50 protein-coding genes and 1 pseudogene (2 of these 51 only partly in view) are annotated in these 56,556 nt (G+C 63.6%); 4 read left to right on the plus strand and 47 right to left on the minus strand.

Features of this window, described 5'->3' with window-relative positions:
* A protein-coding gene (gene uvrA, locus ACEN9P_RS08150; protein ID WP_495621653.1) for an excinuclease ABC subunit UvrA crosses the window boundary here: on the minus strand, positions 1-5,290 show its 5' portion. 584 nt of this gene lie to the left of the window's left edge; 5,290 of the gene's 5,874 nt are visible here — the first part of the coding sequence; its start codon is at positions 5,288-5,290; the stop codon falls past the left edge of the window.
* Positions 5,291-5,480: 190 nt separating this feature from the next.
* Here uvrA and ACEN9P_RS08155 point away from each other — a divergent pair, with 190 nt between their 5' ends.
* Complete coding sequence (locus ACEN9P_RS08155) at positions 5,481-6,593, plus strand: ABC transporter substrate-binding protein (protein WP_495621654.1); 1,113 nt, start codon at positions 5,481-5,483, stop codon at positions 6,591-6,593.
* A gap of 148 nt (positions 6,594-6,741) precedes the next feature.
* Here the strand turns inward: ACEN9P_RS08155 and ACEN9P_RS08160 are convergent, their stop codons facing one another.
* From ACEN9P_RS08160 to ACEN9P_RS08225, 14 genes and pseudogenes are all read right to left on the minus strand, one after another.
* Positions 6,742-7,215: a hypothetical protein gene (locus tag ACEN9P_RS08160; protein WP_074579792.1), complete on the minus strand. Its 474-nt coding sequence runs from the start codon at positions 7,213-7,215 to the stop codon at positions 6,742-6,744.
* A 180-nt stretch (positions 7,216-7,395) separates the two neighbouring features.
* Positions 7,396-7,548 carry a hypothetical protein gene (locus tag ACEN9P_RS08165; protein ID WP_477662428.1) on the minus strand — a complete coding sequence of 51 codons (153 nt, stop codon included), beginning with the start codon at positions 7,546-7,548 and terminating at the stop codon, positions 7,396-7,398.
* 145 nt (positions 7,549-7,693) lie between these two features.
* Entirely contained in the window at positions 7,694-9,352 is a 1,659-nt protein-coding gene (locus ACEN9P_RS08170) for an MFS transporter (protein WP_495621655.1), read from the minus strand.
* Positions 9,353-9,595: 243 nt separating this feature from the next.
* Positions 9,596-10,246 (minus strand): 2-hydroxychromene-2-carboxylate isomerase, encoded by a 651-nt coding sequence (locus ACEN9P_RS08175; RefSeq protein ID WP_495621656.1) that lies wholly within the window; start codon positions 10,244-10,246, stop codon positions 9,596-9,598.
* A gap of 21 nt (positions 10,247-10,267) precedes the next feature.
* Entirely contained in the window at positions 10,268-10,519 is a 252-nt protein-coding gene (locus ACEN9P_RS08180; RefSeq protein WP_495622151.1) for a DUF1289 domain-containing protein, read from the minus strand.
* 9 nt (positions 10,520-10,528) lie between these two features.
* Positions 10,529-11,023, minus strand: a pseudogene (locus ACEN9P_RS08185) (YbaK/EbsC family protein); the annotation flags it as partial.
* Position 11,024: 1 nt separating this feature from the next.
* A complete protein-coding gene (locus ACEN9P_RS08190) occupies positions 11,025-11,945 on the minus strand; it encodes a hydroxymethylglutaryl-CoA lyase (protein WP_495621657.1) in 921 nt (306 codons plus the stop codon).
* Positions 11,946-12,097: 152 nt separating this feature from the next.
* The gene (locus ACEN9P_RS08195) at positions 12,098-13,036 is read right to left on the minus strand and encodes a 2-hydroxyacid dehydrogenase (protein ID WP_495621658.1); all 939 of its coding nucleotides are present in this window, start codon (positions 13,034-13,036) and stop codon (positions 12,098-12,100) included.
* A 31-nt stretch (positions 13,037-13,067) separates the two neighbouring features.
* Positions 13,068-15,080, minus strand: a complete 2,013-nt coding sequence (locus tag ACEN9P_RS08200) for an acetyl/propionyl/methylcrotonyl-CoA carboxylase subunit alpha (RefSeq protein WP_495621659.1) — start codon at positions 15,078-15,080, stop codon at positions 13,068-13,070.
* On the minus strand, positions 15,073-15,741 hold the full coding sequence (locus ACEN9P_RS08205) for a DUF4126 domain-containing protein (RefSeq protein ID WP_495621660.1): 669 nt from the start codon (positions 15,739-15,741) through the stop codon (positions 15,073-15,075). The genes ACEN9P_RS08200 and ACEN9P_RS08205 overlap by 8 nt, the downstream gene beginning before the upstream one ends.
* On the minus strand, positions 15,738-16,529 hold the full coding sequence (locus tag ACEN9P_RS08210) for an enoyl-CoA hydratase/isomerase family protein (RefSeq protein ID WP_495621661.1): 792 nt from the start codon (positions 16,527-16,529) through the stop codon (positions 15,738-15,740). The genes ACEN9P_RS08205 and ACEN9P_RS08210 overlap by 4 nt, the downstream gene beginning before the upstream one ends.
* Complete coding sequence (locus ACEN9P_RS08215) at positions 16,526-17,683, minus strand: dienelactone hydrolase family protein (RefSeq protein WP_495621662.1); 1,158 nt, start codon at positions 17,681-17,683, stop codon at positions 16,526-16,528. The genes ACEN9P_RS08210 and ACEN9P_RS08215 overlap by 4 nt, the downstream gene beginning before the upstream one ends.
* The gene (locus tag ACEN9P_RS08220; protein WP_495621663.1) at positions 17,676-18,812 is read right to left on the minus strand and encodes an acyl-CoA dehydrogenase family protein; all 1,137 of its coding nucleotides are present in this window, start codon (positions 18,810-18,812) and stop codon (positions 17,676-17,678) included. The genes ACEN9P_RS08215 and ACEN9P_RS08220 overlap by 8 nt, the downstream gene beginning before the upstream one ends.
* 24 nt (positions 18,813-18,836) lie before the next feature.
* Positions 18,837-20,459 carry a carboxyl transferase domain-containing protein gene (locus ACEN9P_RS08225; RefSeq protein WP_495621664.1) on the minus strand — a complete coding sequence of 541 codons (1,623 nt, stop codon included), beginning with the start codon at positions 20,457-20,459 and terminating at the stop codon, positions 18,837-18,839.
* A 181-nt stretch (positions 20,460-20,640) separates the two neighbouring features.
* On the opposite strand from ACEN9P_RS08225, the gene ACEN9P_RS08230 reads away from it, so the two are divergent.
* Positions 20,641-21,678, plus strand: a complete 1,038-nt coding sequence (locus ACEN9P_RS08230; RefSeq protein ID WP_495621665.1) for an AraC family transcriptional regulator — start codon at positions 20,641-20,643, stop codon at positions 21,676-21,678.
* A 47-nt stretch (positions 21,679-21,725) separates the two neighbouring features.
* Here ACEN9P_RS08230 and ACEN9P_RS08235 read toward each other — a convergent pair whose 3' ends face one another.
* The 4 genes from ACEN9P_RS08235 to ACEN9P_RS08250 form a co-directional block, all read right to left on the minus strand.
* Positions 21,726-22,412 carry a HEPN domain-containing protein gene (locus ACEN9P_RS08235; protein WP_495621666.1) on the minus strand — a complete coding sequence of 229 codons (687 nt, stop codon included), beginning with the start codon at positions 22,410-22,412 and terminating at the stop codon, positions 21,726-21,728.
* 26 nt (positions 22,413-22,438) lie between these two features.
* Positions 22,439-23,548: a DUF262 domain-containing protein gene (locus ACEN9P_RS08240; RefSeq protein ID WP_495621667.1), complete on the minus strand. Its 1,110-nt coding sequence runs from the start codon at positions 23,546-23,548 to the stop codon at positions 22,439-22,441.
* A 170-nt stretch (positions 23,549-23,718) separates the two neighbouring features.
* Positions 23,719-26,061: a S1C family serine protease gene (locus ACEN9P_RS08245; protein WP_495621668.1), complete on the minus strand. Its 2,343-nt coding sequence runs from the start codon at positions 26,059-26,061 to the stop codon at positions 23,719-23,721.
* 240 nt (positions 26,062-26,301) lie between these two features.
* Positions 26,302-27,456 carry an aminotransferase class V-fold PLP-dependent enzyme gene (locus tag ACEN9P_RS08250; protein WP_495621669.1) on the minus strand — a complete coding sequence of 385 codons (1,155 nt, stop codon included), beginning with the start codon at positions 27,454-27,456 and terminating at the stop codon, positions 26,302-26,304.
* Between the two features lie 231 nt (positions 27,457-27,687).
* Here ACEN9P_RS08250 and ACEN9P_RS08255 point away from each other — a divergent pair, with 231 nt between their 5' ends.
* On the plus strand, positions 27,688-28,596 hold the full coding sequence (locus ACEN9P_RS08255) for a hypothetical protein (RefSeq protein ID WP_495621670.1): 909 nt from the start codon (positions 27,688-27,690) through the stop codon (positions 28,594-28,596).
* 32 nt (positions 28,597-28,628) lie between these two features.
* Here ACEN9P_RS08255 and hpaI read toward each other — a convergent pair whose 3' ends face one another.
* The 18 genes from hpaI to ACEN9P_RS08345 all read right to left on the minus strand — a co-directional run bounded on the left by hpaI (position 28,629) and on the right by ACEN9P_RS08345 (position 43,302).
* Positions 28,629-29,393 (minus strand): 4-hydroxy-2-oxoheptanedioate aldolase, encoded by a 765-nt coding sequence (gene hpaI, locus ACEN9P_RS08260; RefSeq protein ID WP_495621671.1) that lies wholly within the window; start codon positions 29,391-29,393, stop codon positions 28,629-28,631.
* Positions 29,394-29,480: 87 nt separating this feature from the next.
* A complete protein-coding gene (locus tag ACEN9P_RS08265; RefSeq protein ID WP_495621672.1) occupies positions 29,481-29,867 on the minus strand; it encodes a YciI family protein in 387 nt (128 codons plus the stop codon).
* A gap of 81 nt (positions 29,868-29,948) precedes the next feature.
* A complete protein-coding gene (locus ACEN9P_RS08270) occupies positions 29,949-30,611 on the minus strand; it encodes an HAD family hydrolase (protein ID WP_495621673.1) in 663 nt (220 codons plus the stop codon).
* Complete coding sequence (locus tag ACEN9P_RS08275) at positions 30,608-31,501, minus strand: metallophosphoesterase (protein ID WP_495621674.1); 894 nt, start codon at positions 31,499-31,501, stop codon at positions 30,608-30,610. Before ACEN9P_RS08275 ends, ACEN9P_RS08270 begins: the two co-directional genes overlap by 4 nt.
* Complete coding sequence (locus ACEN9P_RS08280; RefSeq protein WP_495621675.1) at positions 31,498-31,794, minus strand: hypothetical protein; 297 nt, start codon at positions 31,792-31,794, stop codon at positions 31,498-31,500. Before ACEN9P_RS08280 ends, ACEN9P_RS08275 begins: the two co-directional genes overlap by 4 nt.
* A gap of 23 nt (positions 31,795-31,817) precedes the next feature.
* On the minus strand, positions 31,818-32,231 hold the full coding sequence (locus ACEN9P_RS08285) for a YchJ family protein (protein WP_495621676.1): 414 nt from the start codon (positions 32,229-32,231) through the stop codon (positions 31,818-31,820).
* Positions 32,231-32,662, minus strand: a complete 432-nt coding sequence (locus ACEN9P_RS08290; RefSeq protein WP_495621677.1) for a rhodanese-like domain-containing protein — start codon at positions 32,660-32,662, stop codon at positions 32,231-32,233. Before ACEN9P_RS08290 ends, ACEN9P_RS08285 begins: the two co-directional genes overlap by 1 nt.
* Before the next feature lie 11 nt (positions 32,663-32,673).
* Positions 32,674-33,804 (minus strand): acyl-CoA dehydrogenase family protein, encoded by a 1,131-nt coding sequence (locus ACEN9P_RS08295; RefSeq protein ID WP_477662453.1) that lies wholly within the window; start codon positions 33,802-33,804, stop codon positions 32,674-32,676.
* A 47-nt stretch (positions 33,805-33,851) separates the two neighbouring features.
* Entirely contained in the window at positions 33,852-34,526 is a 675-nt protein-coding gene (locus ACEN9P_RS08300; protein ID WP_477662454.1) for an SDR family oxidoreductase, read from the minus strand.
* A gap of 6 nt (positions 34,527-34,532) precedes the next feature.
* Positions 34,533-35,726: an acetyl-CoA C-acyltransferase gene (locus ACEN9P_RS08305; RefSeq protein WP_495621678.1), complete on the minus strand. Its 1,194-nt coding sequence runs from the start codon at positions 35,724-35,726 to the stop codon at positions 34,533-34,535.
* Between the two features lie 28 nt (positions 35,727-35,754).
* A complete protein-coding gene (locus tag ACEN9P_RS08310) occupies positions 35,755-36,444 on the minus strand; it encodes a tetratricopeptide repeat protein (protein ID WP_477662456.1) in 690 nt (229 codons plus the stop codon).
* 44 nt (positions 36,445-36,488) lie between these two features.
* The gene (gene aceK, locus ACEN9P_RS08315) at positions 36,489-38,366 is read right to left on the minus strand and encodes a bifunctional isocitrate dehydrogenase kinase/phosphatase (protein WP_477662457.1); all 1,878 of its coding nucleotides are present in this window, start codon (positions 38,364-38,366) and stop codon (positions 36,489-36,491) included.
* 14 nt (positions 38,367-38,380) lie between these two features.
* On the minus strand, positions 38,381-39,073 hold the full coding sequence (can, locus tag ACEN9P_RS08320) for a carbonate dehydratase (protein WP_007867400.1): 693 nt from the start codon (positions 39,071-39,073) through the stop codon (positions 38,381-38,383).
* A 50-nt stretch (positions 39,074-39,123) separates the two neighbouring features.
* Entirely contained in the window at positions 39,124-39,918 is a 795-nt protein-coding gene (locus tag ACEN9P_RS08325; RefSeq protein WP_495621679.1) for a hypothetical protein, read from the minus strand.
* A gap of 32 nt (positions 39,919-39,950) precedes the next feature.
* Positions 39,951-41,132, minus strand: a complete 1,182-nt coding sequence (locus tag ACEN9P_RS08330; RefSeq protein ID WP_495621680.1) for an isovaleryl-CoA dehydrogenase — start codon at positions 41,130-41,132, stop codon at positions 39,951-39,953.
* A 42-nt stretch (positions 41,133-41,174) separates the two neighbouring features.
* Positions 41,175-41,618, minus strand: a complete 444-nt coding sequence (locus ACEN9P_RS08335) for a PaaI family thioesterase (RefSeq protein WP_495621681.1) — start codon at positions 41,616-41,618, stop codon at positions 41,175-41,177.
* A gap of 59 nt (positions 41,619-41,677) precedes the next feature.
* Positions 41,678-42,871: a serine hydrolase domain-containing protein gene (locus ACEN9P_RS08340; RefSeq protein WP_495621682.1), complete on the minus strand. Its 1,194-nt coding sequence runs from the start codon at positions 42,869-42,871 to the stop codon at positions 41,678-41,680.
* 26 nt (positions 42,872-42,897) lie between these two features.
* Positions 42,898-43,302 (minus strand): MerR family transcriptional regulator, encoded by a 405-nt coding sequence (locus ACEN9P_RS08345; RefSeq protein WP_477662463.1) that lies wholly within the window; start codon positions 43,300-43,302, stop codon positions 42,898-42,900.
* 112 nt (positions 43,303-43,414) lie between these two features.
* Between ACEN9P_RS08345 and ACEN9P_RS08350 the strand changes: the two genes are divergently transcribed.
* A complete protein-coding gene (locus tag ACEN9P_RS08350; protein ID WP_495621683.1) occupies positions 43,415-44,503 on the plus strand; it encodes an MBL fold metallo-hydrolase in 1,089 nt (362 codons plus the stop codon).
* A gap of 122 nt (positions 44,504-44,625) precedes the next feature.
* On the opposite strand, the gene ACEN9P_RS08355 is transcribed toward ACEN9P_RS08350, so the two are convergent.
* The 10 genes from ACEN9P_RS08355 to ACEN9P_RS08400 all read right to left on the minus strand — a co-directional run.
* Entirely contained in the window at positions 44,626-45,267 is a 642-nt protein-coding gene (locus ACEN9P_RS08355; protein ID WP_477662465.1) for a response regulator, read from the minus strand.
* A gap of 154 nt (positions 45,268-45,421) precedes the next feature.
* Entirely contained in the window at positions 45,422-49,726 is a 4,305-nt protein-coding gene (locus tag ACEN9P_RS08360) for a PAS domain S-box protein (RefSeq protein ID WP_495621684.1), read from the minus strand.
* Positions 49,727-49,784: 58 nt separating this feature from the next.
* Positions 49,785-50,225, minus strand: coding sequence for a response regulator (locus tag ACEN9P_RS08365; RefSeq protein WP_074579839.1), 441 nt, complete (start codon positions 50,223-50,225; stop codon positions 49,785-49,787).
* 158 nt (positions 50,226-50,383) lie between these two features.
* Complete coding sequence (locus ACEN9P_RS08370; RefSeq protein WP_495621685.1) at positions 50,384-51,403, minus strand: M48 family metallopeptidase; 1,020 nt, start codon at positions 51,401-51,403, stop codon at positions 50,384-50,386.
* Between the two features lie 39 nt (positions 51,404-51,442).
* Complete coding sequence (locus ACEN9P_RS08375; protein ID WP_495621686.1) at positions 51,443-52,189, minus strand: lysophospholipid acyltransferase family protein; 747 nt, start codon at positions 52,187-52,189, stop codon at positions 51,443-51,445.
* A gap of 63 nt (positions 52,190-52,252) precedes the next feature.
* Positions 52,253-52,825 (minus strand): D-glycero-beta-D-manno-heptose 1,7-bisphosphate 7-phosphatase, encoded by a 573-nt coding sequence (gene gmhB, locus ACEN9P_RS08380; protein WP_007874956.1) that lies wholly within the window; start codon positions 52,823-52,825, stop codon positions 52,253-52,255.
* A gap of 23 nt (positions 52,826-52,848) precedes the next feature.
* Positions 52,849-54,954 carry a glycine--tRNA ligase subunit beta gene (gene glyS, locus ACEN9P_RS08385; RefSeq protein WP_495621687.1) on the minus strand — a complete coding sequence of 702 codons (2,106 nt, stop codon included), beginning with the start codon at positions 54,952-54,954 and terminating at the stop codon, positions 52,849-52,851.
* On the minus strand, positions 54,951-55,484 hold the full coding sequence (locus tag ACEN9P_RS08390) for a metal-dependent hydrolase (protein WP_477662470.1): 534 nt from the start codon (positions 55,482-55,484) through the stop codon (positions 54,951-54,953). Before ACEN9P_RS08390 ends, glyS begins: the two co-directional genes overlap by 4 nt.
* Positions 55,485-55,513: 29 nt before the next feature.
* The gene (gene glyQ, locus ACEN9P_RS08395) at positions 55,514-56,434 is read right to left on the minus strand and encodes a glycine--tRNA ligase subunit alpha (protein ID WP_495621688.1); all 921 of its coding nucleotides are present in this window, start codon (positions 56,432-56,434) and stop codon (positions 55,514-55,516) included.
* An 81-nt stretch (positions 56,435-56,515) separates the two neighbouring features.
* Positions 56,516-56,556, minus strand: partial view of a LysR family transcriptional regulator gene (locus tag ACEN9P_RS08400; RefSeq protein ID WP_495621689.1) — the end only. It continues 904 nt past the right edge of the window; the window shows 41 of its 945 coding nt (coding positions 905-945); its start codon lies off the right edge, out of view; the stop codon is at positions 56,516-56,518.

The following is a 56,556-nucleotide window of genomic DNA, read 5'->3' on the forward strand; positions in this document are numbered from 1 at the left end:
CGGGCAGAAAGCTCATGCCTATGGTGCGCACGCCCGCGCCTTCGCAGGTCGGGCAGCGGCCTTCGCCGGTGTTGAAGGAAAAGCGCCCGGCGCCGTAACCGCGCGCGCGCGCTTCCAGCGTGTCGGCAAATAGCTTGCGAATCGTGTCCCAGAAGCCTATGTAGGTGGCCGGGCAGGAGCGCGGCGTCTTGCCGATAGGCGTCTGGTCGACTTCCAGCACGCGGTCCACCGCCGCATAACCTTCGATGCGCTCGCAGCCGGTCCAGTCCGGCGTCTTGCCCTTGTCGTCGGCGTCGCGGCCGGACTTGGTGGAACGCTGCGTCACGCCCGCATGCACATTGGTCAGCAGCACGTCGCGCGCCAGCGTCGACTTGCCGGAGCCCGACACGCCCGTCACCGCCACCAGGCGGTACAGCGGCACGGTGACCGACACGTCCTTGAGGTTGTGCAGGTCGGCATTGACCACCGTGAGCCAGGACGTGAAAGGCCCGGCGGCCACCGGCGCCGCGTTGTGCAGCGCACTGGCGCTGGCCGCGGCGGCTTTGAGCGCCGCGGCCTTGAGCAGGGCCGCCTTCTGTTTGCTCACGGGCTTGGCGTCGGCAACCACGGTGGTCTCCTTCACCGCGGCCGCCGGCGCCGCGCCCTTGCGCGTTTCGCGCCGCGCATGCAGCGGATGTATCAGCGGGTTGGCCAGGTAGCGGCCGGTCAGCGACTCGGGCACGGCCGACAGCTGCGCCGCCGTGCCCTGCGCCACCAGCGTGCCGCCGCGCTTGCCCGCGCCCGGGCCTATGTCGATGATGTTGTCGGCGCGGCGTATGGTGTCCTCGTCATGCTCGACCACCACCAGGGTATTGCCGCGGTCGCTGAGCTTGCCCAGGGCGCCCAGCAAAATCTGGTTGTCGCGCGGGTGCAGGCCAATCGTCGGTTCGTCCAGTACATAACAAACGCCCTGCAGGTTGGAGCCCAGCTGCGCCGCCAGGCGTATGCGCTGCGCCTCGCCGCCCGAGAGCGTGGGCGCGCCGCGGTCCAGCGTGAGGTAGCCCAGGCCCACATCCTCGAGAAATTCGAGCCGGCTTTTGATTTCAGGAATCAGGTCGCGCGCAATGCCGGCCTCGCGGCCCAGCAGTGTGAGCTTCTCAACCCAGCGCCGCACGTCGGTCACCGACAGCGCCGCGATGTCGGCAATGCCGACGCCGGCGAACTTCACCGCGCGGGCCGTGGCATTCAGGCGCGTGCCTTCGCAGGTCGGGCAGGCGGTGCCGGCCACGTCTTCCACCTCGGGCTCGGCAAAACTCTGCTCGCGGCCCTTGTTGTCGTCGTCCATCACCGAGTCGTCAAACACCTTGCGCTGCTCTTTGGTGAGCTTGACGCCGGTGCCCACGCAGTCGGGGCACCAGCCGTGCTTGCTGTTGTAGCTGAAGAGCCGCGGGTCGAGTTCAGCGTAAGACGTCGCGCAGACCGGGCAGGCGCGCTTGGTCGAAAACGCGATCAGCTTGCCGATGTTCTTGGCGCTGGCGCCGGCCATCATCGCGCCGCGCAGGCCGTCCAGCGGCGCCAGCACATGGACCACACCCTTGCCGTGTTCCAGCGCGGTCGCCAGCGCGGCGCGCAGGGCGGCCTCGTTCTCGGGCGACACATGGATGTCGGCCACCGGCAGCTCCACCGTGTGCTCCTTGAAGCGGTCTATGCGCGGGAAACCCGTGGTCGGCAAAAACTCGCCGTCTATGCGCAAATGTGTGTAGCCGCGCGGCCGCGCCCAGTCGGCCAGTTCGGTGTAGACGCCCTTGCGCGCGATCACCAGCGGCGCCAAGAGGCCTATGTGCTGGCCGCGGTAGGTCTTGAGCAGCTGGGCCGCGATGCTTTCAGGGCTTTGCGGCATCACGGCCGCGCCTTCCTTGATGCAATGCTGTATGCCCAGCTTCACATACAGCAGGCGCAGGAAGTGCCAGACCTCGGTGGTGGTGCCCACGGTGGACTTGCGCCCGCCGCGCGACAGGCGTTGCTCGATGGCCACGGTGGGCGGTATGCCGTAGACCGCGTCCACCTCGGGCCGGCCCGCCGGCTGCACGATGCTGCGCGCATAGGCGTTGAGCGACTCCAGGTAGCGCCGCTGCCCCTCGTTGAACAGGATGTCAAAGGCCAGCGTGGACTTGCCCGAACCCGAGACACCGGTCACCACATTGAACTTGCCGCGCGGAATGTCGACAGACAAACTCTTGAGGTTGTTCTCCTTGGCGTTGACGATCTGGATCAGGTTCGAGAACGCCGGCCGCGTGGCCCACACCTTGGGCCGCGACTCTTCCACGCCGTGCACCTTGCCCATGGCCTGCTCGTACTCGCGCAGCGCCAGCGCCGTGTGGGATGTCGGGTGCTTGCGCACCTCCTCGGGCGTGCCCTGGGCCACCAGCAGGCCGCCGCCCTCGCCGCCTTCGGGGCCCAGGTCTATCAGCCAGTCGGCCGAGCGGATCACGTCGAGGTTGTGCTCGATCACGATCAGCGAATGGCCGGCCTCCAGCAGCTTGCGCAGCGCGCGCATCAGCTTGGCGATGTCGTCGAAATGCAGGCCGGTGGTCGGCTCGTCGAACAAAAACAGCGTGCCGCGGCCGGGCTGCCTGAGCGCCAGCGCCTGCTTGCTCGCGCTTACCGTCTTGCTGGCATTGGCCAAAAAGCCCGCCAGCTTCAGGCGCTGCGCCTCGCCGCCCGACAGCGTGGGCACGGGCTGGCCCAGCTTCACGTATTCCAGGCCTACGTCCACGATGGGCTGCAGCGAGCGCACCACCTCGCGGTCCTGCGCAAACAGGGCAATCGCCTCGCTGACCGTGAGGTCCAGCACGTCAGACACATTGAGCAGCCGCGGCTTGAGGTCGCCCACGGCCTTGCGTTCAATCGTCACCTCGAGGATCTCGGCGCGGTAGCGCTTGCCGTCGCAATCGGGGCAGCGCAGGTAGACGTCGCTCAGGAACTGCATCTCGACGTGCTCGAAACCCGAGCCGCCGCAGGTCGGGCAGCGCCCGTCGCCGTTGTTGAAGCTGAACTTGGTGGCGGTGTAGCTGCGCTGCTTGGCCAGCGGCGCCAGCGCGAACAGGTCACGCACCGCGTCCCAGGCGCCCACATAGCTGGCCGGGTTGGAGCGCGCCGTCTTGCCTATGGGCGACTGGTCGACAAACACCACGTCGGTCAGGTGGTCGGCACCCAGCAGGCGGTCGTGCAGGCCCGGCGTCTCGGTCGCCTTGCCGAACTGGCGCAGCAGCGCCGGCGCCAGGATGTCCTGCATCAGCGTGGACTTGCCGGAGCCGCTCACGCCGGTCACGCAGACCAGGCGCTGCAGCGGGAAATCCACCGTCAGGTTTTTCAGGTTGTGGTCGCGCGCGCCTTCGAGGATGAGGCGCGGCGTGTTCTCGGTCACCGCGCGCTTGAAGCCCATGCCCACCTGCTTGCGCGAGCCCAGGTAGGCGCCGGTCAGCGTGTCGGCATGTTTGAGGTCCTCGGGCGTGCCGTCGAACACGATCTGGCCGCCCTTCTCTCCCGGGCCCGGGCCCATGTCTATCATGCGGTCGGCCGCCAGCATGACGGCCGGGTCGTGCTCCACCACCACCAGGGTGTTGCCGGCATCGCGCAGCCTGTGCATGGCCTGGGTGATGCGGTTCATGTCGCGCGGGTGCAGGCCTATGGAGGGCTCGTCCAGCACAAACAGCGTGTTGACCAGCGAGGTGCCCAGCGCCGTCGTGAGGTTGATGCGCTGCACCTCGCCGCCCGAAAGCGTGCGGCTTTGCCGGTCCAGCGTGAGGTAGCCAATGCCCACGTCGCACAGGTATTTGACGCGCGTCTGGATTTCCTCGAACAGCGACTTGAGCGCCTGTATCTCCGCGTCGTCGCCCATCACGTTGAGCGAGAGGCCGCTGAAAAACTCGCGCAGCCTGTCTATGGGCAGGCGCATCAGGTCGTGCAGCGCCAGGCCCGGCAGGGCTTCGAGCTGCTCGCGGCTCCACTGCACACCCACCGGCATGAAGCGCTGCACCGGCGGCAGCACCGCGTCGGCGGCCTCCTTGGAGCCCAGGCGCCACAGCAGCGACTCGAGCTTGAGGCGCGCGCCGCCGCAGGTTTCGCAGGGCGTGTAGCTGCGGTACTTGGACAGCAGCACGCGGATGTGCATCTTGTAGGCCTTGCTTTCGAGGTACTCGAAGAAACGCTTGATGCCGTACCACTGCTTGTTCCAGTTGCCGTCCTTGTAGCCCGGCATGCCGTTGATGACCCAGCCCTGCTGCGCCGGCGTGAGCTTGTACCAGGGCGTGTCGCGCGGAATGCCGGCCGCTTCCGCGTGGCGCATCAAATCGTCCTGGGCTTCCTTCCAGGCCGGCGTCTGTATGGTCTTGATCGCGCCGGCGCGCAGGGTCAGCTTGTCGTTGGGAATGACCAGGCCGTAGTCCACGCCGATCACGCGGCCAAAACCGCGGCAGGTCTCGCAGGCACCCATGGCCGAGTTAAAGGAGAACAGCGAGGGCGTGGGGTTGGTGTAGCGCAGGTCGCTGTCGGGGCAGTGCAAGCCCGTCGAAAAGCGCCACATCTGGTCCGGCTGGCCATCCTCGGCGTGTTGCACATAGACATTGAGCCTGCCGCCGCGCTTGAGAGCGGTCTCGATGGCATCCATCACACGGGACTTTTCCACCGCATGGGTGCGAAAGCGGTCGGCCACCACGTCCAGCAGCTTGTGCGGGCCGGCCGGTGTGGCCACGTCGCGCTGCGCATGCACGCGCGTGAAGCCGCTGACCGACAGCCACTGCTCGACCTGCTCGGCGCTGGTGTTGCCCGGCAGCTCGACCGGGAAGGTCAGCACCACACGCGGATCGCCTTCTTGGGTGCGCGCCATCAGTTCGGCGTAAATCGATTCGGGCGTGTCGTGGCGCACGTTCTGCGCGGTCTGTTTGTCGAAGAGTTGCGCGGCGCGCGCATAAAGCAGCTTCAGGTGGTCGTTGAGCTCCGTCATGGTGCCCACGGTGGAGCGCGAGCTGCGCACCGGGTTGGTCTGGTCGATGGCGATGGCTGGCGGCACGCCTTCGACCTTGTCGACGGCCGGCTTGTCCATGCGGTCCAGGAACTGGCGCGCATAGGCCGAGAAAGTTTCCACATAACGGCGCTGGCCTTCGGCGAACAGGGTGTCGAACACCAGCGAGGATTTTCCCGAGCCGCTGGGGCCGGTGACCACCGTCATTTCACCGGTGCGTATGTCAAGGTCGAGGTTTTTGAGGTTGTGCTGGCGCGCGCCGCGGATGCGGATGGTTCCCTGGGACATGAGTGCGGTCTTTCCTGAAGAGGTCAAACATTCTAGGCAAAGCCTCTGGCCGTGCGGAGTATGCGGATTAATGCCCCTTTTGTGCACTTTTGCCGCCGCCAATTAGGGCGCATTCTGGTTTTCCTGCTGACTGTTTTTGCGCTTTCGTGTTTAACTTTGCCGACCTGGGATCGATTTAAGGAGACATACCATGTCAACCACAAAACATTGGTGCGCGGCCCTTGTGCTGGCCGCCCTGGGCCAGCTGGGCCAGGCACAGATACTTGTCGGGCAGACCGCGGGCTTCACCGGCCCCGTGGGCGCCGGCGTCAAGGAAACCACCGAAGGCGCCAAGCTCTACATCGATGCCGTCAACGCCAAGGGCGGCGTGAACGGGCAGAAGATAGAGCTGGTGTCGGTCGACGACAAGTTCGATCCCAAGCTTGCGGCGGAAAACGCCCGCAAGCTGGTGGAAGAGCAAAACGTGGTGGCCCTGTTCCTCACGCGCGGCACGCCGCACACCGAGGCCATCATCCCCCTGCTCGACAAACACGGCGTGCCGCTGGTGGGCCCGTCCACCGGCGCCATGGTGCTGCACCAGCCTGTCAGGAAACATGTCTTCAATGTGCGCGCCACCTACCAGCGCGAAGCCGAAAAAGCCGTCACCCACCTCGCCTCCATGGGCATCACCCGGGTCGGCATCGTCTATGCCGACGACAGCTTCGGCGCCGACGGCGTCATGGGCGCGCAAAAAGGCCTGGCCACGGCCAAGCTGCAGCCGGCCATCCTTGAAAAATTCGACCGCAGCAAGCCCGACTTCGGGCCCATCGCGCCCAAGGTCTACCAGTCGAATGCGCAGGCCGTCATCATGGTCGCCTCGGGCCAGGCCGTGGTCGACGGCGTCAAGGCCTTCCGCGCGGCCGGCTCCACGGCGCAGCTCGTCACGCTGTCGAACAACGCCTCGGGCGGTTTTGTGAAAAGCCTGGGCGACAACGCCCGCGGCGTGATCGTGACCCAGGTCTTTCCGTATGAACGCTCCATCGCCTATCCCATGGTCAAGGAAGCCCAGGAGCTGGCCAAGGCCAAGGGCCAGGCCGACGTGAGCCCCGCCATGCTGGAAGGCTTTGCCGCGGCCAAGGTGCTGGTCGAAGGCCTGCGCCGCGCCGGCGCCAAGCCCACGCGCGAAAAACTGCAGGCGGCGCTGGAAGGCCTGCGCAAGTACGACATTGGCGGGCTGGAAGTGAGCTACAGCCCCGAAGACCACACCGGCCTGGACTTCGCCGACCTGTCCATCATTGGCACGGACGGCAAATTTAAAAGGTAGCCCCCTTAAAAGGTAGCCCCCCTGCCGACGCTCACTTCGTGTAGCGTCACCTCCCCCCAAGGGGACAGGCGCCTTGCGCCCGGCAGAGCCGGATCGCGGCCCCTGCTTGCGAAGTTGCAGACGCGCGGTGTCAGGCTGCCAGGTTGGCTCAGAAGTAGAGGGCGTTCTCGAGTTCCTTGAACTTCTCGGGGCCCACGGCTTCCTTGATCTTGGGTGCGAGTTCCTTGAGCTTGTCGATGTCGGTCGCGGCTTCCACCGCGAGGTTGAGCCGGAAACCGCGCAAGCCCAGGCCGGCCGTGAGCCGCGTGGCGATCGGGTAGGCCCTGGAATAGTGTTCCTGCGCGCTCAGCGTGGGTGAGCCGTCGGCGTTGTGCGCGGACACGGCGGGCGCCGGGGCGGCGGGTGGGGCCGGCGGCTGCACCGCGGCGGGCGCCAGCAGGCCCAGCGACAGCAGGTGGGAAATATCTTCAGCCGTGACGCCCAGGCCCGCGGTGGCCTTGACCACCTCTTCCATGCTGCGCTTGCCGTCAAACATGATGAACGCCGAGCGTTGCCTCGGTGTCATCGGGATGGAACGGTCTTGCAATGCGGATTGGCCCAATTCCGTCTTGGTGTAAATCATCAGCGGGTCTCCAGTAAGTACGCCAGGGGGAACGCAGACTGCTGTGCGTAATGCAGAGACATTTGTGACACTTTTTTGTTGCCCCTGATTCAATTTACCCCATTTTTAGCACCAATGCACCTTTTTGGGCACGGGTCGCGGCCATGTCCTGCAACTGAAAACGCCTCTTGCGGCAATACCTCACGCCACGGCACGAGTAGCGGCGGCGGCCGGCGCTGCCGGCGCGGGCAAGGCGCCATGCTTTTCACCGCTGAGGTCGATGTCGCCGCCCTTGTTCAAGAGGAACAGGGCCAGGCCTGCGATCACGATAAATCCGAGCACGAGTTTCCACATTTTTCTCTTCTCCAAAAAAACAAAAACAAAAAAAGGCCAAAAAAAAGCCCCCGGCACATGGATGACGAGGGCCTGCAAATATCACAAGGCTCTTGAGCCTCACCAACCGGCGCGGGCCGCTGGGCCCGCCCGGCGATCACACCAATCAGTCGTTGGCGTAAATATCCACGTCCTTGGTTTCCTTGATAAACAAGGTGCCCACCACCAGCGTCATGCCGGCGACGATGATGGGGTACCAGAGGCCGTTGTACATATTGCCGGTCTGCGCCACGATGGCGAAGGCGGTCGTCGGCAGCAGGCCGCCGAACCAGCCGTTGCCAATGTGGTACGGCAGGCTCATCGAGGTGTAGCGGATGCGGGTCGGGAACAGCTCGACCAGCATGGCGGCGATCGGGCCGTAGACCATGGTCACCAGGATCACCAGGTAGAACAGGATCAGGGTGACCATCACCTTGTCGACCTTGGCCGGGTCGGCCTTGCTGGGGTAGCCGGCGGCCTTCAGGTCGTCCGCGATGAGTTTCTTGAACTCGGCGTCCTTCTTCTTGGCGTCGTCGGCGCTCAGGCCCTTGGCGGTGTAGCTGGGGATGGCGTTTTCGCCGATCTTGATGCTGGCCACGGTGCCGGCGGGTGCGGCGACGTTGTCATAGCTCACCGATGCGCCTGCCAGCACCTGCTTGGCGATGTCGCAGGAGCTGGTGAACTTGACGGTGCCGGTCGGGTTGAACTGGAACGAGCACTCGTTCGGGTCGGCGGTCACGATCACCTTGTTCTTGGCTTGCGCGGCGGCGAGGTCGGGGTTAGCGGCCTTGGTCAGCGCGGTGAACACCGGGAAGTAGGTGACCACGGCCAGCAGGCAGCCGGCCATGATGATGGGCTTGCGGCCGATCTTGTCGGACAGCGTGCCGAAGATCACGAAGAAAGGCGTGCCCAGGATCAGCGAGTAGGCCACCAGGATGTTGGCCGTGGGGCCGTCCACCTTGAGCGCCTGCGTCAGGAAGAACAGCGCGTAGAACTGGCCCGAGTACCAGACCACGGCCTGGCCGGCGGTCAGGCCGATCAGCGCCAGGATCACGATCTTCAGGTTGCGCCACTGGCCGAAGGACTCGGACAGCGGGGCCTTGGAGGTCTTGCCCTCGGCCTTCATCTTCTGGAAGGCGGGGGATTCGTTCATCGACAAGCGGATGTAGACCGACACGGCCAGCAGCAGGATGGAGACGATGAACGGAACGCGCCAGCCCCAGTCGGCGAAAGCGGCTTCGCCCATGGCGGTGCGCACACCCAGGATCACCAGCAGGCTCAGGAACAGGCCCAGCGTGGCCGTGGTCTGGATCCAGGAGGTGTAAGCGCCGCGCTTGCCCTGGGGCGAGTGCTCGGCCACGTAGACGGCGGCGCCGCCGTACTCACCGCCCAGCGCCAGGCCTTGCAGCATGCGCAGCGCGATCAGGATCACCGGCGCGGCAACGCCGATGGACGCGTAGTTGGGCAGCAGGCCCACGATGAAGGTCGACAAGCCCATGATCACGATGGTGACCAGGAAGGTGTACTTGCGGCCGATCATGTCGCCCAGCCGGCCGAACACCAGCGCGCCGAAGGGGCGCACGATGAAGCCGGCGGCGAACGCGAGCAGCGCGAAGATGAAGGCCGAGCCCGCGTCCAGTCCGCTGAAGAACTGCTTGGCGATGATGGCGGCCAATGATCCGTAGAGGTAGAAGTCGTACCACTCGAATACCGTGCCGAGCGAAGAGGCGAAGATCACCTTCTTCTGCTCGGCGGTCATGGGTCTGTTGTCGACGGCTGTTGCCATGATGTGTGTCTCCAAATAGTGAAGGCCTCCGGTATGGAAGCTGCACTGATTATTTTTGGAGTCCCTGACCTAGCTCTGACGTGAAAATAACAGGAGCTTGCGTGAAACTTATGCGTGGCTGACAACTCAAGGGGAAACCCTTGAGAAACTTTTCAGCATACGAAGCCACTCCGGGAAAACGCCTAGAACCTTTTTACGCGCCGCGTAAAACTCGCTTACACGCCTGCACGCGTGCTTACGCGCTCAGGCCTTGCGCGAAATGCCCACGGCGACCTTGCTCACGCCGTTCCAGCCTTCGCCTTCAAACCAGCTGTTGCCCAGCAGGTATTCGCGCAGCATGGGCAGTGCATCGAAGCCCCAGAAAATTTTGCCGTCGACTTCCATCGCGGGCACACCGAACACATCGTGCGCAATCGCCTCGTCGGTATTCTTTTTGAGTTGCGCCTTGGCCTCGTCATCACCCAGCGTGCGCTGCGCTGCAAGCTGCGCCGCGAGCGCCGCAAGCCGCTGCGCATCCGCGGCCTCGGCACCGCCCTGCCAGACATGGCGAAACATGGTTTCGCAGACATAGCGGTTGGGGCTGGCCGGATCGTCGGGCGTGCCGCAGGCACTGGCCAGCCGCAGCAGCGGCAAGGGGTTGAAGGGATGGCTGGCCGGCATCTGCATGGCAATGCCCTTGCTGTGCGCATGCCACAGCACCTGCCGGTAGGTCCAGTCGCGCTTGGGCGCGATCTCCGCCGGGCCCAGCTGGCCGTGGTGCTTGAGCAGCGCCGCAAACAGCACCGGCCGGTAGCTGACGCTGTAGCTCAGGCCCTTGAGGGCTTCGGGCAGCTGCTCGAAAGCGAGGTAGGCATAGGGAGAGATGAAATCAAAATAAAAAGTGATGTGCTTCATGAAACCCTCTCCCTTGAATGTTCAGGCCTGTACCGCCGCCATGCGCTGGCCTATGGTGCGCCAGAGTTCGCGCTGCGCCTCGGGGCCGGAGCGCGCCCAGACCGAGATCTCGCCCAGGGTGCGAAAGCAGCCTTCGCACAGCCCGCTGTCGGCATTCACGCGGCACACCGAGATGCAGGGCGAAGGCACGTCATCGCCCGCGGCCTCCACCGTGCGGCCGCGCTCCATCACCCGGGCCACGGCCTGCTCGCGCGCGATGGCCTCCTCGCCCATATCCACGGCCACGTCGACCACCGGCGCGCCGGTCAGCAGCTCCAGCTCCTGCGGCATCAGCTTGAACACCGCATGCGGATGGCCGGCCGCGGCCCAGACCTCGTCAAAACGCATCAGGCTCAGGTCCACCAGCACCACGGCCTGGCTGATATGCCCCACGGGCGACACGCCCCCTATGGAAAAACCGGTCTTGCTTTTCACAAAATCCGCATCGGCGCGGCCCACGCGCTTGCCGTCGCTGCAGACCAGGGCCTCGACCTTGCGTTCATCGACCCGCCTGTCGCCCGAGGTCACGACCAGCACCGCGGCATCGTCCGACTTGCGGCGAAAGATGATGCTCTTGGCGATCTGCCCCAGGCGCACGCCCAGCGCATCGGCCGCCTGCTGCGCGGTACGCGCCGCATCGTCCAGCATCACGGGCATATGCGGATGGCCGCATTCGCGCAGCACCGCCGCCACTCGTTGAACCCCTTCGGGCAAGCTCTTCAGTTCAGCACCACACATATCAATTCGCTCGTTTGTTCAGAAGCGCCGTCGCGGCGCGGGAATTCGGTTTGCGGCCCAGGAAGTCGCTGATGAATTTTCCGGCATCGATCAGCTTGTCGAGGTCAATCCCGGTGCTGATGCCCATGCCGTGCAGCAAATAAACCACGTCCTCGGTCGCCACATTGCCGGTCGCGCCCTTGGCAAAAGGGCAGCCGCCCAGGCCGGCCGAGGAGGTGTCGAACTGCCAGACACCCATCTGCAGCGAAGCCAGGGTGTTGCCCAGGGCCTGGCCGTAGGTGTCGTGGAAATGGCCCGACACATCGTTGATGTCGAAATGCTTGAGCGTCGCGTCGAGTGCGCGCTGCACCTTGAGCGGCGTACCCACACCAATCGTGTCGGCCACACCCACATGCTGCACACCTATGCCCTTCATCAGGCCGGCCAGCATGTCCACACGCTCGGGGGCGATCTCGCCCTCGTAAGGGCAGCCCACGGTGCAGGACATGGCGCCGCGCACATAAATGCCTTTTTCACGCGCGGCCTCGACCACGGGGCGGAAGCGCTCAATGCTTTCGGCAATCGAGCAGTTGATGTTCTTCTGGCTGAAGGCCTCGCTGGCCGCGCCGAACACCACGATCTCGTCGGGCCACAGTTCGCGCGGCGGCGCAACCGCGGCTTCAAAGCCTTTCATATTGGGCGTCAGCACCGAGTAGCGCACACCGGGCTTGCGCTGGATGCCGGCCATCACCTCGGCGTTGTCGGCCATCTGCGGCACCCATTTGGGCGAAACGTAGCTGGTGACCTCGATCTCGGTCAGGCCCGCGTCCTGCAGCCGGTGCACCAGCTCTATCTTGACGGCGGCCGGCACCTGGGCTTTTTCATTCTGCAAACCGTCGCGCGGGCCTACGTCGACAAGCTTGACTTTGGAAGGTAGTTTCATGGGGCTCTTTCAGGAGACGGGGTGGTCACCCACCGGCAACCGGTTCTTAAGCAAGCAGGGGCCGCGGAACCGGCTTTGCCGGGCCGCAGGCGCAGCGGCCCCCTCGGGGGGCAGGGAGCTACGCGCAGCGAGCGACCGTGGGGGCTCCATTTCTAGTATCCCTTTTTCGGGTCAACCACGCCGGCAAGGGTGTTGATAGGCGCACCGCTCGCCAGGCTGCGTATTTTCCCGGCGATCTGGGCAATGCTTTCCTCGCGCAGCGTGCGGGCCGAGGTGTGCGGCGTGATGGTGATCTTGGGGTGTTTCCAGAAGGCATGCTCCGACGGCAGCGGCTCGGTGCGGAACACATCCAGCGTCGCGCCGGCCAGCTGGCCGCTGTCTATCAGCGCCAGCAGGTCCTCCTCCACCAGGTGGGCACCGCGCGCCACATTGATGACGTAGCCGCCCGGCCGCAGCCGCGACAGCGTGTCGCGGTTCATGATGCCCTGGGTGTCGGGCGTCAACGGCAGCAGACAGACCAGGAAACGGCTGGCCGCCAGGAAATCCTGGAAGCCCGCACTGCCGACCTCGCCTGAATAGCAGCGCACGCCCTCCACCACCTTGGGCGAACGGCTCCAGCCATTGACCGGAAAGTCAAACTGCGCGAGCGCCCGGCTCACACGCTCACCGAGCACCCCCAGGCCCATCACGCCTATGGGATAGTCGGTGCGCAAACGCGGCTTGCGGTATGACCACTTGCCCCCGGCAATGTCGGCCTCGTAGCCGTCCAGCTCGCGGAAGTGGCGTATCACCGCATGGCAGACAAACTCGGCCATCTGCGCCGACATGCCGGCATCGTCCAGCCGCACCACCGGCACGCCGGCCGGCAGCTTCAGCTTCATGAGCGCATCGACGCCCGCGCCTATATTGAAGATGCCCTTGAGCCGCGTCTGCTCATCAAAGAACTGCTGGGGCGGTGCCCAGACCACCGCGTAATCGGCCGGCTCCGCGCCGGCGGACCACAAGCTCACATCGGCATCCGGAAAAGCCGCCTTGAGGCCGTCTACCCAGGGCTGGGGTTTGGTGTCGGAACAGCAAAAACTGATGCGCATGAAAAAAATCCCGTTTGAAGCAAAACAAAACTCAAACGGCTATTTTCAACAATTCCGCACCCTCGTTGACCTGGTCGCCCGGCGCATAGAGCAATTCCTGCACCACACCGTCGGCCGGCGCGGCAATCGTGTGCTCCATTTTCATGGCCTCCATCACGGCCAGCGGCTGGCCTTTGCTGACCTTGTCGCCGGCTTTGACGGCAAAGGAGACCACCTTGCCCGGCATGGGCGCGGTCAGGCGCCCGCCCTCGGCCTGGGCCTCGCCCGCATGGGCCAGCAGGTCTATGGAAAGGATTTGCGTTGCGCCTTTGGCGGTGAACACATGGTCCAGCTCGCCCTGCGCATAAACGGCCGCCGTCATGCGCTGGCCCGCGAACTGCACCTCTATGCCCTGCGCGGTTTCGGCAAACACCAGCGGCCCCGCCACTTCGTCCAGTGCGAGATGCAGCGAACCGTCATGCCCATAGGTCAAGGCCGCCTTGGCCGGCTCGCCATGGAACTCAAACTCAAAACGCCGCTGTACCACGCCGTGCGAACGCCAGCCGTCGCGGCGGCTGAAAGGGTCGTCGCCCGCCAGGGCCCGCTCGTCCAGCAGCTGTTTCGCCACCGCCGCGGCGGCCGCCATGGCCAGGCCCACGGGCTCCTGCTTGAAGAGCACGGCTTCCTCGCGCTGGATCAGCGCCGTGTCCAGGTTGGCCTTGGCAAAGGAAGGGCTGCGCACCACATAACGCAAAAACTGCACATTGGTGCTCAGGCCCACGATGCGGGTCTGCGCCAGCGCGTCGTCCAGCCGGGCCAGCGCCTCTTCACGCGTGGCGCCATGCACGATGAGCTTGGCCACCATGGAGTCGTAATAGGGCGAAATCGCATCGCCTTCGCGCACGCCGTCATCCACACGCACCGCGACACCGGTGTCGCTCATATTTGCGCGCTCAAACGCGGTGTGCACCGGCTTTTTATAGACATGCAGGCTGCCGGTGGCCGGCAGGAAGTTGTTGTCCGGTGTTTCGGCGCAGATGCGCGCCTCGATGGCATGGCCGGTGATGCGCAGTTGCTCTTGCGCCAGCGGCAGCTTTTCGCCCGAGGCCACACGCAATTGCCATTCGACCAGGTCCAGGCCGGTGATGGCTTCGGTCACCGGGTGTTCGACTTGCAAGCGCGTGTTCATCTCCATAAAGAAGAAGTTCATGCTGCCGTCTGTGCGCTGCTCCACGATAAATTCCACGGTGCCGGCGCCCACGTAGTTCACGGCGCGCGCGGCCGCGACCGCCGCCTCGCCCATCTGCTTGCGCATGGCTTCGGTCATGCCGGGGGCCGGCGCTTCTTCCAGCACTTTCTGGTGGCGGCGCTGCACCGAGCAGTCGCGCTCGAACAGGTAGACGTAATTACCGTGGGTGTCGCCAAACACCTGTATCTCGATATGGCGCGGACGCTGCGCGTATTTTTCGACCAGCACCGCGTCGTCGCCAAAGCTGTTGATGGCCTCGCGTTTGCACGATGCCAGCGCGGCTTCAAAGTCTTCGCTCTTGTCCACCGCGCGCATGCCCTTGCCGCCGCCGCCCGCGCTGGCCTTGATCAGCACCGGGTAGCCAATGCGGTCGGCCTCGCGTTTCAGCAATACCGGGTCCTGGTCGCTGCCGTGGTAACCGGGCACCAGCGGCACACCGGCTTTTTCCATCAGCTGTTTGGACTCGGCTTTCAGGCCCATGGCCTTGATGGCCGAGGCCGGCGGGCCTATAAAGACCAGGCCGGCGGTAGCGCAGGCCTGGGCAAACTCCTCGTTCTCGCTCAGAAAGCCATAGCCCGGGTGAATCGCCTCGGCGCCCGTGGCTTTCGCCGCTTCGATGATGCGCTCCCAGCGCAAATAACTGTCCTTGGGCGCGCTGCCGCCGATATGCACCGCCTCGTCGCAAAAGCCCACATGTTTGGCACCCGCATCGGCATCGGAATACACGGCGACGGACTGGATGGCCATGCGGCGCGCCGTGGCGGCAACGCGGCAAGCTATTTCACCGCGATTGGCAATCAGGATTTTTTTAAACATGGTCGTTCTTTGAGAAAGGAGATTTCAAGCTAAAAGCGGCGGTGGTTCCCGGATCAGGCCTGCCGCTGAAAATGCGCGCCACACGGATAAAGAGCTGGCGCAGGAATCGCCAGCACACCCGTATCAGCCAGACACTGAGCACCAGCACCAGGGCCAGCAGCACCACAAAAACCAGGGGATGGACAATCGCCAGCCACAGGCCCAGCGGCACCAGGCCGTCCTCGAGCAGCGAGGCGCCGATATTGCTGAAGGGCTCGGGCGAGGTATTGATGGCCGCACGCGTGGTGGCTTTGGCGGCAAAACTGGTGGCCGCCAGCGTGCCGCCCAGCAGGGCCGCCACCAGCGCGCCCAGGCCGTTGTCGCCGCCAAACACCGCGGCCGCCAGCGCCGCGCCGGCCGGGATGCGGATCACGCCATGCACCACATCCCACAAAGAATCCAGGCCCGGGATCTTGTCGGCAAAAAACTCGACAAACACCATAAAGCCGCTGATGCCCAGCACCACCGGGTGGGCCAGCAGCTGCAGGCCCGACGGCAACTGCACCCAGCCCATAAAACCGGCCAGGCCGGTCAGCAGCACCACCAGGTAAAGGCGCACGCCGCTGGCCCAGCCCAGCGCGCCGGCCAGGGCGATCAGTTGTGCGGTGTCCAGGGTGTTCATGATGGTTTGGCCGGCAACCAATCAGGCTTGCGCTTTTGCAGGAAGGACTGAACGCCTTCACGCCCCTCGGGGCTTACACGCACATCGGCAATCGCCTGCACCGTCATCTGCGTGAGTTCATGGGTGATGGCCTGGCCCGCCACGTCCTGCACCAGCTTTTTGCACAGCTTCACGGCCTCGGGGCCGGCATTGACCAGGGTTTTCACGAGCTCAGCCACCTTGGCGTCCAGCGCTTCGGCCGCCACAACCTCGTGCACAAAGCCTATGCGCAGCGCCTCGGCCGCATCAAAACGCTCGGCCGTCAAAAAGTAGCGATGCGCCGCGCGTGTACCCATGGCGCGAATCACATAAGGGCTGATGGTGGCCGGGATCAGGCCCAGCTTGACCTCGCTAAGGCAGTAGCCGGCCGTGTCAACGGACACCGCCATGTCGCAAGCCGCCACCAGGCCCATGCCCCCCGCATACACATCGCCTTGTATGCGGGCAATGACGGGTTTGGGGCATTCATAAACAGCCTGCAGCATGGTCGCGAGGCGGCCCGCGTCTTCCATGTTCTGTTTGTAGGTGTAGTCGGCCATGCTGCGCATCCAGTTCAGGTCCGCGCCCGCGCAAAAGGCTGGGCCCTGGGCCGCCAGCACCACACAGCGCACCTCGTCGCGCATGCCCAGCTCGACAAAGGCCTGGGTCATCTCGGCGATCACCTCCTCGTTAAAGGCATTGCGCACCTCGGGGCGGTTCAGGGTGACGGTGGCGACCAGCGCCTCGGTATGGATGCTCAGGTGGTTCATGGTGTGGTCCAGACAACGTCGTGATCGACGGCATAGAGCTTGCATTTTGCGGTGGTGGCGTGGCGGTTGCAGCTGTCCAGCGCGCGTTTGGCGGGATCGTCGCCGCCCTCGGCCCAGCCCCAGCCGCCGGCGGGGCCTATGGCAAAGGCGCGCGGCACATCCTTGCCCAGGAAGACCTTGTAGCCCGCCTTGCCGGCCGCCGACAGCGAGGGCACCTTGGGCTCCTCATCGATGGCCGCAAAATCGGTCTTGGGCGGCAGCTCGGTTTTGGCGCCCGAGGGCGCAAAGCGCGCATACGCCGGCAGGGGTTGGCTGGGCAGGCCAATCTTTTCCAGGAAACGCGTGACTTCAGGCTGCCAGATGCCCTGGCCTTTGCTGGAGCCGAACATGCTGTGCGAATCGCTGCCGAAGGTGCCGAAGGCGACCACACGCGCCTTCTCGCCGCCGCTGTTGTAGCGCGCCGCCATGTCCTGCCAGGTGGATGACGAAAAATAGCTGTCGTTGTCGCCATAAAACCATAAGGAAGGCACTTGGGTCTCGGCCGCGTAGCTGCCCGCGGCCCTGGCCAGGTTGGCCTGCCAGCCCGCGCAGCTTTCCTGCCGCAGGCCGCCCGCAAAGTTGACCAGGCCTTTGACGCCGGGGTAGTTGAGCGTGCCGAAGGCCAGCGTGGTCCAGCCGCCGTGCGACTGGCCCAGCACCAGGATGCGGTTTTTGTCGGCATCGGGCTGCGCCAGCGCGTAGTCGAGCACGGCCTTGACATCCTCGGCCTGGACACGGCCGTTGCTTTCCACATTGCAGCCGCCGCCTATATAACCGCCGCTGGATTTGGAAAAACCCTGGCGCATGGGCACCAGCACCATATAACCGCGCTGCAAAAAATAGCGCGCCGCAATGGACGGCCGGTAGCGCGACTGGAAGCGCGGGTCCCCCAGCGACTTGCCGTGGTTGATCACCACCACCGGGAAAGGCCCGGGGCCGTCGGGCTTGTACACCGTGGTTTCAAGCTCGGTGCTGCCTATGAGCGCTTTTTTGGAGACCATGAGCACGGACTCATTGAGCGCCGCATTAAGCTCGGGCTCCTGCGCGCGCACCTGGCCGGCCAGGGCGGTGCACAGCAAGACGCCCAGCAACCCTAAACGACGGATGTCAGTCATAACGTTTTGCCACTTCCTCAAGCATCACCTCGGTTGCACCGCCGCCTATGCCCAGCACACGCGCATCGCGCCACAGGCGTTCAATCGCGGTCTCGCGGATAAAGCCCATGCCGCCGTGGAATTGCTGGCAGGTCTGCAGCACTTCGTTGACCAGCTCACCCGTCAGCGCCTTGAGCATGGAGACTTCCTGCACAATGTCGCGCCCCTGGGTCACCGACCAGGCGCAGTGGTACATAAACTGCCGCGCCGCGCGCGTCTTGGCGTCCAGCATGGCGATGCGCTGGCGTATCGTCTGTTTGTCCCACAGCGTGGCGCCAAAGGCCTGGCGTTGGCGCACATGGTCCAGCGTCATCTTCAGCGCCTGGGTGCAATGGCCGACCGCCATGGCCGCGAGGGCGATACGTTCGGTCTGGAAGTTTTTCATGACCGAATAAAAACCCTTGCCCTCCTCGCCCAGCAGGTTGCCGGCCGGGATGCGCACATGGTCAAACACCAGCTCGGCCGTGTCGGACGAGAGCCAGCCGGTCTTCTTGAGCGCACGGCCCACGCTAAAACCCGGCGTGCCTTTTTCGACGATGAACATGGACACGTCGTGCCGCGCCGTACCGGTTTTGGCCGCGATGAAATACAGCTTGGCGTGTACACCATTGGTGATGAACATCTTGGTGCCGTTCAGCACCCATTCATCGCCGTCACGTTTTGCCGTCATGCGCATGCCCGCCACGTCCGAGCCCGCGCCGGGCTCGGTGATGCCGACCGCGGTAATCGTCTTGCCGGCAATCACATCGGGCATATAACGCGCCTTCTGCGCCGCATTGCCCGCGTGGAACAGATGCGGGCTGGCCATGTCGGTATGCACCAGCACCGTGATGATGAAGCCGCCAAAGGTCGACTGCGACAGCGCCTCGGCAAACACCAGGTTGGTCAAGGCATCGGCCTCGGCGCCGCCGTACTCGGCCTCATACATCAGGCCCAGCAGGCCGGCCTCGCCCATTTTGCGCAGCACCTCGCGCGGCACGCAGCCGGCTTCTTCCCAGGCCGCGGCAAAAGGCTCGACCTCGCGCGCGATAAAGCGCGCGACCTGCTCGCGCAGCAGTTCGTGCTCGGGGGTGATGTAGATGTTGTCCATGGCCGGCTTTGTGGAGGGCCTGGCTTACATGCGGAACACGCCGAACTTGGTCTCGGGAATCGGCTGGTTCAAGGTGGCCGAAAGGCCCAGCGCCAGCACACGCCGCGTGTCGGCCGGGTCAATCACACCGTCGTCCCACAACCGTGCGCTGGAGTAATAAGGATGCGACTGGTGGCCGAACTGGTCCAGCACCGGCTGCTTGAAGGCGGCCTCTTCTTCGGCGCTCCAGGTGCCGCCCTTGGCTTCAATCGCGTCGCGCTTGACCGTGGCCAGCACGCCGGCGGCCTGCTCGCCGCCCATCACGCAGATGCGCGCATTCGGCCACATCCACAAAAAGCGCGGCGAATACGCCCGGCCGCACATGCCGTAATTGCCCGCGCCATAACTGCCGCCAATGATGATGGTGAACTTGGGCACCTGGGCCGTGGCCACCGCCATCACCATCTTGGCGCCGTGGCGCGCAATGCCTTCGGCCTCGTACTTCTTGCCGACCATAAAACCGGTGATGTTCTGCAAGAACACCAGCGGTATCTTGCGCTGGCAGCACAGCTCGATGAAATGCGCGCCCTTTTGCGCCGATTCGCTGAACAAAATGCCGTTGTTGGCGATGATGCCCACCGGCATGCCCTCGACATGCGCAAAACCGCAGACCAGGGTGGCGCCGTAACGCGCCTTGAACTCGGCAAACTCGCTGCCGTCCACAATGCGCGCAATGATCTCGCGCACGTCATAAGGCTTGCGCGTGTCGGTGGGGATCACGCCATACAGCTCTTCAGCCGGGTACAGCGGCGGCACCGGCGTGCGCAGCACCTGCCCGGGCTGCTTTTGCCGGTTCAGGTTGGCGACTGCGCGGCGCGCCAGGGCCAGCGCATGCGGGTCGTTCTGCGCCAGATGGTCGGCCACGCCCGAAAGGCGGGTGTGCACATCGCCGCCGCCCAGGTCTTCGGCGCTGACAATCTCGCCAATCGCGGCCTTGACCAGCGGCGGGCCGCCCAGAAAAATCGTGCCCTGGTTTTTGACAATGATGGTCTCGTCGCTCATGGCCGGCACATAAGCGCCGCCGGCCGTGCAGCTGCCCATCACGACGGCGATCTGCGCAATGCCCTGGGCGCTCATATTCGCCTGGTTAAAAAAGATGCGGCCGAAATGGTCGCGGTCCGGAAACACCTCGTCCTGGTTGGGCAGGTTGGCGCCGCCCGAGTCGACCAGGTAGACACAAGGCAGGTTGTTCTGCTGCGCGATCTCCTGCGCGCGCAAATGCTTTTTGACCGTCATCGGGTAATAGGTGCCGCCCTTCACGGTGGCGTCATTGCACACAATCATGCAGTCCACACCGCTGATGCGGCCTATGCCCGCGATCACGCCCGCGCAAGGCGCGCTGTCAGTGCCGTCGCGGTCCGGGTACATGGCAAACGCGGCCAGCGGCGAAAGCTCGAGGAAAGGCGTGCCCGGGTCCAGCAGCATCTGCACCCGGTCGCGCGGCAGCAGCTTGCCGCGTGAGGTGTGGCGCGCACGGGCCACATCACCGCCGCCCTGGGCGGCCTTGGCGACTTTGGCCGTCAGGTCGTCGACCAGCGCGCGCATGGCGGCGGCATTGGCCTGGAAGTCGGCGGAACGGGCGTTGAGCTGGGTCTCAAGAGCGGACATGGATTTTTCCTGATGGGGGCGCTGACAAGGCATGGGCGGGCGCAGAGGTCCTACCCAAATAGGTAGGCGGCAGGGCGTACCGGCCCTACCTTAGCGCCAAACAGCCAGCTTAGCGAAAACCCGCCCCCGGCAGGCCGCCAACAAGGTGGCAAATCCTGCCAACGACACCGAGAATCAGCGGATGCCCTCCCGCAGCCTCGCCAACCCACCCGTCGCCGCCACGCCCATGGCCTTTGCCAGAAGCATAGCGGCCGCCTACAAACGCTACGGCAGCAGCCCGGACCAGGCCCTGAAACTGGCACAGATCACGCCAAACCAGCTTAAACAGGCCAACGGCCACATCACGGCCCGCCAGATGGAAGTCCTCTCAGGCGCGGCCATGCAGGAACTGGGCGACGAAGGCCTGGGCGCCTTTGGCCGCAAACTGCCCTGGGGCAGCTACGGCATGCTGGCCCGCGCATCGATCAGCTCGCCCAACCTGGGCATAGCGCTTAAACGCTGGTGCCGCCACCATGCACTCATTGCCGACGACATCATTCTTCGCCTGGCGACCAGCGGCGACACAGCCGCGATCACGGTGGAAGAAAAAGTGCCAGGTAAGGTCGGTGAGTTCGGCCTGGTCCATGTGCTGCGCAATATCCACGGCCTGGCCTGCTGGTATGTGGATTCGCGCATTCCCTTGCAGGGCGCGCGCTTTCCGTTTGAGGCGCCGGCCCATGTGGAGGCTTATGCACTGATGTTCCCCGGCCCGGGCCTGCAGTTCAAGGCCGCGCAGGCCGAGATCCGCTTTGACGCGCGTTACCTGGCTTTGCCGCTGCGGCGCGATGAAAAAGCCTTGCAGCAGATGCTGCAGCGGGCTTTGCCGTTGACGGTGTTGCAGTATCGGCGAGATCGTTTGCTGGTGGAACAGGTTCGACAGGCGCTTGCCAACCCTGCGGTCGCATCCCATACCGCGGAGACCCTGGCCGCGGCTTTAAACATGTCGCCGCGCTCTTTACACCGCCAACTTCAGGAAGAAGGGGCTTCGCTGCAGCAGCTCAAGGACGAGGTGCGGTTTGAAAAAGCCAAGGACTTGTTGCTGCGGACTTCCAAGCCGATCAAGCAGGTGGCTGAGGCTTCGGGGTTTCGGAATGAGAAGAGTTTTACGAGGGCGTTTCGGGAGAAAGAAGGATTTCCCCCTGCACAGTTTCGACGGCAAAACGAACCCAAGGATCTTTGACATCCATGCGCTCAGAACATCATCAAATTTTTATGAGTTTCTGCCGTCTAAGTAACTGAAGCGTTCCAAGTAGCTCGACGCATTACATCGGTACAGAAATATTTAGACATCCCGCGGTCCAGAGCAGCGACAAAACGTCGCATCTGCTCAAGTCGTTCGCGGAAATCAGTGATGCCAAATCCCGGTGGAACTTTTCCTTCATGAGCGATATCCGTCCGCAGATCGTTTAGAGACGTCAGAATAAGTTCGCTATTCATCCGTCCGGCCGCACTTACCACGGCCCATATCTGAGTTACGCCAAGTCTTCTGAAAAGTTGAGGAAGATTTTTTGGTGACGGATATTTTTTCTTATCTAAGAATGCAGCCGCATCAAGTGCTACCGGTATTGCTCCGCCACCGCCCCAAACTGCAATTTTTCTGGCCGTTTGAGCAATCTTTGCCAAGATTGCTCCCTCATCCTCTCCAATGCCAAATTTTCGATACTCAGCGCCTAAGTTTTCGCTCTTATGCAGCAAGTAAGCCAGCATTAAATCGGGCCATTTATCAAAGGATGGATTAGATGCTTGAACAGCACTCAGGGAATCTTCTACAAAGCTTTTTATATACACCTCTAACTGCGCAAAAGCAAAAACATAATATGCAGCCAACAAACGCGTTCCGCCCCCCCCAATTCGAGTCGTTTTATAGAGCGGGGCGAGCTCATGAATAGCTTCATCAATTTGGAGCTCAAACACCTGTCGCGCTCGACTTCGCCTATAACTCATACGCTTCTTAGCAATGCTGTGACGCGGTGTATCCGCCCCTGAAGGGCGGCCTTGTCGCTGGTAGCGAGCGTCACGCTTCGACTGAATTCGCTATTTTCTTGAAGCTCTTCATATGCTTTTTGTACGGCAGCTTTTTTTTCAAGCAACGTGTTGAATTTTGACGTTGTCAATTTGGAACAGGCGGCCATCTGAGCATCGAATACTGCCGCATTAAATCTAGACCTTCCGTCTCTGGAAAACGTGAATGTATGTGTTCCAAAAAGTTGAACTGCACGCGAATGCGCAGTACGAATATCGGCCGCTAGATCCTCGAGTTCGGCTTCACTAGGATTTCTGTTGTTTTCTGCATAGTTCGAAATAAACGACGCAAGGGGTTTCTCATAAGCCCCAATACTTTCGCTCAGAGCCCAGTATCGAATCACCAGCTCCTCCGCCTTCATTCGCTTATCTTTTCTAGCGCCAAAGTAGCTGTCTAGCTTCAGTTCCTTTGCAATGGTCGACGCACTCTTCAGAAGAGACCCATAGTAAAGACCGTGACGCAATTCTTGCCGAGTAAGTGCAACGGCCCCCGAATTCAGTCGCTCAAACACATCGAACTTTACTTGGGGGTGTGTTTCTTTAAGAATGACCGTACAGCGAAGAACTCGATTACTAATATGGCGTTGGAATCTCTTGTCGAGCTGAGAATAAGTTAGCCCCGCCAGTTCAGGGTAACTAGTAAGTCCAGACAAAGGGAATTTATCTTCAACAAAGCGTTTTAGACTGTTGAGTCGCTGATTCCCATCGATCACGGAGAATGACTCGTCGCGCTCCTGATTCATGTAGATAACAGGAATAGGACACTGAATAATGAGTGACTCGACCAACCTAGAAGCCTGTCGGTCGCTCCAAACATACCGCCGCTGAAATTCCGGAATCGTAACTTCGAGCTTCTCCATCATTGCTACTAGCGTCGATACAGAGAAATCGTATTGCTCGGTTCGAAGAATTCGCCGTTCGGGAGGAATTGAAAGGATTGCCTCCTCAAACTCCTCCTCGAGTTCGACCGGAAACAGAGCGTCTGCTAACGACTCTTGATCCTGACTCAAAATCTTCTTAGTTACCATGCGACTCCTCGCGATCGGGTGGAAGGTGGGTATCTCGTAGATAGACCTAGGGCTATCACGCGAGATTGAAGCTGAGCATCGACTTTAAGCGCATTCAATAGGGTTTTAACGCTACGAATTCCGTATGCTCAGCAACAACGTCTAACTCTTAAAGAACCTCTTCGGTTTTTTCAGGGCTCTTGGAGAAATCGCTGCACTTCAGCGTAGTGCACAGCAAATCCGATCCCTTCTACGCCAGTCCTGACCAATTTCTGTGAATTGATGCCGACGACCTGAGGCCCCACAAAAAGCGGCCCACCCGAATTACCAGGGCTAATAGCGGCGTCCGTCTGAATTACCAACATCTCATTTGAGCCCTTGACCAAGGGGTTCCGCATTTTCCTCACCGCGCTGATGATTCCGCGAGTCACTGTAAATTCAAGACCGGAAGGATGGCCGATAGCCTCAACGGTGACTCCGGTAGAAAGTGGTGAACTGGAAAATTGCACTGGGCGCCCCAGCTCTGAGACCTTGACCAAAGCCAAGTCCAAGCCTATGTCGGTTTTAAAAACTCGCCCAGTGAATTTACCGCCGTTGCGGCGATTCAACTCCACCAGTTGTGTTCCCTCGATGACGTGATAGTTCGTCAACACCGTATCAGGGGCTACATAGAAGCCGGTGCCAAGGCTTCCCTTGAGCGTACGAATAACGACAACGCTCTCGGTGCGCGGATCCTCACCAACGACAGCAGCTGCACGCGCATCATAAGCAGCCGCGGCAGACCTAGGCCTCATAGGCGTGGATGCTTCCGCCAACACCATCGACTCTGACTTTAGCGGCCTGAACTGCGGCGTAGCCCTCAGAACCTCCTTAGCAAGCCAGGAGAACTGAACCACACCATCGCCTTTTTCGAATGCATCAATCACTTTTTCATCCACAAACTCTTGCCGATGTTTATAGATGTCTTCGTCCTGATCTCGCAGGTTATACGCGAGTCTGAAATCTTTGGTCTCTACGCCACTTATGTCCTGCTGAGCAAAAGTCTTGGACAGCCGGTCAAATATCCAGACCCTGTAGTTTGACTCTCGCGCAACTTGAATCTGTGTCACTACGAACTGGTAGTTTTGGTAAACAGGCTCCGATACCGTTGGGCTTGTTGATGTAAGGTCATTTCTCGCCTTGGCAACCGAAGATGCCATCAGCGCATCAGAAATGCCGCGCAGCAGTCCTGCTGCCGCCCCTCCATTGGGCGTGTAGGCGTTTTGAACCTTCTGGGAGTTGTATTGACTCTGCACTTCCATTAGCTTGGACTGGGCGGCTGCGTATTGCGGATTGGGAACGTTTTGGGTACCCGCCTGAAACCGCGAACTTTGCTCCCGCTTATCGAGCACTTTGCGTCTCACGACGGTTGGGAGAGCCTGCACAACGACAAGATAGTTTGACTCGGTCAACTTTGGGTCAGAACCTATTTCGCCGGCCCTGACAGTTTTCAACGCACCATTCTTCGTCGTCTCAATTTTGGGACTGGATGAACCATCTTGAACAAGCTGAACGTAGGTCACACTGAAGTTTTTGACGTCGCTGACCTTAAGGCCTAGCTCGCGCGCCTTGCGCACGACGTCAAGCTTCTCGAAGAATCCGTAAGACCTCCCCGCGCCTTCTGAGAACACGCGCTCGACATACATGTTTCCAATCTTTGTTGTATCGGCATCTTTTAGTGACGCCGAATACAGCCGATAGAAACGAAGCAATTCGTCGCTATTGAAATTCGCAAGTCTTGTAGTGACCGTATCGAATATGGGAGAGAGGTCCGAAGTTTCAGACGAAATCGGATAGACCTCGAAAAAATTCGTATTTGCCCTGAAGTCAAAACCTTCCAATGCGGTGGTGGCGTTGGCCGCATATAGGTCCACTAGACGTTTCTTTGCCGCTATTAATTCGTTTGCCGTGCCGCTGCGATAAGCATCGTTTTTGAGTATTTCTACTTTGTCATATCCATCGATCAGTCGGGCTGCCCTCTCAATCTCTTGCTTGATTGCGGGCCATTGCTCCGGCCTCGGGTCATACGAGCGACTCAGCGCGTCAAGGTCTGTGATCTCCTTCGAGAGCTCAGGCTCGTATTCACCGTTCAGGCCTTGGCTCAAGGTCTTTAGCTCTGTCGCAAAGCCGGGACTTTGGCCATCAAAGTACGACTTGTCTGCCGCGTACATCTCGGCGGCTTCAAAGTACTTTTTCTCGGCCAGCAGAGCGCGGAACTTTTGCCCTTTGGGGGAGACAAGATTTGAGATTAGTCCGCCCAAACTTTTGACCATGTTCGAGAGGTCTTCGACTGGCTTTCCCGTTGTAGTCTGAGCGGACGATATGGGGCTGAAGCCCGCGGCACTCAAAACAAGAAGTGCCGCGCAAATCAGGTGTCGACTGCCTGGTCGAGTCGCGAAAGTATTTTCCACTTGAGGGGGAAACGGGCGGTCAGGTAAATCCCAAGCTATTGTCATTTGCGCCACCTTTGATGCTTGTCCAATGGACAGATGCATGGACGCAGAATCGTTGCATCCAGTAACATCTAAAGTAGAACATTGACCCCTGCCTGTCAAAGCATATCTAGGGCTTAGCGCAAATTAATCCGCTTTCCTCCTCTATATGGAGGAGATTTCGAACGACCGAAGCCACCGAGCGGGAATGCGCCAGTGAACTTCGCGGAGGATTACTGCGGGCTCCGAGAAAGTCGCAAAACTACCTCAGACACGGTGAGAGCGCGCTTTGATGAAAAGCGGTTATCCCGCGACAGCTTCGCTCACCCCCACACCAATCCTCTCCAAAGCCCCCGCCAGACTCGCCACCGTCCGGTCCACGTTGTGCCACTTCTCCAGCCCAAACAGCCCCACACGAAAGGTCTTGAAGTCAGGCCCTTCGTCGCATTGCAGCGGCACGCCGGCGGCGGTTTGCAAACCCTCGTTTAAAAACTTCTTGCCTGACTGGATGTCGGGATCGGTGGTGTAGCTGACCACCACGCCCGGGGCCTTGAAGCCTTCAGCGGCCACGCTGGGCAGGCCGCGGTTTTCGAACAGCTGGCGCACCTTGCGGCCCAGCTCCTCTTGTTCAGCCTTCACTTTGGCAAAGCCGTAGTCCTGCGTCTCTTTCATGGTGGCGCGCAGGCGTGTGAGGGCGTCTGTGGGCAGGGTCGCATGGTAGGCGTGGCCGCCGTTTTCGTAGGTTTCCATGATCTGCAGCCACTTCTTCAAGTCGCAGGCAAAGCTGGAGCTTGTGGTGGTTTCAATCGCGGCGCGCGCGCGTTCGCTGAGCATGACCATGGCGCAGCAGGGTGAGCTGCTCCAACCTTTTTGCGGGGCCGAGATCAGGATGTCTACGCCGGTGGCTTTCATGTCCACCCACATGGCGCCGGAGGCGATGCAGTCGAGCACAAACAGCCCGCCCACGGCATGCACGGCGGCCGCGACGGACTGCAAATAGCCGTCGGGCAGGATCATGCCGGAGGCGGTTTCGACGTGGGGGGCAAAGACCAGGGCGGGCTTTTCCTTGGCGATGGCGGCGACGACGTCGGCCACCGGTGCGGGAATCCACGGCGCCTGCGCGCCTGCCGCCGTCTTGCGGGCCTTGAGCACGGTGTGTGAGGCGGGGATGTTGCCCATCTCAAAAATTTGCGTCCAGCGGTAGCTGAACCAGCCGTTGCGGACGACCATGACATGTTTGCCGGCAGCGAACTGGCGGGCCACGGCTTCCATGCCGTAGGTCCCGCTGCCGGGCACCAGGGCAACGGAATGGGCGTGGTAAACCTCTTTGAGGATGGCGGAGATGTCGCCCATCACGCCCTGGAAGCTGCGCGACATATGGTTGAGCGCGCGGTCGGTGTAGACGACTGAAAACTCGAGCAACCCGTCGGGGTCGACATTGGGCAGAAGTCCGGGCATGTCTCTCTCCTTTTTATGAGGAAGTCGGGCTGGCAGCTTAGCACCGCGGGCCCATTCATGCACCCAGGGACAGGCGGGATCCCCACTGCGCCCTCCCCCGCGCTCTCCGCAGGCCTGCTTGTGTGGACAATTGGGCAGGTCCGGGAGGGTCCTGGAAAGCATCCATGGCAACAGGCCAACAAGGGAGTCGGGCGTATGCACTCAGGGAGCAGGGTTTTTTTTAAGGCCTTTTTGAAGGCCTCCAGCGTGGTGATCGCGGCCGCGTTCGGCATCGCCTGCGTTGCGCTGATCAATCTTGCGCCGTTCGCCATGCTGGGAGAGGAGGCCCGGATCTTCTCGCTGTTTTTCACCGTGCTGCCCAGCCTGGCGGCAGGCAGTTTTGTGTTTGCCTGGTGCTACAAACACCACATGGAATGGCTGAATGCCGGTTTTACGGCCGCGCAGAGCCGGCCCGCCAAGCCGCAACTGCTTGTTTCGGGCATCGCACTGTCGGCGGGGCTGGCGGCGCTGTACATCGCGGTGATCGGCCTGCACCCGAAGACTTTTGAGCTGGCCTGGCGCGAGGAAATACGCCTGGCCAACGGCGCCCGGATGGTCGTGGAAACGGGCAGGACTTATGAACGCCTGGATTTGATTCGTTTGCGCGAACTCGGCGAGGTTCGCCTGCGCAGCACCCGGTTGAGCTTTGAGCCCGCCGCGGGCCAGCCCCCGGTTTCCGTGAGCACCCGTCTGCAGCCCGTTTACCTGAACCAGATTGACGGCGTCTGGTACCTCGTGCTGGCCGGCCGGGACGACAGCCGGGAGCGGGCCCGGCCCGGGGACAACTGGGGAACCGACTACAACACCCTGCAGCAACGCCTGGCCATCTTGAAGGGCAACACCTTCGAAGCCGCCCCCTGGGAGAAAGCCCCGGCGGCGATTGTGTTTCACAACCTGCTGTCGACGGATATTTTTGACCTGGCCAAGGCCAAGGCGGCGGAGAAACACCTGATGACCCTGTATGAAAAACAGACCCTGGCTTACCGCTATGTGAACATGCCGGGCCCGGACCCACTGAGGATCACCCGAAGCAAGGCGATGAACACACCGCTGCTCGAGGCGTACCAGGAGGCGATTGCGGGACTGATCAAACCGCCTTGAGACTGAACAGCTTCAGCCCAGGGCGCTTGTCTTTATCCGAGTTCTTTGGCCAGCGCCCGGGCCGCATTGGCATACACCAGCACATCCACACCGACCGCCACAAAAGTACAGCCCAGCGCCAGGTAGCGGCGCGCCTGGGCCACGTCGCCGGTCAGGATGCCGGCGGCCTTGCCGCTGGCCGTGATGATCTTGATGGCGGCTTCAATCGCGGCCTGGACTTCGGGGTGGCCGGATTGGCCGCGGTGGCCCATGGAGGCGGCCAGGTCGGCCGGGCCAATAAAGACGCCGTCGACGCCCTCGACCGCGCAGATGGCCGCGAGGTTGGCCATGGCGGTCGTGCTTTCGGCCTGCACCAGCAGACACACCTCATCATCGGCCACGGCCAGGTAGTCGCTGCGCGCATTCCAGCGCGAGGCCCTGGCGATCGCGCTGCCGACGCCGCGCACGCCCTGGGGCGGGTAGCGCGTGGCGGCAACCATGTGGGCGGCCTGGGCGGCGGTGTCGACCATGGGCACGAGGATGGTTTGTGCGCCTATGTCTAGCACCTGCTTGATGAGGTGCTCGCTGCCTGCGACGACACGGACTATGGGCTGCGAAGGGTAAGGCGCGATGGCCTGCAGCGCGGCCAGCGTGCTTTGCAGGTCGTTGGGGGAGTGTTCGCCGTCGATCAGCAGCCAGTCAAAGCCGGCGGTGGCGCTGACTTCGGCCATGTAAGGCGAGGCCATGGACAGCCAGAGGCCGATTTGCGGTTTGCCGGCTTTGAGGGCGGCCTTGAAGGGGTTGCCTGCGGGGGTCATGGGGGTTTCCTTGTGCTGGCGGCGGGGCTTGCCGCCGTCTGCCGCACTTTAACCCCGGCCCGCCCCCGCCGGCGCCCGGTGCGGTATTCAGGCCGCCTTGCCTTCGTACTGCTCAAAAAAGCCAATGGGGTGCATGTCGATATACCAGCCAACCTGTTCGCCCAGGGTGGCGGCCGGGTGGATGGAGGCCAGGCGCACGGCTTCGTCGCGGCTGCCGGCTTCGATGATAAAAAAGCCGCCGACCAGTTCCTTGACTTCGGTGAAGGGGCCGTCGGTGACTTTGGGCTTGCCGCCGCGCGGCTGGATGCGGATGGTCTGCTCGGGCTCGCCCAGCGAGGCGCTGAGGCGCAGCTGGCCGCTGGCCTTGAGTTCCTTGTCCTTGGGCGGGCACTGGCTGACCAGGGCCTGGACCTCGGCGGGCGCCATGGCGGCGAAATCCGCGGGGTTGTAATAGGCGAGGCAGAGGTATTTCATGGTGTTTCCTTCAAAAAGTGGTTGATGACACCTTGACGACGAACGGGGCAGGCCCGAATCGACACGCCGGCCCGGAAAATTTCAGCTTAGCAGCGCCGCCAGGTCCGCCATGTCGGTAAACACCTGGGATGCGCCACTGGCTTTGAGGGCATTCGGGGCGTCATGGCCCAGTTCGGGCGGGCTGTAACCAAACACCGTGCAGCCGGCCGCCACGCCGGCGGTGACGCCGGTGACGGTGTCCTCGACCACGGCGCAACGTTGGGGGTCCACGCCCAGGGCCGCGGCGGCGGCCAGGTAGACGTCGGGGAAGGGTTTGGAGCGCGGCAGCTCGTGGCCGCTGAAGATGCGGCCCTTGAAGAAGGGCATCAAACCGCATTTCTCAAGCTGCAGCTCGACCTTGAAGCGGTCGGCGCCCGAGGCGCAGGCGATACGGCCGTCGTAAAGCGCATGGACTTTGGCGATGGCGTCGACGGCACCGCTGATGGCTTTGAGGTCGCGCATCAGGCCCTGGTTACGGCGCTCGCGGAACTGGACCATCCACTCTTCGGTCAAGGGGCTGCCGGTGTTGGCGGCGATCAGTGCGGCCTCGTCCTTGACGGCCTTGCCGACAAAGATGCGCATGCATTCGGCGGGGCTGAGCTTCCAGCCGCGCTCTTCGAGCATGTCGCGCAGCACGCCGTTGGTAATGGGTTCGCTGTCGACCAGCACGCCGTCACAGTCGAATAACACCGCGTCGAATTTCATGGTTCCGCTTTCATGTCCAGTTCAGGTTTTGCCGGGGCGGCGAGTGTGAACATCACCCATTCCGGCCGCATATTGAAGCGCACGGGCAGGATGCTGACGCCCAGGCCGCTGGTGATGTACATGCGATTGTCGCCGTGCTCTATCCAGCCGTAGGCCCAGTCGCGCGGGCCGGCGCCGGGCACGATGGGCGCGCCTATGAAAGGCAGGCTGACCTGGCCGCCGTGGGTGTGGGCGGCCACGATGAGGCCGCGCACGGGCGGCAGCTCGAACAGGCTGGCCGGCTCATGCATGAAGACCAGGGCCTGCGCGCCCCTGGGCATACCGGCCATGGCGCGCACCGGGTCGGAATGGCCGGTATGGTCGTCGCCCACGCCGACCACCCACAGGGCGGTGCCGGGCAGGGGCACGGCCTGGTTCTCCAGCACCTGGATGCCGGCGCGCTGGAAGGCGGCGGTGAACTTCGCGCCGTCGTGCCACCAGTCATGGTTGCCCATGACGGCATAGACGCCCAGCCGCGCCTTGAGCCCGCCCAGCACCTGGGCGATCTCGTCTTCGGGCGTGGCGGCAATCTCGGGCTGGTAGTCGCGGTCTGCAAGAAAGTCGCCGGGCAGCAGGATGACGTCGGGCTGGGCGGCGTTGATCTCGGCCACGATGGCGCGGGCGCGCTCCAGCGTCATGACGCGCCACAGCGGGCGTTTGCTGAAATGCCAGTCGGAGGCGACGGCCACCTTGAGGCCGGGCGGGCCTTTCCAGTTGGGGATGGTCTCGCTGATCTCGCGATGGGCGACCCAGCGCGGCTCGACGATGACAGTCCAGATGCCGAGCAGCAGCATCACCAGCGCCAGCACGGCGGTGATGCGGCGCCTCCGGGGCTTCACGGCCTGTGTCACAGGCGGATATCCGGCGACTCGCCGTTCACCACGTCCATCACGCCGGTGCTGTGCGGCGACAGGCCGTAGCTGCGCAGGTTTTTGCGCAGTTCAAGGGGGTCTACCTCGTTCCAGGCCAGGCCGCAGTCCATGCAGGCATGCGCATGCGGGTTTTGCAAAAGCACGGGCTTGCTAAGCAGCGAACGCAGCACGCCGCGCAGGGGATAAAAGCGCCCGGCTTCAAAATTACCCCGCACCACCTTGCGGCTGCTGCAGCGCAGGCAGTACATGCCGCGCACGGTCTGGTTGAACATGTGCCCTCCCCCTCAGTGATCGGCTACTGGATGTCGCCGTCCACATAGTACCAACGGCCTTCCTCGTGCACGAAGCGGCTGCACTCATGCAGGCGCACCGCCGGGCTGCCCGGGCTTTTCTGGCGCGCGACAAATTCGACTTCGGCATGCGTGGCATCAAGCTGGCGGTGGCTGCGCACCTCCAGGCCCAGCCATTTGGTGCCGGGATCGAAGTCAATGGACGTGGGCCTGTGGCTGGCGTGCCAGGTGGCGAGCAAATAATCGCCGCGCTCGGCCACAAAGGCGGTGTAGCGCGAGCGCATCAGCGACTCAGCGTCGGGTGCGGGTGTGCTTTCGAAGTGGTCCAAGTAGCGGCCGCAGCACTGGGCATAGGCCAGCACCCGCTTGCCGGCCTGGCGGCCGCAGGGGCATGGCTGGGACGGCAGCGGATTCGGCATCAACCGCAGCTGTTGGCGCGGGCCTTGCGCTTTTCCCGGTCTTCGAGTGTTTCAATGGGCGCGCCCTGCTTGACCCACTCGGCATAACCGCCGTCGATATGGGCAACATTGCGCATGCCCATGTCCTGCAGGGTTTTGGTGGCCAGGGCGCTGCGCCAGCCCGCGCCGCAGAACAGGATGAACTCCTTGCCCTCGTCGGCGAACAGGGGCTTGTGGTAGGGCGAGGCCGGGTCCACCCAGAACTCGAGCATGCCGCGCGGCGCGTGGTAGCTGCCGACGACGGTGCCGGCGCTGAGTTCACGCACGTCGCGGATGTCGACGATCTGCACCTTGGGGTCGTTCAGGCGTGCCTTGACTTCGTCGACGCTGTAAGTCTTGACCTGGGCCATGGCCTCGTCGACCAGGGCGCGGAATCCTTTGGTGATGGGCATTTGTTATCTCCTCAAGCCAGGGCGCGCTGGATGATGATTTTTTGCACGTCGGAGGTACCTTCATAGATCTGGCAGACGCGCACGTCGCGGTAAATGCGTTCAACGGGGAAGTCGTTCACATAGCCATAGCCACCCAGGGTCTGGATCGCCACGCTGCAGACCTGTTCGGCCATTTCGCTGGCAAAGAGCTTGGCCATGGCGGCCTCCTTGAGGCAGGGCAGGCCGGCATCGCGCAGGCTGGCGGCGTGCCAGATCAACTGACGCGCAGCTTCTATCTTCGTTGCGCATTCGGCCAGGCGAAAGCCCACGGCCTGGTGGTTGAAGATGGCGGTGCCGAAACTTTGCCGCTCTTTCGCATAGTCGAGGGCGAATTCAAATGCGCTGCGCGCCATGCCCACGCTTTGCGCGGCAATGCCTATGCGCCCGCCTTCAAGCGCGCCCAGGGCGATCTTGTAGCCCTCGCCTTCGCTGCCGATCAGGTTCTCGGCCGGGATACGGCAGTTGTCGAAATTGATCTGTGCGGTGTCGCTGGAATGCTGGCCCAGCTTGTCTTCCAGCCGTGCGACCACATAACCGGGCGCGCTGGTGGGCACGATAAAGGCGCTCATGCCTTTTTTGCCGGCGCCCTTGTCGGTCACGGCAATGACGATGGCGGCGTGGCCGTTCTTTCCGCTGGTGATGAACTGCTTGACGCCGTTGATCACATACTCGTCGCCCTCTTTGACGGCCGTGGTGCGCAGCGACGATGCATCGCTGCCGACGTGCGGCTCGGTCAGGCAGAAGACGCCCAGCATCTCGCCTTGCGCCAGCTTTGTCAGCCACTGCTTTTTCTGCTGGGCATTGCCATAGCGCATGAGGATGGCATTGACGGGGCAGTTGGTGACGCTGATGGCGGTGCTGGTGCCGCCGTCGCCGGCGGCGATTTCTTCCAGCACCAGGGCCAGCGTGAGGTAGTCCAGGTTGGCGCCGCCAAACTCTTCGGGCACACAGATGCCGTAGGCACCCAGCGCGGCCAGGCCTTTGTGCGCCTCAACGGGGAAGTGGTGCTCCTTGTCCCAGCGCGCGGCATGGGGCCAGAGTTCTTCTTTCGCGAACGCGCGGACCGCGTCGCGGATCATTTCCTGGTCCTGGTTGAGCAGCATGGTGTGCCTTGCGATGAATGTGAAAAAGAAAAGAAGCCGTGAAAGGCTTACCAGGCGCCGAAAGGGCGGCCGTCGTAGTCGAGGAAAGCGCCCTTGTGCTCGGGCCCCAGCCCGGCCAGCGCGGCGCGCATGGCCGTGACGCTTTGAACGGTGGTGAGCGGCGCGCCGCTGCCGCCCATGTCGGTCTGCACCCAGCCCGGCGACAGGGCCACCATGATGGCCTTGGGGTAGTCGTGCTGGGCCGAGGCGACCACCATGTTGAGCGCGGCCTTGCTGGCGCGGTAGACCCAGCCGCGGCTGCTGTCCACACCGTCTATCTTGGCCATGGCGCTGCTGATGAAGGCAAAACGCCCGCCGCCGCCGCGCACCGCCTCGACCAGGGGCGCGACCTGCGGGATGGCCTGCATGGCGCCCAGCACATTGGTGTGCATGGCGTTGTCAAAGGCCTCGCGTGTGGGCGGGCTCAGCGCGTCGCCGTGCGGGAAGACGCCGGCCACATAGAGGGCGATGTCGATTTCCTCGCCGTCCAGCAGCCAGGCCAGGCCGCTGATGCTGGTGGGCTGGGCCACGTCCAGGCGCAAGGCCTTGGCGCCCAGGCCCTTGAGGCGCTGCAGGCCTTCGTCGTCGCGCGCGGTGGCAATGACCTGCGCGCCTTCGGCCAGGTACTGGCGGGTGAACTCAAGCCCTATGCCGCGCGATGCGCCTATGACGAGGACCTTCACGACAAATCAGATCAGTTCAACGGCGAGTGCCGTGCCTTCACCGCCGCCTATGCACAGCGTGGCGATGCCTTTTTTCAGGCCACGCGCCTTGAGCGCATGGATCAGCGTGACGATGATGCGGGCGCCGGACGCGCCAATCGGGTGGCCCAGCGCGCAGGCGCCGCCGTTGACGTTGACGATGTCGTGGCTGATGCCGAGTTCCTTCATCGCGGCCATGGGCACGACGGCGAAGGCTTCGTTGACTTCCCAGAGGTCCACGTCCTTGACGCTCCAGCCTATCTTCTTGAGCAGCTTGTTGACGGCGCCCACCGGTGCGGTGGTGAACCATTCTGGCTCTTGCGCGAAGGTGGCGTGGCCGACGATGCGGGCGATGGGCTTGGCGCCCAGTTCCTTGGCAGTGGATTCGCGGGCCAGCACCAGGGCGGCTGCGCCATCGTTGATGGAAGAGCTGGAGGCGGCGGTGATGGTGCCGTCCTTCTTGAAAGCGGGCTTGAGCGTGGGGATTTTGTCGAGTTTGACCTTGCCCGGGCCTTCGTCGATGGAGATCACGGTCTCGCCGCTGCGGCCCTTGACGGTGACGGGGGTGATCTCGGCCTTGAAGGCGCCGGACTCGGTGGCGGCCTTGGCGCGGTTGACGCTGGCGGTGGCGAAGGCGTCCTGCGCCTCGCGGGTGAATTTGTATTTGTCGGCGCACTGTTCGCCGAAGGTGCCCATGGCGCGGCCGGGCTCGTAGGCGTCTTCGAGGCCGTCGAGCATCATGTGGTCAAAGATGCGGTCGTGGCCGATGCGGATGCCGCTGCGGCCCTTGAGCAGCAGGTGCGGCGCGTTGGTCATGCTTTCCATGCCGCCGGAGACCATGACGTCGCGGCTGCCGGCCACCAGCTGGTCGTGGGCCAGCATGGTGGCTTCCATGCCGGAGCCGCACATTTTGGACAGGGTGACCGCGCCCACGCTGGCGGGCAGGCCGCCCTTGAAGCCGGCCTGGCGCGCCGGGGCCTGGCCCTGGCCGGCCATCAGGCAGTTGCCGAACAGCACTTCGTCGACTTTTTCAGGGGCGATGCCGGCGCGCTCAATCGCGGCCTTGATGGCAGCGCCGCCGAGGTCGTGGGCCGAGAGGCTGGTGAAGTCGCCCTGGAAACCGCCCATGGGGGTGCGGGCTGCGCCGAGGATGACGATGGAATCTTGGTTGGGGTTGGACATGGTCGTGTTTCCTTTCAGTTGATTCAGCTTAGTTGGCGGGCCGGGGCATTTTTGCCTCCAGCGCCTTGACGAAATTCGGGTCGATATGGGCTCGTTGCGGTGTGGCCTCGGCGAGTTTCAGATGCGTCCAGGCCATACGGTAATTGCCGCTGGTGTAGTCGGCGATGGCCCAGTTTTGCAGGTTGAGCGTGTGGCCCGGTGCTTTTTTGTAGATGGCCTCATAACGCCTGAGAGCCTCGGCCATCATGGTGGGGTTGCTCACCACGCCTGCCGCAATACCGATGGTTTTGGCGTAATCAACGGCAAGATCGATGTCGTCGGGCGCCAGCTTTTCGGCTTCCGCAAACAGGCTCAATGAAGCGAGAAGACCCTGGTCACTGTAAGAAGACACTGCGGCCATTCCCCATAGCGAGGGCACGCTCTTCGGGTCAATCAACCAGGCCTGGTTGAAGCGGCGCATGGCATCTGCCAGATTGCCCTGGCGCAGCAGCTGCCAGCCCCGATCCGAGACCTCTTTCGCCGCCTTTGGCCTGTCACCCGGGTAGCGGGCGTCAACCTGGCTCAGGAATTCGGCGTCTGCCGCTTTTTGCTGTTCGCTCTTTTGTCCATTGCCGTATTTGGGTAACAGCGAGATGTCCTGGGAGAAAGCGAAACCGCAGAAAAAGGCCAGCGCCGCAAAAAGCGCCCAAGCCCTGATGAGTGGAGTTGATATCGTCATGTCTTTCTTGCCTCGCTGTTTGTTCCGGTCACTGTTGGGCTGGTTCAGGGCGTCAGGCCGCTGAGGCCTGTTAAAGCCGGTTCGGGCGGCAGCTGGGTCAGCACTTCGTCGTGGGCCTCGCCGGGGCTGTGCAGCGCGATAAAGCGCTTTTCGCGCTCGTAGGGGAAAACATCGTGCACATGGCCGGCCTGGATGCGGGCCTGGTGTTTTTGCCAGAAGTCGGCATCCAGCAGGTTGGCGTGGTGTTTCATGAAGACCTCGCGCACCGCGTCGTTGCCGAGCAAAAAGGGCTCGAAGGTTTCGGGGAACACGTCCTTGGGGCCGACGGAATACCAGACCTCGCCGCTCATTTCGTCTTCCTCGTTGCGGGCGGCGGGCACCTTGCGGAAGTTGCAGTCGGTGATGTATTCGATCTCGTCGTAGTCGTAGAACACGACCTTGCCGTGGCGCGTGATGCCGAAGTTCTTCCAGAGCATGTCGCCGGGGAAGATGTTGGCGGCCACAAGGTCCTTGATGGCATTGCCGTACTCGACGACGGCGCGCTCTATCTGGTCCTTGGCGGCGGGCTCGGTGACGCCGGCGTCGAAGGCCTCCTGCAGGTAGATGTTGAGCGGGATCATGCGGCGCTCGATGTAGACGTGCTTGATGATGACCTCGGTCTGCCCGTCGCCGTCGCGGTCGCTGATCTCGAGCTGGCTGGGCGCGAATTTTTCGATCTCGGCGATCAGTTCGTCGTCGAAGCGGTCGCGCGGGAAGGCAACCTCGCTGTATTCCTGGGTGTCGGCCATGCGGCCCACGCGGTCGTGCTGCTTGACCAGCAGGTACTTGCCCTTGATCTGCTCGCGCGTGGTGTCTTTCTGCGGCGGGTAGTAGTCCTTGATGACCTTGAAGACGTAGGGAAAAGACGGCAGGTCGAACACCAGCATGACCATGCCCTTGATGCCGGGCGCGATGCGGAACTTGTCGGTGGAGTGCCGCAGGTGGTACAAAAAGTCGCGGTAAAAAAGCGTCTTGCCCTGCTTGGCCAGGCCCAGCGCGTTGTAGATTTCGGCGCGCGGCATGTGCGGCATCATGCTGCGCAAAAACTGCACATAGGCCGAGGGAATGCCCATGTCGACCATGAAGTAGGCGCGCGCGAAGCTGAAAAGAATCAGCAGATCGTCTTCGCCGAACAGCGCGGCATCTATGACCAATTTACCGGCCCTGTTGTGCAGCACGGGCAGGGCAAAAGGCACTTCGTTGAAGCCGTTGATGATCTTGCCGACGACGTAAGCGCCCTTGTTGCGAAAGAACAGGCTGGTGAGGACCTGGATCTGGAAGTTGGCGCGCAGCTTGACGTCGGCGAAGCGCTCGCTGATGGCCTCGAGCACATAACCGGCGTCGCGCTCCAGGTCTTCAAAGGGCAGGCGCAGGTCGAAGTCGCGCACCAGCTGCAGCAGCACGTCGCGCATGTTGTCGCGCGTGGGGTAGTAGGCGCGGTAGGTGGGCTGGGCGGTGGGCTCTTCGTTTTCGATGTACTCGGTGCTGACGGCCGGGCGCACGAAGATGAAATCGTTCTGGAAATAGCTGCGGTGCAGTATCTTGGTGGTGACCGAATTGAAAAAGGTCTCGGCAAGCTCGGGCTGGTGGTGGTTGACCAGCAGGCCTATGTAATGCAGCTTGACCTGCTGCCAGACGTCCATGGGTTGCTCGCCGGCCTTGAACTCGCGCTCCAGCCGGGTGGAGGCCTCGCGCACGCGCAGGTCGTAGAACTCGATGCGCTCGCGCTGGGCGCGCTGCTGGCCGTGCCAGTCTGCGGTTTCAAAGCGGTGTTTGGCGCGCGCGGACTCAGTGCGAAACAGCTGGTAGTGGCGGTTGAAACCGTCCATCATCGCCTTGGCGATGTCGTAGGCGATGCTCGAGTCCAGGCGCTGCGGGAACATGGCGGCCGGCCTTTTTAGACCAGTTGCTGCTGCGTGCCACCGCCCACGCGGGCCATCCACACGTCCCAGACGCGGTCTATGGCCTTGCTGTAAAGCATGTCGAGCTGCTCGGGCCCGGCGACGCTCATCTGCAAATCCTGCAGCAGGCCGTCGTGCACGCCGAAGGCCCAGCCGTGCACGGTGACCTCCTGGCCGCGCGCCCAGGCGTCGACCATGACGGTGCTGACCGAGACGTTGACGACCTGCTCGATGACGTTGATGTCGCACAGGGCCTGGGCGCGCACGTCCTCGGGCAGGCTGTCGAGCAGCTGGCGGTGGCGATGCCGCACGTCCTGGATGTGGCGAAGCCAGTTGTCGGCCAGACCTATGCGCGCGCCTTCGAGCGCGGCCTGCACGCCGGAGCAGCCGTAGTGGCCGACGACCATGATGTCTTTGACCTTGAGGCGCTCGACCGCGAACTGGATGGCCGAGAGGGCGTTGAGGTCGGAGTGCACGACGATGTTGGCGACGTTGCGGTGCACAAACACCTCGCCGGGCTCCAGGCCGGTGATCTGGTTGGCGGGCACGCGGCTGTCGGAGCAGCCTATCCACATGTACCTGGGCGTCTGCTGCTTCACCAGGCCGGTGAAGAAGCCGGGCCGTTCGGCCTCCATTTGCGCGGCCCAGGCACGGTTATGGGCAAAAAGGTCTTGGAGAGAGGTGGTCATGGGCGTATTTTCACCTGCCGGCGGGAATGCCGTCCGGGAGGCGGCTGAAATCATTTTTCATCGACGGCCTTCGGCTTCAAAAGCGATTTTTCGGCCAGGCATTTTTCCCTGAAATCGGTGGCGAGCTGGTCGCTGTCGGCCCCCGGCGGGCTGCGGTCCGGCCCGGCTGCTTTCATGATCGATGCGTCGACCAGCAAGGGGCCTTCGCCGGAGAAATCACAGACAAACCGGTACTCGCTGCCGGCAACCGAGGCATCCAGCATCTTGCGGGTGAGGTGCAGCTTGCCATCCTGGTAACACCATCGCTGCACTTCACCGTCGCCTTTGACCAGCCCGGCCAGGCAGCGCTCGCCCTGGCTTTCAAAAAAGCCGGGGCTATCTTTGCCGAGAAGTGCGTGCAGGTCCTTGAAGTTCGGGGTGGCGCCGCGCGAATACATCAGCTGCTGGGCGGGATAGGGGTTTCCCCCTCCGTGGGTATATTCAAACAGGGTGAGGTTGCCCAGGCTTTTCCATTTGAACTGCTCGCACGCCGTGTGATGCGCCAGGCCTTTGGCACTGAAATTCATGGTGTCCTCAAGCTGGATGCTGGCGCTGGAGCCATCCTGCAAGGTGAGGCCCACGGTGTAGGCCACAAAACTGCCCTCCAGGGCGAGTTCGTTCCCGCTCGGCTCCCCGATTCTTGAGCCTTCCACAAAAATATTGCTCACCTTTCCCCGCAGACTTTCGGGAACAGGGCATTCGAAGCTGGCGTCCGCTTCGACGGACGCGGCGTTGTTGGGCAGGGGCTCATCTTTCTCGCACGCGCCGAGAAGCGCGGCAAGCGCGAGCACAAGAACCCATTTCACGCTCTGATGTATCACCGGCATGGACACCGGCCTCACATGGTCTCGGCGAACAGCTCGCGCCCTATGAGCATGCGGCGTATTTCGCTGGTGCCGGCGCCGATTTCATAGAGCTTGGCGTCGCGCCAGAGCCGGCCCAGCGGGTATTCGTTGATGTAGCCGTTGCCGCCGTGGATCTGCAGGCCCTCGCCGGCCATCCAGGTGGCTTTTTCGGCGCACCAGAGGATGACGGAGGCGCAGTCCTTGCGGACCTGGCGCACATGGTCGGTGCCCAGCATGTCGAGGTTTTTGGCGACGGTGTAGGCAAAGGCGCGGCCGGCCTGCAGCACGGTATACATGTCGGCGACCTTGCCCTGGATGAGCTGGAACTCGCCGATGCTCTGGCCGAACTGCTTGCGGTCGTGGATGTAGGGCACGACGCTGTCCATGACGGACTGCATGATGCCCAGCGGGCCGCCGGTGAGCACGGCGCGCTCGTAATCGAGCCCGCTCATCAGCACCTTGGCGCCGCTGTTGAGGCCGCCCAGGATCTGGCTGGCGGGGACTTCCACATTGTTGAAGACCAGCTCGCCGGTGTGGCTGCCGCGCATGCCGAGCTTGTCGAGTTTTTGCGCGACGGAAAAGCCCTTCATGCCTTTTTCGATCAGGAAGGCGGTGACGCCGCGCGCACCGAGTTCGGGCTCGGTCTTGGCGTAGACCACTAGGGTGTCGGCGTCGGGGCCGTTGGTGATCCACATCTTGCTGCCGTTGAGCAGGTAGTAGCCGCCCTTGTCCTCGGCTTTGAGCTTCATGCTGATGACGTCGCTGCCGGCGCCGGGCTCGCTCATGGCGAGCGCGCCCACATGTTCGCCGCTGATGAGTTTGGGCAGGTATTTTTTGCGCTGCTCGTCGCTGCCGTTGCGCTTGATCTGGTTGACGCAGAGGTTGCTGTGCGCGCCGTAGGACAGGCCCACGGAGGCGCTGGCGCGGCTGATCTCTTCCATGGCGATCATGTGGGCCAGGTAGCCCATGTTGGCGCCGCCGTATTCCTCGCCCACGGTGATGCCCAGCACGCCGAGCCCGCCCATCTTGGGCCAAAGGTCCATGGGGAACTGGTCGCTGCGGTCGATCTCGGCCGCGCGCGGGGCGATCTCGGCCTGGGCGAATTCGCGCACCGCGTCGCGCAGGGCGTCTATGTCTTCACCGAGCATGAAGTTGAGTCCGGGCATGTTGGTCATGGTGGGCGTCCTTTTGAAGGCTGGATTGTGGGGATGGGTGGATCAGTAGGTCTTGGGCACCGGCACCAGGGTCTGCTGCATCAGGGCGCAGGCGCTTTGTTTGCCGTCCGGGGCGAAGTGCGTGACCTCGGCGGTGGTGACGATGATGCGCTTGCCGGCCCTGGCGACGCGGCCCAGGGCGCGCAGCTCGCCGTCCCGGAAGGCGGCCATGAAATTGATCTTGTATTCGACCGTGGTGACCTCGGAATCTTCCGCGGCCACGGTGAGGGCCGCATAACCACCGGCGATGTCGGCCAGTGCGCCCATGGCGCCACCGTGGAAACTGCCCTGCTGCTGGGTCACGTTGTCCGACCAGGGCAGCGCCACTTCGCACAGGCCCGGCTCCACGCGCAGCAAGCGCGCGCCCAGGTGCTGCATCAGGCCCTGGCGCAAAAAGCTGGCTTCGATGCGGCGGAACAGCGCGGAGGGGGCGGCGGGTGCGTCCATGAAAAAGCCCTTTGAACGTGCGGAAGATGATTTCCGTTGAATTGACGTTTACGTAAACGTCAATTATGCCTGCTGGTGGAGGAACTGTCCAAGGGCTGCGAAAGCCTCGTGCGCGACCTGAGCGTCCGTGCAATCGCGTCCCGAAGAGGAAAGAGATGCGCGTCGCCGGCAAATTGCGCTTCCCGCGAATTACCCGTATGGACGATCACCATGCGAGCGACGGGATCGACAAAGATATTCTGGCCGCCGACGCCCCAGAAAAAAGACCGGCCGCCGGCCGCCTGCGGTATCCAGACGTGCAACCCATAAAACGGGGCCCCTTTGGGCTGCGGCTTGTCCGGCCGCAGCACAACCATCTCGTCGACCCACGCGGCGGGCACGAGCTGCCCGCCTGCCGCCTGCCCCCGGTTCAGCACCAGCGCCCCCAGCCGGCCGTAGTCGCGCAGGCGCGCGGCGAACTGCCCTTGAACGCCCTCCTCGCCGTGAAAATTCTTGATCCAGAAGCCGCTGCCCTCGGCCCCGAGGCGCGACCATATCCTGTCCTCGAGATACGCGGTGTTGCTCATGCCGGTACGCTCGCTCAGCATGAGGCCGAGCAACGCGGTCACCGCGCCGTTGTAGCTGAAGGCCTTGCCGGCGGGCGATCGGTCCGTCTTCTCCTGCAGGTAGCGCCGCATGCTCTGGCGCGGCGAGACGGTGGGGTCGGTCGCGCGGTTGTCCGATATCGCGCCCGCCCCGTAGGCGGCATGAAGTTTGGCCGAGGTGGCCATCCGCAGCAGATCCTCCACCGTGTCGTCGGCAAATGCGCTGGCTTCGAAGCCGAGCAAGACCTGCCTGACGGTGGTGCCCAGCGTCAGCTTGCCTTCCGCGACCGCCACGCCGACCAGCAGCGACAGGATCGTCTTCGACATGGACGCCGATAGCAGCGCATCCTGGGCGCCGGTTCCCTGCAGGTATCGCTCATAGACGATCCGGTCCTCATGCAAGACGAGAAGTCCCGTCGTGCAGAAACGGGCCAGGTACTCCTCGAGCGAATGGGCTTCCGGATCCCCGGCCACGCGATACGTCACATTCTCCAATGGCAGGCCCTGGCCGAACACCGCCGGCGCACCGGCCGCCCGCGCTTCGTTGAACGGAAATCGCTGCTGGGGGTTGAGGAATGAACCGGTGCAGCCTTGTTGGGCCGCCGCGAGAGCGGGCAGGCCCACCGCGAACAGGACCAGGGCCGCGCGGCGCAGGGAATCCATCGTCATGGGGCTAGTCGCAAAGCAGGCCACCGCTACGCCGCCTGCCTCGCCTTCTCAAGTTTCGCCAGCAGCGCCTTGGCCTCGCGCTCGTGCGTTTTCACCTCCTCGAGGTTGCCCTGCAGCTCGGTCATCTGCTCCTCCAGCTGTGCGCGGTGCTGCGCCAGGATGGCGAGGAACTTGCGCAGCTGCGGCCCGGTGTCGCGCGGGCTGTCGTACATGTCGATGATTTCCTTGGCCTCTGTCAGCGACAGGCCCAGGCGCTTGGCGCGCAGCGTGAGCTTGAGCCGGGTGCGGTCGCGCGCGGTGTAGACGCGGTTGCGGCCGCCCGCCCCTTCGCGCAGCGGCTGCAGCAGGCCCATGTCTTCGTAGAACCGCATGGCGCGCGTGGTCAGGTCGAACTCTTTTGCCAGGTCGCTGATGGTGTAAGTGGTGGCCATGGTGGTGGGTGAAGTCCTGTGCAAACGGGGGCGACAGCGCGAAACAGGCGCGGTCCCTACAATGGCTGAATATGACGTTTACGTAAACGTCAAATATACCGTGAATATTGCCATGAACCTCCTTGAACAGCAACTGCACTACCCCTTCGGCGACACCCTGCCCGCCTCGGGCGGGGCGCTGGAAGTGGCACCCGGCGTGAAGTGGATACGCATGGCCTTGCCCTTCGCGCTGGACCACATCAACCTGTGGCTGCTGCGCGACGAGATGGACGACCCGAACCGGGCGGGCGCCAAGATCCAGGGCTGGACCATTGTCGACTGCTGCATCAGCCGGGAGGAGTCCAAGGCCCAGTGGGAGGAGATTTTCGCTACGCAGCTCGAAGGCCTGCCGGTGCTGCGCGTCATCGTGACCCATATGCACCCCGACCACATCGGCCTGGCGTACTGGCTGTGCGAGCGCTGGTCCTGCAGGTTATGGATCAGCGCCACCGATTACCACTCGGCGCGCATAGGCTCGCAAAGCACCACGGGTTTCGGCGGCGAGAGCGCGGCGCGCTTTTTTGCCTCGCACGGCCTGGTCGACCCGGAGGCCATCGAAAAAATCCGCGGACGCGCCAGCTACTACCCGGGCATGGTGCCCGCGGTGCCGGCCAGCTATGTGCGCATCATGGACGGGATGACGCTGCGCATAGGCGGGCGCGACTGGCGCTGCATCAGCGGCTACGGCCACGCGCCTGAACACATCGCCCTGCACTGCAAGGAACTGGACACGCTGATCAGCGGCGACATGGTGCTGCCGCGCATTTCCACCAATGTGAGCGTCTACGACCTGGAGCCCGAAGCCAACTCGCTCACGCTGTTCCTGGACTCGATCGACAAGTTCCTGCCGCTGGACAAGGACACGCTGGTGCTGCCCTCGCACGGCAAACCGTTTCGCGGCCTGCACATCCGCGTAGGCCAGCTGCACGACCACCACCGCGACCGCCTGGCCGAAGTCATGCAGGCCTGCGAAGCAGCCCCCTGCAGCGCCGCCGACATCCTGCCCATCATGTTCCCCCGCAAGCTGGACCTGCACGAGACGACGTTTGCCATGGGCGAAGCGGTGGCGCATCTGCATGCGCTGTGGTTCCAGAAAAAGCTTGCGCGCCGGCTGGATGCCGACGGTATTTACCGGTTCAGCGTAACAGCCGAAGCGATTTAGCGGCTCCCCACACCAGCATGAGCCGTGGAACCGGCTTTGCCGGGCCACAGGCGGGCGGCCCCCTCGGGGGGCAGCGCATTACACGCAGCCGAAGGCGAAGTGAAAAGCGTGGGGGCTCACAGTCAGTGTCTCCACTTGCGATTAGCCGTGACCAAGGCCGTGACATAACCATGCAGCCAGTCAAAGTTGATCGGCTTTTGCAGCAAATGGGCTTCGGGCGGCAGGCCGCCGCGGGCCTGGACGGCCTCGGGTGCCAGGCCGCTGATGACCACAATCTGCATGTCGGCGAGCTGCAGGTTGCGCTTGCAGGCCTTGAGCATTTCGATGCCGTCGACACCGGGCATGGACAGGTCGGTGATCAGCAGGTCGGGCCGCATGCTCGCGATGTCCATCATGGCTTCGAGCGCCGACGGCATCCAGGTGCAGTCGACCGGCAGGTCCCAGTCCTCGAACTGGCAGCGATACAACTCGCGGGTGTTTTCGTCGTCTTCCACCATCAGCACGCGCAGGCGGTGCTTGGGGTCGGTGTCGGCCCGCGAGAGTTGCGGGCTGTTCTTGGCCAGGTAGGCATTGATGGATTGCAGCGCGATGCGGCGATGGCCGCCCAGCGTTTTCCAGGCTTCGATCTCGCCCTTTTCCACCAGCGATTGCACGGTGGCGACAGACAGGCCCAGCAGCTTGGCCGCGTAGCTGGTGCCGCAGTAATCCTCGCTCGAGAAATCCGAAGCGGTGATGGCGGCCTCGAAAGACTTGGGTTCACGCATGATCAGTCTCGTAAAGGATTGTTTTTGGCATTTTTCGCATTTTAATCAATTCGATGTATTAAACCCTAGTAAAAACAGCAGAAAAGACGTTAAAACAGACTTCAACCACGGTAATTAATCCCGCCGAAGACACATTGCGTCACATCAGGACACATCAAGAGGTGTGCGGGGTTTTGGGCAGGGTGAAGAAGAAGGTCGCGCCATGGCCCGGCGAGGACTCCGCCCACAGCCTGCCGCCGTGGCGTTTGATGACCCGGCTGGAGGTGGCCAGGCCTATGCCGGTGCCGGGAAACTCCGACGCTGCGTGCAGGCGCTGGAAGGGGTTGAAGAGCTTGTCGGCGTAGGCCATGTCAAAACCGGCGCCATTGTCGCGCACAAAGTACACCGGAAGCCCCGCGGCGTCCTGCGTGTGGCCGACGGTGATCTCGGTCACCCCCTCGTGGGAGCTGAACTTCCAGGCGTTGCCGAGCAGGTTTTCCATGACCACGCGGACCAGGCGCGCGTCGCCGTGCGCCCTCAGGCCTTTTTCGATGGTGATCACCGCCTTGCGGTCCGGGTCGCGCGCCTGCCAGTCGTCCATGATGCTGTGCGCCAGCGCGGACAGGTCCACCGACTTGTTGCTCAGCGGCGCGCGCGAGACCTGCGCCAGCGACAGCAGGTCTTCGATGAGCTGCCCCATCTGCGCCACCCCGGCCTGGATGCGCGCCAGGTAGTGCGAGACCTTGTCGCCGGCGTTGGTGCCCAGCTGCTTGGCCAGCAGGCGGCTGAAGCCGTCCACGGTGTTGAGCGGCGAGCGCAGGTCGTGCGACACGGAATAGGAAAACGCCTCGAGTTCGTGGTTGGACAGCCGCAGCGCGGCTTCGATGGCCTTGATCTCGGTGATGTCGGCGTCTATGCCGACCCAGAAAGCCACCCGGCCCTGCTCGTCGATGACGGGCGAGGCGCGGTAGGACATGGTGTGGCAGCTGCCGTCGCGGGCCAGCACGCGGCGTATGCCCATGAACTGGGTCTGCGTGGCCCTGGCGGTCTCCCAGGTGGCCTTGACCTCGGGAAGGTCCTCGGGATGGATGACGGAGAACCACTGCGTGCCGGTCCAGTCCTCGAGCTTGCCGCCCACCAGTTCGAACCAGGCGCGGTTGAAGTAAGTGGCCGCGCCGTCGGGATTGATGGTCCACACCACCTGGGGCGCCTGCTCGGCCAGCCCGCGGAACAAGGCCTGCTGGCGCTCCAGTTCCAGCGTGCGCTCGGCAACCTTGCGCTCCAGCCCGGTGTTGAGCTGGCTGACTTCCTCCAGCAGGCGGGCGTTCTCGATGGCGATGGACGCCAGCTGGGCCAGCTCGAGCGCGACGTATTCGTCCTGCTGCGTGAACTCGCCTTCGTACTTGTCGGACAGCTGCAGCAGGCCGATGTTGCGGCCGTCGCGCCCGGTCAGCGGCACGGCCAGCCAGCCGCGCATGGCCGGGTGTTTGTCGGCATAGCTGCCGAAGCCGCGCCAGCGCGGATGGGCTTCGAGTTCGGCCTGGGTCATGCGCATGGAGCGGTTGGTCTGGCAGACCATGGCGTAAATGCCGGTGCCGTCGGGCGGCTCGATGAGGTCGCGGTACTTCGCGTATTTGTCGGACAGGGACAGGGCGTTGATGGCCTGCTTCCAGTCGCTGTTCACGGTCAGGCTGACGATGGACTGGTGGGCGCCCACCACGCCCCGGGCCTGTTCGGCCACCTCATGCATGGTGCCTTCCAGCGTCTGGTGCCAGGTGATGGCCTGGGCGGCGTCGGCCGCGCGCTGCAGGGTAAAGAGGTGCTCCTGCACGTCGCGCTCGGCCTTGAGCTGGGCCGTGACGTCCATTGCCAGTACAAAGCGCGCGGGCACGCCGGCGTACTGGATGGGCCGCGACACCGCATGGGCGGAAAAGATGGAGCCGTCCTTGCGGCGGTGCTGCCAGGAGCCTTTTCTCTCGACCGAGTTGTCGCTCAGCGCGCGCTCCAGGCGCGCGTGCTCGGCCTCGGGCCGGATGTCGAATAGGGTCATCCCCAGGAATTCCTCCACCGAGTAGCCGTAGCTGTCGACCGCAGCCTTGTTGACGTTGAGGAAACGCGAGGTGGCGACGTCGAACACCCACATGGGCACAGGCGCCATCTCAAAGAGGGCGGCGTAGCGCTGCTCGCTGTCCATCAGCGCCTGCTCGGCCCGCTTGCGCTGTGTGACGTCGCGCTCGACCGCCACCCAGTGCGTGTACCGGCCCTTGGCGTCGGCGATGGGCACGATGTCCAGATCCAGCCAGAACTCCTGGCCGTCCTTGGTGTAGTTGATCAGTTCGGCGCGCACCGGCTGCCATGCCTGCAGCGCGCCGCGTATGCGGTCCAGTTCGGCCCGCTGCGTCTTGGGGCCCTGCAGCAGGCGCGGCGTGCGGCCCAGCACCTCCTCGCGGGTGTAGCCGGTGCGGCGCTCGAACGCATCGTTGACAAAAACGATGCGCGGGCCCGGCTCGTCAATCGGCCCGGCCTCGGTGATCAGCACGATGTCGTTGAGGCGGGCGACGCAGGACTCCAGCAGCCGCAGGTGCTCCTGGGCCTGGTGCTGCTCGGTGATGTCCTGCAGCACGCCGACCAGGCTCACGACCTTGCCGTCCCGCTGCAACGCGCGGCCGCGCGTGCGCACCCAGATGCGCCGGCCTTTCTCGGTGATGAGCGGCAGCTCCAGGTCCCATGGCGTGCCGTGACGAAAGGCGGCTTCGGCCGCGGCCCTGACGATGGGCTGCGCTTCCGGCGCATAGGACCGGATCGCCTGCCCTATGCTGAGCCTGGCCCCGGGCTCCATGTCATGGATGCGGTAGATCTCCTGGGACCAGTAGGGCGCCATGGTGTCGACTTGGACTTCCCAGCCGCCGATTTTCGCGAGCTCGCCGGTGCGGTTGAGCAACTCGGTGCCGCGGGCGATTTCAAGTTCCGCCTGCTTGCGGTCGGTGATCTCCTGGAGCACGCCGGAGCGGCGCGGCCCTTGGCCCGGCGGGCCATCCTGCGGCCCATGGGCGCGACCCACCAGGTGGATCCAGCGCAGCTCGCCGGCGGCCGTGATGATGCGGAACTCGACGTCCAGCGGCAGGCCGGCCGCCACGGCGGCGTCGCGCCTGGCCTTGAAGTCCTGGCGGTCGGCGGGATGAATCAGCTGCAAAAACGAATTGCGGTTTGTGGCAAAGGTCGCCTTGTCCACTCCCAGCACGTCATAGACCTCATCGGACCACCAGGTCTCTTCGCTGCGCACGTCAAGCTGCCAATAGCCTATGCGCCCCAGGCGCTGGGCGTCCTGCAGCCTGTGCTGGATGGCTTCGCTGTTCGCCAGTTCCGCCTCCAGGGCCCCGCGGTGCTTCTGCAGGGATTCGGCCATGCGGTTGAAGCCTTCGGCGATCCGGGAGAATTCCCCGCCGTCGTCGGACGATGTGACCGGGATGCGCACGTCCAGCCGCCCGTCCTGGATGCGCCGGGTCGCCTCCAGGATGTTGCGCGTGGGGACCACGATGGCGCGCCCGCCCATCATCCAGGCCAGCAAGCCGCTCAGGAAGGCCAGCAGGGACAGCACGCCCAGCTCCAGCCACAGTTGCCGCTGGGTGGCGCCCACCACGAGGTTGTGGTCCAGGCTGACCGCCACAAAAAACGCCTCACCCACATTACTGCTGCTGGGCATGAAGGCCCAGAGCCGGCGCTTGCCTGCACCGTCCGGGCCGTCGGCGGTGCCCGTCCTCAGGGTTTTGACCGCCTCACGCAATACCGGGCTGGCCGCTTTTTGGCCCACGCGTATGGGCAGGGCCGGTTTCCCGGCCAGCAGCACGCCGTTGCGGTCGTGGATGCCGAGCGCGGCGCCGGGCGGCAGCTGGATGCTCAGCGCCGTCTTCGCCATTTCACCGAGGTCGACCGAGGCATAGGCCACGACCACGACCCGCCCCTCGCGGTCCAGCAGGGGCAGCGCGAAGGTGATGGAGGGTATGCCCGTGGCGCGGCCCACGATGTATTCGCCGGTCACGAATTCGCGGCGGGCCACGGCCTCGCGGAAATAGGCCCGGTCGCCCAGGTAGTTCAGCGTCGAATTGGGAATCCCGTTGCACAGGGCCCGGCCGTCCATGCCCACAACACCCAGGTTGGCATACAGCGGGAACAGCCGGTTCAGTTGCACCAGGTAGGCGTCGCAGCGGCCGCCCCTGCCGCCCTTGACGGTCTTGCCGTCCTCGCCGCTCAGCAGCTCGGGCGCATGGACGACGGCGGTGAGCACCTGGCGCGCCGTCTCGGCCAGCTGCTGCTGGTTGGAGGCCGCCAGCGAGGCCGCGAACTGCAGGTCGGTCATGGCCCGCTCGACGGCGACGTCGGCGTTGTAGACGGCCTTGAAGATGGACAGGCCGAACAGCGGAACAATCGCGGCCAGCACCAAGATGACGAGGCGGGTCCGCAGCGTGATCTGAACCTTCATCGCGGCCATCGCTCAGGAGCCCGCCCGGGCCGCACAGGCGGCCCGCCCCGCGGGCGTATCAACCGGCCGCGATCGATTCATTGACATCCAGCCAATAGGCCTGGAGCCGCTGGAGTTTTTCCGTAAGGTCTCCGAAATCGACAGGCTTGCGCACAAAGCCATTGGCGCCGGCCTGGTAGCAGGCCACGATGTCGGAGCGCTCGCTGGAGGACGTCAGCATGACCACCGGCACCAGGGCCGTGAGCGGGTTGCCGCGCACGCCGCGCAGCACATCCAGCCCCGAGAGCTTGGGCAGCTTCATGTCCAGCAGGATGAACGAGGGCTGTCGCTGCGTGTCGCGCCCCGCGTGGGCCCCCTGCCCGAACAGGTAGTCCAGCGCCTGCACACCGTCGCGGGCGACCGCGATCTCGGCCGTCACGCCCTGCTCCTCCAGAGTCAAGACAGTCAGCTCCAGGTGGTCGGGGTTGTCTTCAACTACGAGTATGAGCTTGTCGTTCATGGAAGTGCTTTGGAGGTACGACATCAAGTCCCTGGTGTTTTTGGCATTTTTGATATTTTTGTCATATTAACAAGTAACGCCAAGCTGTACTACTTTGTTATCGCCGATTCAGCCCCGGCAAAGGGTTTGCCCTGCGCCGCCTTGGCGCCCTCCCCCAGCTACCAGCGCGGAATCGCTTCGTCCTTGAGCTGGCCGCGCAATTCGGCGTAATCGGGCACGATGGTGCGCACGGTGTCCCAGAAACGCGGGCTGTGGTCCATGACACGCAAATGGCTCAGTTCATGGACCACCACATAGTCGATCACCGATTGCCGGAAATGAACCAGCCGCCAGTTCAGCCGGATGGAGCCGTCGGCGCTGGCGCTGCCCCAGCGCGTGCCGGCGCTGGACAGGCTGAGTTTGTGCCACTGCACACCGAGCTGCGGCGCGAAATGGTTGAGCCGCTCGATGAAGATGCGCTTGGCCTGGCGCATCAGCCAGGCCTGCACGGCATCGCGAATCTGCTCGGCCGAGGCGTTGTGGGGCAGGCCCACGTGTAGCGTCATCTGCGCCACGCCGGGCAGCATGTCGCCGGCCGCGCCCTCGTTGCCCTGCAGCAGCACCTCGGTGGCGCGGGTCTTGAGTTCGGCGCCCACGCCGCCGAAGGCGTGCCGCGGGTCTATCACCACAATCACCTGCTCGCCCAGGAAAGGCAGGGTGGTGCCGTCCTTCCAGTCGATGCGCGCGGACTCCATGCGCTGGTGGCGCTCGCGGGTCTCCTGCAGCTTGGCGAGTATCCAGCCGGATTTTTCCAGCACGGCCTTGTCGATTTCATACAGCGGCACCCATTTGGGCGCGCTCACCGTGAGGCCCTCGGCGCCGGCTGAAAAGCCTATGGTCTTGCGTTTTCCGCGGCGGAATTCGTAGGCCACCAGGATGCCGTCCAGCACCGCCTCGCGCGTGGCGCGCGGATGGCGGAAAGTGGCCGGGGCCAGGGCCTGCTGCAGGGTCTGGGCGGGCAGCTGCGGGCCGATGAACTCGGGTTCGGGAGCCGCCGGCGGCCGCGGGGTGGAAGTGGGCGGTTTTTGAGGCCGCGGCCTTGCCGGCGGTTTTGCGCTTTTCGGGTTTGCAGCGCGGGCCGGCGGCGCGGGATGGGCGTCAAACAGGTCGAGCGTGAACTGGAGAAGCCGTTGCATCATGGCAGTTTAGCGCGGCGTGATGATAGGCGCAGGCACTGCTCAGGTATTGGCGGCGGCATAGGCCTCGGGGTCCAACCGGCGCATTTCGGACTCTATCCAGGCCTCCACCTCGCGCATCAGCTCGTCCGGCTGCCGGCCCGCGCTGGGGATGGGCTTGCCGATGGAGATGTCGACAATGCCCGGCGTCTTGATAAAGGCCTTGCGCGGCCAGCATTTGGCCGAGGTGACGGCAATCGGGATCACCGGCGCGCCGGTTTCGATCGCCAGGCGCGTGCCGCCGGATTTGTAAACGCCCTTCTGGCCGCGCGGGATGCGCGTGCCTTCGGGAAACATGATGACCCAGGTGCCCTGCGCCATCAGGCGCTTGCCCTGCACCACGACCTTGTTGAAGGCCTGGGCGCGCTGGCTGCGGTCGATGTGGATCATGTCCATGCGCGCCATGGCCCAGCCGAAGAAAGGCACATACAGCAGCTCTTTCTTGAAGACATACGCCAGCGGGTGCGGCATCAGGGTGGGCATGCACAGAGTCTCCCAGGTGCTCTGGTGCTTGAGCAGCAGCACGGCGGCGCTGGTCTCGCCCGTGGGCAGGTTTTCCATGCCGCTCACCCGGTTCTTGATGCCCAGGATGAAGGTGCCGCCGCTGACCGCCACGCGCAGCCAGCCCGCGCACATCCAGTACATGGTGGTGCCGCTCACGAAGACCGAGGCGATGATGACGAAGATGGCCCAGGGGACGACCGTGACGGCCATCCACAGAAGGTGCAGGACGGAGCGGATGAAAGGCATGGCGGGGGTTCCGGCTATCAGGTCAGGGCGAAGAGGCGAAAAAGTGTTCCGCGGGCTTGGGGTTCAGATGGCCACCGGCAGCGGCCGGGCGCTGCGTTCCAGCAGGAAATCGGCGAAAGCCGCCAGGTCCGCATGCAGCGTGGTGCCGGCCGGCAGGCCTTCCGGCTGGCCGCCGGCCCGGTACCTGGCCGACTTGCCGGTGAGCACCAGGTGCGGCTCGCAGCCCGCCGCGGCGCCGGCCTGCAGGTCGCGCAGCGAATCCCCGACCGTGGGCACGCCCGCCAGCTGCACGCCGAAGCGCGCGCCTATCTGCTCGAACAGGCCGGGCAAGGGCTTGCGGCAGGTGCAGCTTTCCTCGGGGCTGTGCGGACAGTAGAACACCGCGTCGATACGGCCGCCAACGGCGGCCAGCATCTTGTGCATCTTGGCATGCATGGCGTTGAGCGAGGCCACGTCGAACAGGCCGCGCCCCAGGCCCGACTGGTTGGACGCGATCACCACATGCCAGCCCGCGTGGTTGAGCCGCGCGATCGCCTCCAGCGAACCGGGCAGCGGCAGCCATTCGTCCGGCGTCTTGACGAAGTCGTCACTGTCGCTGTTGATGGTGCCGTCGCGGTCGAGGATGACGAGTTTCATGGTGTTTGCCTTTGCCTGGAAGCTTACGCTGCCAACTTGGAAAGGTCAGCCACGCGATTCATCGCCTGGTGCAGGGTGGCCAGCAAGCCGAGTCGGTTGGCGCGCAGCGCCGGATCTTCGGCATTGACCATCACGCCGTCAAAGAAGGCATCGACGGGCGCCTTCAGCGCGGCCAGCGCCTGCAGCGAAGCCGCGTAGTCGCCGGACGCAAAAGCCGCCTCGGCCTTGGGCGCGACGGTTTTCAGGGCCTCGGCCAGGGATTTCTCGGCGGCTTCCTGCAGCAGTTCGGGCTTGATGGCGGCGGCTACCGTGCCTTCGGCCTTCTTGAGGATGTTGCCGACGCGCTTGTTGGCGGCCGCCAGGGCCGGCGCTTCGGGCAGCGCGGCAAAAGCGCGCACGGCGGCCAGGCGCTTGGCGACGTCGCCCAGGCGCTGGGGGCGCAGCGCCAGCACGGCATCAACCTCTTGCGCGCTGTAGCCCTGCTCGCGCAGGGAGCCGGCCAGGCGGTCGTAGATGAAATCAACCAGGGCGACGGAGGCGTCCTGTATCTTGTCGCCGAACACCGGCTGCACGCTTTCGACCAGTTCGGCCAAGCCCAGCGGCAGGTCTTTCTCGACCAGCATGCGGATCACGCCCAGCGCATGGCGACGCAGCGCGAACGGGTCCTTGTCGCCGGTCGGCAGGTTTCCGATGCCGAACATGCCGACCAGGGTTTCCAGCTTGTCGGCCAGCGCGACGATGACACCAACGGTGTTGCGCGGCAGTTCGTCGCCGGCAAAGCGCGGTTTGTAATGATCCTCGATCGCGTCGGCCACGTCGGCGCTGAGGCCGTCGTTGAGTGCGTAATAGCGGCCCATGGTGCCCTGCAGCTCGGGGAACTCGCCGACCATGTCGGTCACCAGGTCGGTCTTGGCCAGTTCGGCGGCGCGCTGCACGCCGGCCACATCGGCATTCAGGCGTTTGGCGATGGCCTCGGCAATCGCGCGCACGCGCTGCGTGCGCTCGCCCTGGGTGCCCAGCTTGTTGTGATAAACCACCTTGCCCAGGCCTTCGACGCGCGAAGCCAGGGTTTTTTTGCGGTCCTGGTCAAAGAAGAATTTGGCGTCGGCCAGGCGCGGGCGCACCACGCGCTCGTTGCCGCCTGTCACCGCGCTCGCGTCGCTGGGGCTGATGTTGCTGACGACCAGGAACTTGTTGGTGAGCTTGCCCGCGGCGTCGAGCAGCGGGAAGTATTTCTGGTTGGCCTTCATCGTGAGGATCAGGCATTCCTGCGGCACGCCGAGGAATTCTTTCTCGAACTCGCAGACCAGCACATTGGGGCGCTCGACCAGCGCTGTCACTTCCTCGAGCAGCGCGTCGTCCTCAATCGCCTTGACGCCGCCACCGACCTTGGCCGCGGCCGCCGCCAGTTGCCTGGCGATCTCGGCCTTGCGCGCGGCAAAGCTGGCGATCACCGCGCCGTCTTTTTGCAAGGTCGCGGTGTAGCTGTCGGCGTCTTTCAAGACGACCGGATCCACGGCGGCCTCGAAGCGGTGGCCGTGCGTGCTGTTGCCGGCCTTCAGGCCCAGCGCCTCGATGGCCACCACGGTGCTTCCGTGCAGCGCGACCAGGCCGTGCGCCGGGCGCACAAACTTCACGTCGCTCCAGCCGTCGGCCAGTTGGTAGGTCATGACCTTGGGGATCGGCAGTTTGGCAATCGCTTCGAGCACGGCTTTTTGCAAGCCCTCGGCCAAGGTCGCGCCCTTGACGGTGCTGTCGTAGAACAGCGCCTCGGCCTTGCCGTCGGGCGCGCGCTTGAGGCCGGCGACCGCCGACGCGTCGGCGCCCAGGGCCTGCAGCTTTTTGAGCAGCGCGGGCGTGGCATTGCCGGAGGCATCCAGCCCCACGGCCACGGGCATGAGTTTTTGCGAAACGGCCTTGTCGGCGGCCTGCGCGGCCACCGCCGTGACATGCGCGGCCAGGCGGCGCGGCGAGGCAAAGGCGGTGAGCGCCGAAGCATCGGCCGTCAGGCCCTGGGCCTTGAGCTGCTCGAACAGCACGCCGGCAAAGGCATCACCGAGTTTTTTGAGCGCCTTGGGCGGCAGTTCTTCGACAAACAGTTCTACGAGAAGGTTTTGGGAAGCGTTCATTGGTTTTTTCGGGAATGTCGGAGCGCAAAAATAGCCAGGGCCGCGGCCATCAGCGGCAGCCAGATGGTTTGGACTTCATTGAGCAACACGTCGGCGCCGCGTTGCGTGAAAAATCGGGAAAAAGAGACCGGAGAAACCTCTACGGGCCGCCAGGGGCTGAAAAACCGCTGTTCAGAGAGGGGCCAGTAGAGCGGGATGGCCACGCCGCCATTGGTGAGGGTATCCAACAACGGGTGCGAAAACATGCAGAGTGCTATCCAGGCATAACCTTGCCACGGCGCCAGTTTCCAGTGCCGCGCCAGCCACGCGCCAATCAGGCCAGCGAGGAGCGCAAAGCCCAGGGTGTGGGTAAAGCCGCGGTGGCCCCAGATACCACCGTAATGGATGCCGAGCTTGAAAGCAATGCCGTCAAAGTCGGGAAGAATGGCCGCGACCATGCCCGCCGCCAACATGGAGGGCGGTATCCGCTTGCTGCCCAGAGCCACGGCGGCGGCGATGGGAACGGCAATATGGGAAAAGATGGTGGGCATCGGGTGCGGCGGAGTAAGGCGCGAAGTCCTCAGGCGGCTTTCTTGGGCAACTGCTGCACCCACTCGCGCGGTGCCATCGGAAAACCCAGGCGCTCGCGGCTTTCGTAATAACTTTGCGCCACGGCGCGCGCCAGGTTGCGGATGCGGCCTATGTAGGCGGCGCGTTCGGTCACGCTGATGGCGCCGCGCGCATCGAGCAAATTGAAGCTGTGCGCGGCCTTGAGCACCTGCTCATAGGCCGGCAGGGCCAGTTGCACCTCAATAAGGTGCTTGGCCTGCTTTTCATGCGCGCTGAAGGCGGTGAACAGGAAATCGGCGTCGCTGTGCTCGAAGTTGTAGGTGGACTGCTCGACCTCGTTTTGTTTGTAGACGTCGCCGTAGCTCAGCTTGGCGCCGTCGGGCCCTTCGGCCCAGACCAGGTTGTAGACGTTGTCCACGCCCTGCAAATACATGGCCAGGCGTTCCAGGCCGTAGGTGATCTCACCGGTGGCGGGCTTGCAGTCTATGCCGCCGACCTGCTGGAAGTAGGTGAACTGCGTGACTTCCATGCCGTTGAGCCAGACTTCCCAGCCCAGGCCCCAGGCGCCCAGCGTGGGGTTCTCCCAGTCGTCCTCGACGAAGCGGATGTCGTTTTTCTTGAGGTCAAAGCCCAGGGCCTCGAGCGAGCCGAGGTAGAGCTCCAGGATGTTGGCGGGCGCCGGCTTGAGCACGACCTGGTACTGGTAGTAGTGCTGCAGGCGGTTGGGGTTCTCGCCGTAGCGGCCGTCCTTGGGGCGGCGGCTGGGCTGCACATAAGCGGCTTTCCAGGGCTCGGGGCCCAGCGCGCGCAGAAAGGTCGCGGTGTGCGAGGTGCCGGCGCCGACCTCCATGTCATAGGGCTGCAGCAGCGCGCAGCCCTGGGCGTCCCAGTAGGACTGCAGCTTCAAGATGATTTGCTGGAAAGTGAGCATAGGAATGGGTTCAGGACAAAAGCGCGGCGCCTGTGCAGGCGCCGGAAAGGCAAGGCCGCGTCGGCGGCAGTGCTAAACCGGTCATTTTACGCGGCGACGGCGCGCGGGGGCCGCGTCGGGCG

Source organism: Polaromonas sp. Polasp52 (assembly GCF_059491565.1).

What these genes read in the sequence shown, in the direction of transcription:
- ACEN9P_RS08155 (WP_495621654.1), top strand. Translation starts at nt 5,481, where the DNA reads ATGTCAACCACAAAACATTGGTGCGCGGCCCTTGTGCTGGCCGCCCTG.
- ACEN9P_RS08160 (WP_074579792.1), bottom strand. Translation starts at nt 7,215, where the DNA reads ATGATTTACACCAAGACGGAATTGGGCCAATCCGCATTGCAAGACCGT.
- ACEN9P_RS08165 (WP_477662428.1), bottom strand. Translation starts at nt 7,548, where the DNA reads ATGTGGAAACTCGTGCTCGGATTTATCGTGATCGCAGGCCTGGCCCTG.
- ACEN9P_RS08170 (WP_495621655.1), bottom strand. Translation starts at nt 9,352, where the DNA reads ATGGCAACAGCCGTCGACAACAGACCCATGACCGCCGAGCAGAAGAAG.
- ACEN9P_RS08175 (WP_495621656.1), bottom strand. Translation starts at nt 10,246, where the DNA reads ATGAAGCACATCACTTTTTATTTTGATTTCATCTCTCCCTATGCCTAC.
- ACEN9P_RS08180 (WP_495622151.1), bottom strand. Translation starts at nt 10,519, where the DNA reads ATGGGCGAGGAGGCCATCGCGCGCGAGCAGGCCGTGGCCCGGGTGATG.
- ACEN9P_RS08190 (WP_495621657.1), bottom strand. Translation starts at nt 11,945, where the DNA reads ATGAAACTACCTTCCAAAGTCAAGCTTGTCGACGTAGGCCCGCGCGAC.
- ACEN9P_RS08195 (WP_495621658.1), bottom strand. Translation starts at nt 13,036, where the DNA reads ATGCGCATCAGTTTTTGCTGTTCCGACACCAAACCCCAGCCCTGGGTA.
- ACEN9P_RS08200 (WP_495621659.1), bottom strand. Translation starts at nt 15,080, where the DNA reads ATGTTTAAAAAAATCCTGATTGCCAATCGCGGTGAAATAGCTTGCCGC.
- ACEN9P_RS08205 (WP_495621660.1), bottom strand. Translation starts at nt 15,741, where the DNA reads ATGAACACCCTGGACACCGCACAACTGATCGCCCTGGCCGGCGCGCTG.
- ACEN9P_RS08210 (WP_495621661.1), bottom strand. Translation starts at nt 16,529, where the DNA reads ATGAACCACCTGAGCATCCATACCGAGGCGCTGGTCGCCACCGTCACC.
- ACEN9P_RS08215 (WP_495621662.1), bottom strand. Translation starts at nt 17,683, where the DNA reads ATGACTGACATCCGTCGTTTAGGGTTGCTGGGCGTCTTGCTGTGCACC.
- ACEN9P_RS08220 (WP_495621663.1), bottom strand. Translation starts at nt 18,812, where the DNA reads ATGGACAACATCTACATCACCCCCGAGCACGAACTGCTGCGCGAGCAG.
- ACEN9P_RS08225 (WP_495621664.1), bottom strand. Translation starts at nt 20,459, where the DNA reads ATGTCCGCTCTTGAGACCCAGCTCAACGCCCGTTCCGCCGACTTCCAG.
- ACEN9P_RS08230 (WP_495621665.1), top strand. Translation starts at nt 20,641, where the DNA reads ATGCCCTCCCGCAGCCTCGCCAACCCACCCGTCGCCGCCACGCCCATG.
- ACEN9P_RS08240 (WP_495621667.1), bottom strand. Translation starts at nt 23,548, where the DNA reads ATGGTAACTAAGAAGATTTTGAGTCAGGATCAAGAGTCGTTAGCAGAC.
- ACEN9P_RS08245 (WP_495621668.1), bottom strand. Translation starts at nt 26,061, where the DNA reads ATGCATCTGTCCATTGGACAAGCATCAAAGGTGGCGCAAATGACAATA.
- ACEN9P_RS08250 (WP_495621669.1), bottom strand. Translation starts at nt 27,456, where the DNA reads ATGCCCGGACTTCTGCCCAATGTCGACCCCGACGGGTTGCTCGAGTTT.
- hpaI (WP_495621671.1), bottom strand. Translation starts at nt 29,393, where the DNA reads ATGACCCCCGCAGGCAACCCCTTCAAGGCCGCCCTCAAAGCCGGCAAA.
- ACEN9P_RS08265 (WP_495621672.1), bottom strand. Translation starts at nt 29,867, where the DNA reads ATGAAATACCTCTGCCTCGCCTATTACAACCCCGCGGATTTCGCCGCC.
- ACEN9P_RS08270 (WP_495621673.1), bottom strand. Translation starts at nt 30,611, where the DNA reads ATGAAATTCGACGCGGTGTTATTCGACTGTGACGGCGTGCTGGTCGAC.
- ACEN9P_RS08280 (WP_495621675.1), bottom strand. Translation starts at nt 31,794, where the DNA reads ATGTTCAACCAGACCGTGCGCGGCATGTACTGCCTGCGCTGCAGCAGC.
- ACEN9P_RS08285 (WP_495621676.1), bottom strand. Translation starts at nt 32,231, where the DNA reads ATGCCGAATCCGCTGCCGTCCCAGCCATGCCCCTGCGGCCGCCAGGCC.
- ACEN9P_RS08290 (WP_495621677.1), bottom strand. Translation starts at nt 32,662, where the DNA reads ATGCCCATCACCAAAGGATTCCGCGCCCTGGTCGACGAGGCCATGGCC.
- ACEN9P_RS08295 (WP_477662453.1), bottom strand. Translation starts at nt 33,804, where the DNA reads ATGCTGCTCAACCAGGACCAGGAAATGATCCGCGACGCGGTCCGCGCG.
- ACEN9P_RS08305 (WP_495621678.1), bottom strand. Translation starts at nt 35,726, where the DNA reads ATGTCCAACCCCAACCAAGATTCCATCGTCATCCTCGGCGCAGCCCGC.
- ACEN9P_RS08310 (WP_477662456.1), bottom strand. Translation starts at nt 36,444, where the DNA reads ATGACGATATCAACTCCACTCATCAGGGCTTGGGCGCTTTTTGCGGCG.
- aceK (WP_477662457.1), bottom strand. Translation starts at nt 38,366, where the DNA reads ATGTTCCCGCAGCGCCTGGACTCGAGCATCGCCTACGACATCGCCAAG.
- can (WP_007867400.1), bottom strand. Translation starts at nt 39,073, where the DNA reads ATGACCACCTCTCTCCAAGACCTTTTTGCCCATAACCGTGCCTGGGCC.
- ACEN9P_RS08330 (WP_495621680.1), bottom strand. Translation starts at nt 41,132, where the DNA reads ATGACCAACATGCCCGGACTCAACTTCATGCTCGGTGAAGACATAGAC.
- ACEN9P_RS08335 (WP_495621681.1), bottom strand. Translation starts at nt 41,618, where the DNA reads ATGGACGCACCCGCCGCCCCCTCCGCGCTGTTCCGCCGCATCGAAGCC.
- ACEN9P_RS08340 (WP_495621682.1), bottom strand. Translation starts at nt 42,871, where the DNA reads ATGACGATGGATTCCCTGCGCCGCGCGGCCCTGGTCCTGTTCGCGGTG.
- ACEN9P_RS08345 (WP_477662463.1), bottom strand. Translation starts at nt 43,302, where the DNA reads ATGGCCACCACTTACACCATCAGCGACCTGGCAAAAGAGTTCGACCTG.
- ACEN9P_RS08350 (WP_495621683.1), top strand. Translation starts at nt 43,415, where the DNA reads ATGAACCTCCTTGAACAGCAACTGCACTACCCCTTCGGCGACACCCTG.
- ACEN9P_RS08355 (WP_477662465.1), bottom strand. Translation starts at nt 45,267, where the DNA reads ATGCGTGAACCCAAGTCTTTCGAGGCCGCCATCACCGCTTCGGATTTC.
- ACEN9P_RS08360 (WP_495621684.1), bottom strand. Translation starts at nt 49,726, where the DNA reads ATGAAGGTTCAGATCACGCTGCGGACCCGCCTCGTCATCTTGGTGCTG.
- ACEN9P_RS08365 (WP_074579839.1), bottom strand. Translation starts at nt 50,225, where the DNA reads ATGAACGACAAGCTCATACTCGTAGTTGAAGACAACCCCGACCACCTG.
- ACEN9P_RS08370 (WP_495621685.1), bottom strand. Translation starts at nt 51,403, where the DNA reads ATGATGCAACGGCTTCTCCAGTTCACGCTCGACCTGTTTGACGCCCAT.
- ACEN9P_RS08375 (WP_495621686.1), bottom strand. Translation starts at nt 52,189, where the DNA reads ATGCCTTTCATCCGCTCCGTCCTGCACCTTCTGTGGATGGCCGTCACG.
- gmhB (WP_007874956.1), bottom strand. Translation starts at nt 52,825, where the DNA reads ATGAAACTCGTCATCCTCGACCGCGACGGCACCATCAACAGCGACAGT.
- glyS (WP_495621687.1), bottom strand. Translation starts at nt 54,954, where the DNA reads ATGAACGCTTCCCAAAACCTTCTCGTAGAACTGTTTGTCGAAGAACTG.
- ACEN9P_RS08390 (WP_477662470.1), bottom strand. Translation starts at nt 55,484, where the DNA reads ATGCCCACCATCTTTTCCCATATTGCCGTTCCCATCGCCGCCGCCGTG.
- glyQ (WP_495621688.1), bottom strand. Translation starts at nt 56,434, where the DNA reads ATGCTCACTTTCCAGCAAATCATCTTGAAGCTGCAGTCCTACTGGGAC.